Below are 56899 nucleotides of genomic sequence, written 5' to 3' on the forward strand. Positions count from 1 at the left end.
CTCCCGTGAGGTCCATGCCACGCAGGGCCGAGCGGGGCACCAGGGCGACGCCCGCGTCGGCCGAGGCGAGGGCGACGACGGCACGGAAGTCGTCGGAGGAGTGTTCGAGACGAGGTTGGAATCCGGCGTTCTCGCAGGCCAGGACGACCACGTCATGGCAGGGGTTGCCCGGGTACGGACCGATCCACGGATCCTTGGCCAGCTCGGCGAGCGGGACCTCGGCGGCGTCGGCGAGCCGGTGGCCGAGTGGGACGACCGCGTCGAAGGGCTCGGCGTACAGAGGTACGGGGGTCAGCCGCGGGTCGTCCGCGTCGGGGGCGCCCCGGTACTCGACGGCGACCGCGATGTCGACCAGCCGGTCGAGCACCATCGGCAGACTGGCGTCACCCTCGGCGTCCTGGACGCGGACATGGATACCGGGGGCCGTGCGGGCGAGGCGGGCCAGCGCGGGGGCCACGACCAGGCCGATACCGGTCGCGAAGGCGGCGACGGTGACCGTGCCCGCCGAGCCCCCGCTGTACGCGGCCAACTCCGCCTCGGCGCGCTCCAGTTGGGCCAGGACCTCGTTGGTGTGGCTGAGCAGGATCTCGCCGGCCGGAGTCAGCCGGACGCCCTTGGCGCCGCGCTCGACGAGCCGGTGGCCGGTCTCCTGCTCCAGCGCGGTCAGCTGCTGGGAGACCGCGGAGGGGGTGAGATAGAGCGCGGCGGCCGCCGCCGTGACCGTGCGGTGGTCGGCCACCGCACGGAGGATGTGGAGCCGCCGCGCTTCGATCATGCGACCGATTCTCTCAGGTCACAGGCGTCTTTCAGCCCTCGAGCTCCGCGCGGGCGGACACGAACGCGTCGACCGCCCGGTTCACGTCGTCCGTGGAATGCGCGGCGGACAGCTGCACCCGGATCCGTGCCTGGCCCTGCGGGACGACCGGGTACGAGAAGCCGATCACGTACACGCCGCGCTCCAGGAGCAGCTCCGCCATGCGTCCGGCGACGGTCGCGTCGCCGATCATGACGGGGGCGATCGCGTGGTCTCCGGGGAGGATGTCGAAGCCCTCCGCGGTCATCCGGGAACGGAACAGCGCGGTGTTCTGTGCGAGTCGGATGCGCAGGTCGTCGGCCGACTCCAGCAGGTCGAGCACCTTCAGGGAGGCCGCCGCGATCACCGGCGCGAGCGTGTTCGAGAAGAGGTACGGGCGGGAGCGCTGGCGCAGCAGGGCGACGATCTCGGCGCGGGCGGCGACATAACCGCCGGAGGCGCCGCCGAGCGCCTTGCCGAGGGTGCCGGTGATGATGTCGACGCGGTCCATGACGCCGTGCAGCTCGGGGGTGCCGCGGCCGCCGGGGCCGACGAAGCCGACGGCGTGCGAGTCGTCGACCATGACCATGGCGTCGTAGCGGTCGGCCAGGTCGCAGATCTCCTTGAGGGGCGCGACATAGCCGTCCATCGAGAAGACGCCGTCGGTGACGATCAGACGGCGGCGCGCGTCGGACGCCTCCTTGAGCTGGGCCTCCAGGTCGGCCATGTCACGGTTGGCGTAGCGGAAGCGGCGCGCCTTGGACAGACGGATGCCGTCGATGATCGAGGCGTGGTTGAGGGCGTCGGAGATGACCGCGTCCTCGGCGCCGAGGAGGGTCTCGAAGACGCCGCCGTTGGCGTCGAAGCAGGAGGAGTAGAGGATCGTGTCCTCCTGGCCGAGGAACGCGGACAGGCGCGCCTCCAGCTCCTTGTGCACCTCCTGCGTACCGCAGATGAAGCGCACGGACGCCATGCCATAGCCCCAGCGGTCGAGGGCCTCGTGGGCGGCGGCGACGACCTCGGGGTGGTCGGCGAGGCCGAGGTAGTTGTTCGCGCAGAAGTTGAGGACCTCGCCGGGGCGGCCGCCCGCGGTGACGGTCACGGTCGCGGACTGCGGGGTGCCGATGACGCGCTCGGGCTTGTGGAGACCGGCGGCACGGATCTCGTCGAGGGTGGTGCGGAGGTCGTCGCGCACGGAGTCGAACATGGAAAGGGCTCCTAGGGGATTACGCGGTTCGGAGGGGTTCGTGCGGACGCTCACGCGCTCCAGTCGAGGATGATCTTGCCGCCACGGCCGCTCGCGGCGTCCGCGAAGGCGGCCTCGTAGTCGCGGTAGTCGTAGCGGCCGGTGATGACCGGTGCCAGGTCGAGGCCGCCTTCGAGGAGGACGGACATCGCGTACCAGGTCTCGAACATCTCACGACCGTAGATGCCCTTGATCGTGATCATGGAGGTGACGATCCGGGACCAGTCGACCGGGAACTCCTCGGCGGGCAGGCCGAGCATCGCGATCCGGCCGCCGTGCGTCATGTTGGCGATCATGTCGCGCATCGCCTCGGGGCGGCCGGACATCTCCAGGCCGATGTCGAAGCCCTCGCGCAGGCCGAGGGCGCGCTGGCCGTCGCCGATGGTCGACTCCGCGACGTTCAGCGCGAGGCTGACGCCGATCTTGCGGGCGAGGTCGAGGCGCTCCTCGCTGACGTCGGTGATGACGACGTTGCGGGCGCCCGCGTGCCGGGCCACGGCCGCGGCCATCAGACCGATCGGGCCCGCGCCCGTGATGAGGACGTCCTCGCCGACCAGGGGGAAGGACAGCGCCGTGTGCACGGCGTTGCCGAACGGGTCGAAGATCGCGGCGACGTCGAGGTCGACGGGGACGCGGTGCACCCACACGTTGGCGGCGGGCAGGGCCACGTACTCGGCGAACGCGCCGTCGCGGCCGACGCCGAGGCCGACCGTGGCCCGGCACAGGTGGCGGCGGCCGGCCAGGCAGTTGCGGCACTTGCCGCACACCAGGTGGCCCTCGCCGCTGACCCGGTCGCCCGCCTTGATGTCGACGACGTCGCGGCCGGTCTCCACGACCTCTCCGACGAACTCGTGGCCGAGGACGAGCGGCGTGCGGATGGCCTGCCGCGCCCACCCGTCCCAGGTGCGGATGTGCAGGTCGGTACCGCAGATCCCGGTCCTGAGGACCTTGATCAGTACGTCGCCGGGGCCGATCTCCGGTTCCGGGACGTCCGTGAGCCAGAGCCCGGGCTCCGCCTTCTCCTTGACCAGCGCCTTCAAGCTGTGGCTCCCGTGGTGAGGTCCCGGAGCAGGGCACGCCGAAGGAGCCCGTACCGGGGAGAGGGGTGATTTCCCGGAGAAATCTGCCGCACGGGGGCGCCGTTGGTCCATCGAGGATTTCTTAAGCGCGGCCGCAGCTTTCCTTCACGCCTCCGGCCGCGGGCGTCAGATCCCCCCGGTGTCCTCGCGGCGCTCCAACTGCTCGACCAGTTCCGCCGCCAACGACTTGATGGTCTCCAGGCCCGCTTTCCCCCACGGGCGCGGTTCGAGGTCGACGACGCAGATCGTGCCGAGGGCGATGCCGGTGCGGTCGATCAGCGGGGCGCCCAGGTAGGAGCGGACGCCGATCTCGTCGACGACCGGGTTGCCGGCGAAACGCGGGTAGTCGCAGACGTCTTCCAGGACCAGCGCCTTGCGGCGGACGACCACATGGGGGCAGAACCCGTAGTCGCGGGTCAGGTAGCGCCCGATGCCCTTGCCGGTGCCGGTGCCGTCCGAGGCGGCCGGGAGCAGCCGGGCGACCGACACGTTGCCGTCCGGGGTGTGCAGGCCCGCGAAGAACTGCCGGTTCTCGTCGATGAAGTTGACCATCGAGTACGGCACCGCGGCGACTTCGGCGAGCCGGTCCGCGAAGGCGTCGAAGGCGGGTTCCGTGCGTTCTCCCAGGCCCAGTCGGCGCAGTCGGCGGACCCGGGCGGGGGCGTCCTTGTCCTCCGGGGTCAGCAGCAGACGACCGGCCGGGCGCGGCGGGTCGTAACTCATCTACGGGCTCCCTGGTGTGGGGCGGGCGTCATGGTGTGTGGGCTCCGTGGCGGGGACGTGGGTCGGGTGCGGGCTCAGCGACTGGAAGGGTGCACCAGGTGCGGGCTCAGCGGCTGGGGGCGTGCGTCGGTGCGTGGGCGAGAAGGTGGCGGACCAGGGTGAGCAGGGTCTGCACGCCCGAACTGGAGATCCGGGCGTCACAGCGCACGATGGGGATCTCGGGGTCGAGGTCGATGGCCGCGCGCACCTCCTCGGGGTCGTAGCGGTAGGCACCGTCGAACTCGTTGACGGCGACGATGAAGCCGAGACCGCGCTGCTCGAAGAAGTCGACGGCCGCGAAACAGTCCTCCAGGCGGCGGGTGTCGGCGAGGATCACCGCACCGAGCGCGCCCTCGGACAGCTCGTCCCACATGAACCAGAACCGCTGCTGCCCGGGGGTGCCGAACAGGTACAGGACGTGTTCCGGATCGAGGGTGATGCGGCCGAAGTCCATCGCCACGGTGGTCTCGACCTTGTTCTCGATGCCGTCGAGATTGTCGGTCGCGGCGCTGACCGTGGTGAGCAGCTCCTCCGTGCTGAGCGGCGCGATCTCGCTCACCGCGCCCACGAAGGTCGTCTTGCCGACCCCGAACCCTCCCGCCACCAGGATCTTCAGCGCGGTGGGGAAGGGATCAGAGCTGTCGTCGTAGTCCATCGAGCACTGCCTCCAGAAGAGACCGGTCAGTGGGGTTGTGGTGGAACTCGGGCGGCTTGGTGGTCAGTGCCCCGCAGTCGACGAGGTCGGAGAGCAGCACCTTGGTGACCGCCGCGGGCAGCTTCAGGTGTGCGGCGATCTCCGCGACCGAGACGGGCGCCCGGCACAGTTCGAGTGCCTGGGTGTGCTCGGGGCCGAGGTAGCCCAGAGGTGTGGCCCCGGTCGCCATCACCTGCGACAGCAGGTCGAGGGCGGTGGTCGGCCGGGTCCGGCCGTTGCTGACCGTGTAGGGGCGCACCAGCCGTCCGGCCGCGTCGTCGAGCCAGGGCCCGTCGCCGGCCGCGGCCACCCTCAAGGCCTCATCGCCGGCGGTTCCACGGCGCCCTGCCGGGGCGCGGTCATCAGATACGGACGGACGCTCTTGACCAGCATCGCCATCTCGTAGCCGAGCACCGCCGCGTCGGCCTCGCGGCCGGCGAGCACCGCGAGACAGGTGCCGGAGCCCGCGGTGGAGACGAACAGCAGGGTCGAGTCGAGTTCCACGACGACCTGGCGCACCTCTCCGCCGTCGCCGAAGCGCACGCCCGCGCTGCGGCCGAGCGAGTAGAGACCGGAGGCGAGCGCCGCCATGTGGTCGGCGCTGTCCGGGTCGAGGCCGTGGACCGACTTCACGAGTCCGTCGCAGGAGAGGAGTACCGCGCTGGTGGTGTGCGGTACGCGCTGTACGAGGCCGCTCATCAGCCAGTCGAGATCGGATACATGGGCGGTCGGCGCGTCGCTCGCCATGGTGGATCGACTCCTTGAGGTACGAAGGTCTGCCGGAGCGGAGGGTGTGGGGGTGTGGGTGGGGGGTGTCAGGGGGGTGGTCATCCGGCCGTTGTGCTCCCGTCGTGCCGGGCCGTGAGGTCGTGTCCGGGCGCGGGTGCGGTTGTGTCGCGGGTCCCGTGCGTCTCGTGCGGGGCGGGCGCGTGCGCCGGGTGGGTGTCGGCTATGGGGGGCGCGCCCGTGGACGTCTGGTCGACACGGATCACGTCGAGCGGCGGCAACGGATCCAGGTGCCGCAGGTCCGGGTACGGCAGATCGGAGTGCGGCAGGTCCGGGTGCGGCAAGTCCGAGTGCGGCAGATCGAAGTGCGGCCGCTCCATGTGCGGTTCTCCGGTGTGCGGTGGCTCCACGCGCCGCTCCTCGGCGTGCTGGGCCTCGGCGAGCCCGATCCCCCGCTGGAACGCCGCCATCAGGCCGGGGTCGTGGCCGACGACGTGCTCCGGGTCCTGACGGGGCACGGGTCCGTCTCGCAGTTGGGGTGCGATGTGCTCCTGGGCGCGTCTCTTGGGCAGCTGGGGCTTGCCCATGGTGCCGCGCACCGCGCCGTTGCGCGGGGTGGGCGGCATGGCCGCGTTCTCCGCCACCACGGGCCGGTCGTCGGGGCGGATGCCGGGCAGGGCCTCGGCCGGGTTGGGCCGCTCCGCGCGGGCGCCGCGCACGGGGAGCGGCGCCGGGCCGCTGCCGCCCGTGCCCGGCGCGGCGGGCGGCACTTGGTCCCGCTGCCGCGGCGCGGAGGACGCCGTGGCGTCGGCGGAGGGCACGGGCGCGGTCGGCCCGGCCTGAGCTCCGGCAGGCGGACGCGCGCCGCCGGCCTTGGACTGCTGGGCCTGCTGGGCCTGTGCCTGCGATACGTCCCCGGGGGCGCCCGGCGCCGCGCCCAACAGCGCCTGCGGTACGACCAGTACGGCCTGGACACCGCCGTAGATGTTGGTCTGGAGCCGTACGTGGATGCCGTGCCGCCGGGCGAGCTGCGACACCACGAACAGGCCGATCCGGCCGTCCTGGAGGAGGCTTGCGACATTCACCTGATCGGGGTCGGTGAGCAGCGTGTTCATCTTGCTCTGCTCGCCCAGGGGCATGCCCAGGCCCCGGTCCTCGACCTCGACGGCGAGGCCGGACGTGACGAGGTTGACGCGCAGCAGCACTTGGGTGTGCGGGGCGGAGAACACCGTCGCGTTCTCGACGAGTTCGGCCAGTAGGTGGATGACGTCGGCGACGGCGTGCCCGCGCAGGGTGCCGTCGATCGGGGGCACCAGCTTGACCCGCGAGTACTGCTCGACCTCGGCGATCGCCGACCGCAGCACCTCGGTCATGGAGACGGGGTTGCTCCACTGGCGGCGCGAGACGGCGCCGCCGAGCACGGCGAGGTTCTCGGCGTGCCGTCGGATGCGGGTGGCGAGGTGGTCGACGTGGAAGAGGCCCTTGAGCAGGTCCGGGTCCTCGATCTCGTTCTCCAGCTCGTCGAGGATCGAGATCTCGCGGTGCACGAGGGACTGAAGCCGTCGCGCGAGGTTGACGAAGACCTCGACCTTCTGTTCGCTGCCCGCCTGGCTGGAGAGTTGGGCGGCCTGCACGACGGCGGTGACGGCGCCGTCGTGCGCGCGGGAGAGGTCGGCGGCGAGCAGCTCGAAGTCGTCGGCGTCCGGCCCCGGCCGGCGGCGCTGCTTGGGCGCGGGCGGGCTCTCGCCCCGGCGCAGTCCCTCGACGACGGCGCGCAGGTCGGCTTCGGTGCGGGCGCTGCCGCGGCGCAGGGCACCGATGCGTTCCCGTACGGACGTGGCGGCCCGGTCGGCGCCGACGGCCGCGATCAGGATGCCCGCGAGAGCGACGCACCCGGCGCCGGCGAGCACCGACCACAGGATGACGCCGGGGCGCGCGCCGGTGGAGCGGACGGTGAACAGCACGGCCGCGCACGCGCTGAGCGCCACCGCGATCGGCGGCAGGACCGCCAGGCGCAGCAGCTGGGGCCGTAGGTGGGTCTCGGGCTGCGGGGTGACCGTGCGGGCGACCGGCCGCCCGTGCCGCCCGCCCTCACGGCGGTCTGCGCGTGCGGCCGGTGCGCGGAGGTGAGACATCTGCGTCCTCGTACTGGTGCGTCGGGGGCCACGGGGGCTCCCGCGGGTCTGCGCGACTCGGGCGTGCGCCATCGCGATGCCGGTCGAGAGAGCCGAAGAATTCGGCCCTGCGTCGCCCGACGGCAACTGACAGTAGTCGGCAAGCCATCATGTGCGGTGGGCAGTTGACAAACTCCCCCGGAAGGCGTCCCGCTCTGGTATGAGGCCTCGCACGGCAGACCGATATCCCCCTCGGACGCACGTTCCCCTGCGTCACCGATCCGATCAGAGCTGGTCAGAACCGGTCGAGAACACACGGCGAGGGTCGGGGAGCAGTTCGCTCCCCGACCCTCGCCGTCGATCGGACATTCAGGAAATTCAGCTCGCGGACACCGTCTCCGGCTCTCCGGTGCCCTCCGAAGCTTCGCCCACGACGTCACCCGGAGTACTGGAAGCGGAGATCTCCGCTCCGGTCCTCTCGATGGCGGGCCAGCCGCCCTTCGGCGACACGGCCACACCGCGCCACCAGGGCTCGACCGGGACGGCCTCGGAGGTGGGTTCGAAGGGCTGGCCGGGGCGGGGCAGCGCGACGCGGGCGCCCACCGTGTGTGCGGCGGCCATCATGCCCTCACCGGGCTCCACCCAGGGGTGCGTCGCCAGGTTGAAGGTGGCCCAGTGGATGGGCAGCGTCACGCCGGTGGGCCGCCCGCCCTGGAGGTCCAGGTGGGTGCGCATGCCCTCCTCTGGCGTCATGTGGATGTCGGGCCAGAACTCGCTGTACGCCCCGACCTGGATCATCGTGATGTCGAACGGGCCGTGCTCGGCGCCGATGTCCTTGAAGCCCTCGAAATAGCCGGTGTCCCCGCTGTGGTAGATCCGGTGCTCGTCGCCCGCCACCACCCAGGAGGCCCACAGCGTGTGCTGGGTGTTGCGCAGGCCCCGGCCGCAGAAGTGCCGGGCGGGTGTCGCGGTCAGGGAGATGCCGCCGACCTTGGTGGTCTCGTTCCAGTCCAGTTCACGCAGCCGGTCGGGCGAGACGCCCCAGTGCTCCAGGTGGGCGCCGACGCCGAGCGGCACCGCGAAGACCGTGTCCGTGCCGGCCAGTGCCTTGATGGTGGGCAGGTCGAGGTGGTCGTAGTGGTCGTGCGAGATGACGACGACGTCGACCGGGCCGAGCGCGGCCAGCGGCAGGGGCACCGGGTGCAGCCGCTTGGGCCCGACGAAGTTGAAGGGGGAACAGCGCTCGCCCCAGACGGGGTCGAACAGCACCCGGTGCCCGTCTATCTCGGCGAGCACGCTGGAGTGCCCCATCCAGGTGATCCGCAGCCCGCTCGCCGCGGGCTTGGCAAGGTCGGCGAGCGTGGTGGGGTACACCGGCACCGTGCCTGCGGGGGCGCGGTGGACGCGCTCCTCCTTGCGGAAGAAGACCTTCGCGAACTCGAGCATGGAGCCGTCGGGGCTGGTACGGGCGCTCACCGGGTTCTGGAAGACACCGTCCGCGAAATTCGGCGATCTGCGAATGCGCTCCATGCGCTCACCGCCGGGGTCCGCGCCGAAGGCGGCGGGCTGCAACGCGCGGAGCCCGGAGCTCAACGTACGGAATCCGGTCACGGTACCTCCAAGTGGAGTCGGTCAGGCTTTCCATTATCGTCGGCCCCTCTGACAGCGCCGGGTCGACGGTGTCACAGTGCGATGTCCCCGGTACACACCGCGAGGCCCGGCGCCCCGGTGTGCCCCCACGGCGGGCCGATGTCACATCCGCGGGTGCCGGTCCGTCGTATCGGCGAGGGCGCCGAGACCTGGCGCCCCGGCCGGACAACCGGAGGTGGCCCCATGGCCCGCATTTCCCTAACCCCGCGGCGCACGCTCTTCTTCCGCGTCATGGAGTGGTACTCGAAGCGCACCTACGGGAAGGTCCTCGACCCCGGCAGGGCCCTCGCACACAATCCCCGCGTTCTGCGGTCCGACCTGGCCTTCGAGCGCTCGGTCGCGAAGTGGAACGCGCTGGACCCCGGTCTCAAGGCACTCGCGGAGATGGCGGCGTCCGCGTCGATCGGGTGCTCCTGGTGCATGGACTTCGGCTACTGGGTCGGCCGGGAGCGCGGCATGGCCCGCGAGAAGCTGCTGGACGTACCGTGCTGGCGCGAGAGCGAGGTGTACACGCCGCTGGAGCGGGACGTCCTGGAGTACGCGGAGGCCATGACGGCCACCCCGCCCGCCGTGCGGGACGAGTTGGCCGAGCGGCTGCGCGACCGCCTGGGCGAGCCCGCCTTCGTCGAACTGACGGCCATGGTGGCGGTGGAGAACCTGCGCTCGCGCATCAACTCGGCACTGGGGCTGACCAGTCAGGGCTTCAAGGACTCGTGCGACCTGCCGGCCGCCGCGCACCAGGCGCCTGCGCCGAAGTAGCGGACACCCGCGGGGCCCAGGGAAGCCGGCCTCAGCCCTGACCGGCCCTGGCCCGTCCAGCCCGGGCCAGGCGGGCCCCCGCCGCTCCCGCACCGCGTTCCCCACGGCCTCGCCCACCGTGCGCAGGAAGTCGACGTAGCCGGAGGGCGCCTCCTCCCGGCGTCGCGCGGCTCGACGCACACGATGATCGTGCCGACCAGCGGACCCATCGCGAAGCCCTCGCCGAGCCCGGACTGCGGATGCACGGCCAGAGTCAGCCGGAAACCGCCGTACGACATCATGTGGGGCGGGTTCGACGGGCCGGACGGGCGGCGTACCAGGGGCCCACTACTGAAGATCCGTTCAGTAAATTGACAGACTCCCGAGCCGCTCCCGATACTGACTGGCGATTCAGTAAAGGTTCCGGTGGGTCTTCGGTCGCGCCGATGGTTCCGCACTTGGAGGCACCATGGAGGCCGACCCGCGTGGCAATGTGTGCACGGGTGGCGAGGCGCTCGTCAGGGCGCTCGCCGCGCATGACGTGACACAGGCGTTCGGCATCCCCGGCACGCACAACCTGGAGATCTACCGGCACCTGGCGGCGTACGGCGTCCGGCACACGACCCCGCGCCACGAACAGGGCGCCGGGTACGCCGCCGACGGGTACGCGCGCGTGACGGGCCGCCCCGGTGTCGTGATCACGACCACCGGTCCCGCGCTCCTCAACGTCACGGCCGCCGTCGGGCAGGCCTACTCGGACAGCGTGCCCCTGCTGGTCGTCTCCCCGGGGATGCCGCTGCGCCATCCCCGGCTGGCGACCGGGCTGCTGCACGAGATGCGCAGCCAGACCGAGGCGCTGCGGGGCGTCGCGGCGTTCAGCCACCGGGTGTCCTCGGTGGCCGAGATCGGCGCCGCCGTGGCGCGCGCGTTCACGCTCTTCCGTACGCGGCGGCCACGGCCGGTGCACCTTGAGGTGCCGCTGGATCTGCTGACGGCGGCCGAGACCGCGGGGCCGGTGCGGCTCGCCCCTGCCGCCACCGCGGGGCCGGTGCCGGACGCCGAGGCCCTACGACGGGCCGCGCGCACCCTGGGGGAGGCCCGGCGGCCCGCGCTGGTGCTCGGCGGTGGCGCGCGTGGCGCCGCGGCCTCCTGTCTCGCCCTCGCGGAGGCCTGCGGCGCGCCTGTCGTGACGACCGCCAACGGCAAGGGGATCGTTCCCGAGCGGCATCCGCTCTCCCTCGGCGTCTCGCTGCACACTGAGGCGGTGCAGAAGTGGCTGGCGGGTCGCGATGTCGTCCTCGCCGTGGGCACGGAGCTGGCCGAGTCCGATTTCTGGTCGCCGCCGACCGCCCTCGGGGGCACGCTCGTCCGAGCCGATCTCGACCCGGACCAGATGCACTCCGGGCTGCCCACGGACATCGCGCTCGTCGGCGACGCGCGGGCCTCCCTGGAGGGGCTGTTGTCGGAAATGGGCCTCCACGCGCGTGTGCGGCACGACGTCCCCGACCCACGAGGCGGAGTCGACGTCGACGAGGTCGCCGCGGTGCGGGACGCGCGGTACGCCGGGAGTGCCGCGCGCGACGCGCGCTGGATCCCGTACCTGCGGGCGATCCGCGGCGTCCTGGCCGACGACGCGGTCCTCACCTCGGACAGCGCCCAGTGCTGCTACTACGGCGCGCTCCCGCACCTCCCGCTGGGCCCGGCGGGGCGCTATCTTCACCCGACCGGCTTCGGCACCCTCGGCTACGCACTGCCCGCGGCGATCGGTGCCAAGGTGGCGTGCCCGGAGCGCCAGGTGGTGGCGCTGAGCGGGGACGGCGGCCTCCAGTTCACGGTGCAGGAGCTGGCGACCGCCGCGCAGCTGCGACTCCCGCTGCCCGTCGTGGTGTTCGACAACGGAGGCTACGGAGAGATCCGCGACGAGATGGCCGCCCGCGGCGACCGCCCCACCGCGGTGGACCTCGCTCCGGTCGACCTGCCCGCCCTGGCCCGCGCCTACGGAGGACAGGGCACACGCGTGTGCCACCCCGACGAGCTGGCCCTCGCCCTCACCGAGGCGCTGCGCACGCCCGGTCCCACCCTGATCGCCGTCCCCGAGGAGTCTTGATGACCACGCCCTTGACCACCCCGCCGGCCACGCCGCTCACCGCGTCTTCGGCCACGCCCCTGATCACGCTCACCTGGACCGACCATGTCACGGGCAGACCCGGCTATCTGGTGGTCGACCGGCTCGTCCGCGGGGTCTCCAGCGGCGGGCTGCGGATGCGTGAAGGCTGCACCCTGGACGAGGTCGCCGGGCTCGCCCGCGGGATGACGATGAAGGAGGCCCTGCACTACAACCCCGAGGGCCGCTACATCCCGCTGGGCGGCGCCAAGGGCGGCATCGACTGCGATCCCCAGGACCCGGCGGCGTACGGCCTGCTGGTGCGGTATCTGCGCGCCATGCGCCCCTACATCGAGAGTTTCTGGACCACGGGTGAGGACCTCGGGCTCACCCAGGACCTGGTCGACCGGGCCGCCGAGGAGGCGGGGCTCGTCTCGTCCATCCAGGCCGTGTACCCGCTGCTCGACGACGAGACGACGGCCCGTCGGCGGCTCGCGGACGCCTTCGCGGTCGACGTGGACGGGATCGGGCTCGACGAACTGGTCGGCGGCTGCGGTGTCGCCGAGTCGGTGCTCGCGGCCCTGGACCGCGCCGGGGTGACGCACGCGGGGACGCGCGTGGCCGTGCAGGGCCTGGGCACCATGGGCGGAGCCACGGCCCGCTTCCTCTCCCGCGCGGGCCTCGCCATCGTCGCCGTCGCGGACGTCAAGGGCACGATCGCGAACCCGGACGGACTCGACGTCGACGCGCTCCTCGCGGCGCGGGACACCTACGGGACGGTCGACCGAGGGGCGCTGCGCCCGGCCGACCAGGAACTTCCGGGCGACGCCTGGCTGTCCATGGACGCGGAGGTGCTGGTTCCGGCGGCGGTCTCGTACGCCATCGACACCGAGAACCAGCGGCAGATCGGCGCCCGCTGGATCGTCGAGGCGGCCAACATGCCCGTACTGCCCGAGGCGGAGGAGCTGCTCGCCGCGCGCGGGGTCGTCGTGCTGCCGGACGTCGTGGTCAACTCCGGGACGAACGCCTGGTGGTGGTGGACGCTCTTCGGCGACATCGGCGCGGACGCGGAGGAGGCGTTCGCGTACACCCGGCGCTCCATGCGCGACCTGATCGACCGGATGCTGGCCCGCGCGGAGGCCGACGGGACCACGCCGCGGGCCGCGGCGCACGCCATCGTCGCCGACCGGCTGCCGGTGATCGCGGAGCGGTTCGGCTGGTATCGCTGACGGGCACCCACCGCTCGGCCCTCCTTTGAGATCCGTCTCCCGCATCCTGTTTGACCACCAGTTCGTCGACCGACCTCGGCGAGCATTAGGGTTACCGCGTGGCAAGGGTGCGGTTGAGCGTGGCGGAACGGCGCGAGGAGTTGCTGCGCGCCGCCATCGAGCAGATCGAGGCGCGGGGCGTGGCGGCGGTTCGGATCTCCGACGTGGCCTCGGCGCTCGGCGTGAGCAACGCGTTGGTGCTGTACCACTTCTCGACCAAGGAGAAGCTGGTCGCCGCCGCGTTCACGTACGCGGCCGAGGACGACCTCGCCCGTCTGCGCAAGCTCCTCGGCCGTCGTACGTCGGCGCTGCGCAGGCTGCGCGCCGCCGTGCGCTGGTACGCGCCGACCGGCCAGGCCAAGGGCTGGCGGCTGTGGATCGAGGGCTGGGCGGCCGCGCTGCGTGAACCCGCGCTGCAGGAGGTCACCCGTGGTCTCGACAGACAGTGGAAGGCCGCGATCACCGAGGTGATCGCGGAGGGAGTGGCCGGCGGCGAGTTCGAGTGCCCGGATCCCACGGGGGCCGCCCTGCGGCTGACGGCGCTCCTCGACGGGCTGGCCGTGCAGATGACCGCCTATACGGGTGCGGTGTCACGGGCACGCGCCCAGGAGTGGGTGGACGAGGCGCTCGCCCGGGAACTGGGGCTCGCACGCGAGGCGTTGGCGGCGGCCGTGCGCTGAGGCGCACGCCTGGGCACGCAGCCGGACGGTTCGGCTCGCACTCACCCCACCGCCCACCGAGCGGGTCGGCGCGGCGACTGCCGGACCACCGCCGGGCCGGGCACCTCGGCGGCCGCCGGCTCACTGCCACGCACCGCACCACGCCGCCGCCCGGCGGTGCCCACAGGCGCGGCGGCCGGTTCGGCCCGCGGCTCCCGGGCACGCCGCCGAGGCGGTCTCGGTGACGGGGGACGCCCCGTCCAGGCCAACGGCGCGTCGGACGCCCGTGGTTCAGGCCACCCAATCGATCCGCATCTTGATGTCGTCCGGTGAGAGGCTGCCCTTGGCTGCCACGTGGTCGCCGGAGGACTCCCCACGCAGCCGGCGCCCGATCCATGGGACGAGGTACTCGCGCGCCCAATGGATGTCGTCGCGCCGGACCTCGAGCGTGCCGCGGGGCGGCAGCGGAGGCCAGGGCTGGTCGGGGTCGGCGGGCACTTCGAGGCCGAGGACCTGTCCGGCGCGCAGCGCGACCCGGGTGTGACCCTCGGGCGAGAGGTGCAGCCGGTCGCCGTCCCAGGCACGGCGGTCCTGGATCGTCTTCAGGGACCACAGATCGAGGACGGGACAGCCGTACCGGTCCGCGATGGCCCGTACGTGCCCGTTGTACGTGGCGATCTTGCCGCGCAGATGCTTCAGCACCGGGACGGTGCGGGTGTCGAAGCCGGTCGTCACCAGGACGCTGCCGACGGCGGAGGTGAGGTCGGCGACCGCGCGCTCGAAGCGCTCGGCGACCTCGTCGGGGTCGGTGCCGGGCCGGATGATGTCGTTGCCGCCCGCGCAGAAGGAGACCAGGTCGGGGGCGAGTTCCTTGGCGCTCCGGAGCTGGTCTTCGACGATCTGGTCGAGCAGTTTTCCGCGTACGGCGAGGTTGGTGTAGGTGAAGTCGCCCTCGGGCCGCCGGTCCGCCAGGAGCACCGCGAACCGGTCGGCCCACCCGACGAAGGCCCCGTCGGGGCCGGGGTCGCCGACGCCTTCGGTGAAGCTGTCCCCCACCGCCACGTACGACCCGATCACTGATCTGTTGTCACTCTTCGAATCGTCTGCCACGTCGGCCCATCATTCACCTTTCGATGTGAGCTACGCGACCGTAGGAAAGGGTTGACGGGTGGTGAGATAAGCCACTCGTAAAGTGTGGGTGAACCCGGAATAAGGCCCTGTCAGAAGTGGTTGAACAGCCGCCACACCTGGAAGTCCTCGATCCGGAAGTGGCTCCATGTGGTCCGGAACGCGAAGTGCCCGCTCGTGTACGGCTGCGGGTCGCTGTAGTCGAAGACCAGCCGTCCGTTGTTCCACCAACGGACCGTGGAGCCGTCCGAGACGATCCGCACACGGTTGGGCTCGTTGGCCGTGAGCAGCGGCTCCGTGTAGTCGTAGACGAGCGGGCGGACGCCCGGCTGTCCGACGTACCGGCGCAGCCGCGTGGTCGTGTTGGTGTTGGCGCCGTATCCGACGTAGTACGTCTTCAGGTAGTCGTATTCGTCGAGGGCGCCGCCGCGCGGCGTGGCGAAGAGGTCGTCAGGGGAGCGGACGTCGACGGCGTTCCAGAAGTTGTTGAGGTCGGAGACGCGGTCGTTGACGCCGCCCGCAAAGACGGGTGTGGCGGTGTACTCGATGACGTAGGGCCCCTCGAGCCTCTTCTTGAACCAGACCGTCGCGCCGCTCGGTACGTCGATCTCCAGGACGCCGCGCGAGGCGGTGACCGTGCCGCCGTCCTGCAGTTCGGTGGCCCACTGGCCGAGGCCGCGGCGGAAGCCGTCGCGGGCGATGAGTCGGCCGCGACGCTGGCGCGGCGAGGCGCTCGCGGTGGTGGCCGGGGCGAGCGTGGCCAGGGCGGCACCGGCGGCGAGGGTCGCGAAGGCTCTGCGGGTGGTCATGAGGTTCCTTCCGTGTGAGCGGTGGTGGTGATGGCGGGCGTCGGCATCTCGGCGTAGCTCTTCGCGAAGTCGAGCGCCACCGAACTCGGCTTCCGCTCATGGCCGTTGACGACGGCGCGCACGGTGCACGTGCCGGTACCCCGGCGGTCGTCCCGGCATGCGGTCGAGCAGGTGACCGGCGTGTGGTCGAGCCGCCGTCCGTCCTTGTACACGTTGAACGCGATCGCGTGCTCCCTGCGGTGACGACGACGGCCCCGTGCTGCCGCCGAAAGAGTAGAAAGCGCTTGCGGAGATCACTGTGCAGCCACACGCGCCCGGTGTCGATACCTCGTGCACCGGTGCCACAGGACCGCAATGTGCCGATCATGAAATGACCACGCTGGGACGCGCGGAAAACGCCGAGGGCCGGACCCCCGCGATTGCGGAGGTCCGGCCCTCGGAGACGTGAGAGGTGCGGCGGGCGTCAGCCGACGGCGACCCCGTGCGAGCGCAGGTACGCGACCGGGTCCACGTCCGAGCCGTAGTTCGGGGTGGTGCGGATCTCGAAGTGCAGGTGCGGACCGGTGACGTTGCCGGTCGCGCCGGAGAGGCCGATCTGCTGACCCTCGGTCACGGTCTGCCCCGCCGAGACGGAGAGGACGGACATGTGGGCGTACTGCGAGTACTGGCCGTCGGCGTGCTGGATGACGACCTGGTTGCCGTAGGCGCCGCCCCAGCCGGCCGAGACGACGGTGCCCGCGGCGATGGCCTTGATGGTGGTGCCGGTCGGGATCACGAAGTCCACGCCGGTGTGGTAGCCGCTGGACCACATGCTGCCGGCGACCTTGTAGCCGGTGCCGATGGTGGCGCCCGTGACCGGCAGGGCGTAGCCGGTGTCATTGGTGGGGGCCGCGGCCTGGGGCTTGGGCGCGGCTGCCGCGCTGGACGACCCGGCGCCCGGCTGCGCCGACGACCGCGTGGACGGCTTGGCGGAGGACCGCGTGGACGGCTGCGCCGACGGCTCGGCCGAAGGCTTGCTGTCGGCGGTCGACGCGACCTTCTCACCGATCGTGAGCTTCAGACCCGGGTGGATCAGCGAGGGGTCGCCGCCGATGACCTGGCGGTTGTCGGAGTAGAGCTTCTGCCAGCCGCCGCTGACGTGCTGCCGCTCGGCGATCTTGGCGAGCCAGTCGCCGGCCTTCACCGAATAGGTCTTCGTCGAGACCGTGGAGATCGTCGTGGTCTTTTCCGAAACCGCCGCGGACTTTTCGGAAACCGTCGCGCCGAAAATCGTCGCGGTCTTTTCGGGAGTGGACGAAACCGCGGCCTTCGGCGTCACGGCGTGGGCGCCGGTGGCCCCCATCAGCGGCAGCGCGAGCGCGGCGCCGCCGGTTCCGGCCACGGCGATCGAGCGGGTGAAACGCTTGGTCTTGGGACGGCGGTGCTTACCCTTCGCGGGCATGACGAATTCCTCTCCGGCGCCTGCGAGGTGAGCTGTCGGGTGCGGGCTGGAGATGCCCGGCCACGCGGCTGCGCGGCTATACCCCTAGCCGTTCCGGAGACCGGAACAGGCGCGGTACCTGTGGGTCCCCCGCTCCTGCCAGGTACGGGTGAGTGTGCGGATACCGGGCGGCGGCAGGATTGGGCGTCCGTCCGGATTGAGGGCGAACGTAAGCGAGACGGGGGCACATCGCCAACCATGCGGCTTTTCTGTGCGCGTGCCTTTCTTGATCCATGCCGGAATTCCGGTCACCCTCCGTGGAAAACGATCTCGCCCGCCCTCCAATCCGCCCGGAAATTCGGGCGGATTGAGAAAGCGGGCCCGCAACGCATCGTCACGAATATGACGCTGCTCACGCACGCCACACCACGGCACTTCATTCCAGGGTCAGTTGGAACGAAGGTGCTAATACCGGACAAAAGACTCACATGCGACGTAGTCGGATAACTGTCGCATCGAAGTCCCCGCGCAGCCCCGTCCGCAATCCGTGATGCAGCAGCACCGCACCCCGGTGCACTTCGCCCGTTACGCGGCATTGGTACGCGGCGCTCGGATCGAGCCCACGCAGCCGGAGCGGGGCGACCGGCTCGCCGTGGTGCTGGGCCTGGAGCAGCGCGAGGACGACGGTCTCGTCGCCACGGACGTACTGCACCGCACTCAGCCCGCCCTCCGGAGGCCGCAGCCGGTAGAGGTCGCCGCGCTGCACGACCGGCCGGATCTCCTTGTAGAGGTCCACCCACTCCCGCGCCTCGACGAGCTCCGCCTCGCTCCAGTCGGCCAGGTCACCGCCGACCCCGAGCACCCCGGCCATGGCGCTCACGAACCGGAAGCGCAGCGAGCTGATCCGATGATTGAGCTGCGCGTTCGGACTGTCCGTGACCCAGGCGGCCATGATCCGGGCCGGGTGAATCTGGCTGAAGCCGTGCTGGATGGCGAGCCGGTCGAGCGGGTCGGTGTTGTCGGAGGTCCACACCTGGTCCGTACGCGCCATGACGCCGAGGTCGATCCGGCCGCCACCGCCCGAGCAGGACTCGAAGGCGACCCCCGGGTGCTCGGCCCGCAGCCGGTCCAGGAGCCCGTACAGAGCCTCCACGTGCTCGACCCACAGCTTCTGCGGGTACGGCTCACCGGGCCAACCGGCGTCCGTGAAGCAGCGGTTGAAGTCCCACTTCACATAGTCGATCGGGGCGCTCGAGAGCAGACTGTCGAGCTGCTCCCACAGGTACTCCTGTACGTCCGGGCGGGCGAGGTTGAGTACGAGCTGGTTGCGGAACTCCGTCCTGGTCCGCCCCGGCTGGAACTGCACCCAGTCGGGGTGTGCGCGGTACAGCTCGCTGTCCGGATTGACCATCTCCGGCTCGACCCAGATCCCGAACTGCATGCCGAGCGCGTGCACGTCGTCGGCGAGCGGCTTCAACCCCTGCGGGAAGCGGTCCGGGTTGGGGGTCCAGTCACCGAGCCCGGCACGGTCGCTCGTCCGCGCCCCGAACCAGCCGTCGTCGACGACGAACAGCTCGACGCCCATCGCCGCGGCGCGCCGGGCCAGCTCCCGCTGCCGCTCCTCGGAGATGTCGAAGTGGGTGGCCTCCCAGGAGTTGAACAGCACCGGCCGGTCCTGCTCCGCGTCCGGGATCACGTACGACCGCTGGTACGCGTGCCACGTCCGGCTCGCCGCACCGAAGCCGCCGTCGCTCCACAGCCCCGCGAAGACGGGGGTGGTGAACGACTCCCCCGGCTCCAGGCGCAACAGCCCGGAGTCGTCGTACCCGGCGCCGCCGGAGATCTGCACACGCGCGTCGGGGAGTTCGGCCACGCAGATCCGCCACGAGCCCGACCAGCCGAGCGCGCACCCGTAGACCTCGCCGCTCTCCTCACCCGCCCCGCTGTCGAGCGCGACCCATGGCAGGTGCTGGTGCCCGGTGTGCCCACGGCGGCTGCCGATGACCTTCTCACCGTAGGTGAGGGGGGAGCGCGCGAGCCGGAACTCGGCCGCCCACCGTCCGTGCAGCTGGGAGAGGCGCCAGCCGTCGCGCTCGGGCAGGGTCCAGGTCGCGGAGTCCGCGCGCAGCAGCTCCAGGGAGCGTCCCGCGTTGGCCAGGGTCACCCAGCGCTCGACGACGTCGCCGCGCATCCGGTAGTGGAGGGTGATGCCGAGCCCGTCGTCCTCGAAACGCAGCCGCAGTTCGTCGCCGTCCGCCTCGTACGCCTCGAAGCGCCATTCGGTGCCGCGCCGCTCCTGTGTCCGGACGGACAGCGCCGGGCGTACGAAGCGGGGGCCGCCCTCGACGGGATACTCCTCGCGCCCGTCGAGCCGGGACTCGAAGGGCCGGTACGGCGGGCCGGGCAGGGCGGCCAGTGACTCGGCGTCGGCGAGGGTGATCCGTGGCCCCCAGTGGAGATGGAGCAGTTCGTCGAGGTCGGTCAGCCGTAGGGCGTAGCCGCTCGTGGGGCCCGAAAGAAGCCACGTACGACCATCTCCGCCGATTTCGATCATCAAACCCTCACAGATTCAAACAGCCGCACTCAATCACCAACATCCTCAACGGTGTCTCACCCGGGAGGCAACGGCTGTGGACAACTTCATTGCCTGAGGAACCCATGTCGTATCGTCGAAACCGCGATTCCCGTCGGCGAGCGGCGCCGAGCAGCGCCGACGGTCCAATGGGAGGAGCCCCCGTGACGCAGCAGGTCCCGTCGACCGAGCCGGAGCTGGCCGGAGTGCGCAACTTCCGAGACGTGGGCGGCCTGCCCACCGTGGACGGCCGGCGGGTGCGCCACGGACGGCTGTTCCGCAGTGGCCATCTCGCGCACGCCACGGAGGAGGACGCGGCGTTCCTCTCCTCGCTCGGGCTGCACACGATCTTCGACTTCCGCAATGCCGCGGACCAGAAGCTGGAGGGGCCTGACGTCGAGCTGCCGGGTGTACGGAACGTGAACCTTCCGCTCACCGACCCTGCCGACGGCAGCGAGTTCTGGAAGATGGTCCGCGACGGCGACGTCGACCAGTTGCGCGGACACCTCGGCGACGGCAAGGCCGTGAACCGGATGATCAATTCCTACCGCACGATCGTCAGGGACCGCACGGCCGAGCACGCGCACGTGCTGCACGCCCTGGCCGAGGACAGCGTGCCCGCGCTGATGCACTGCGCGGCCGGCAAGGACCGCGCGGGCCTTTCCATAGCCGTGACGCTCCTCGCCCTCGATGTCGAGCGCGACGCGATCGTGGCCGACTACCTGGAGTCGAACGCGACGCACCGTCGCTACAAGGTGCGTCGCAACGGCTCCTCGGAAGAGGCCCGCTCCCCCGAGGTCATGGAGCTGCTGAGCCCCCTGTTCGACGCCCGCGCCGAGTATCTGACCGCGGCCTTCGAGACGATCGAGGAGACCTGGGGCGGCGTCGACGCCTACCTGGAGCAGGGGCTGGGGGTCACACCCGAGCAGCGGGAGCGGCTGCGCGAGCGCCTGCTGGACTGATTCCCGGGGGACGGACCCTGGGGGACGGACCCCTGGGCTACTGGTGCTTCGCGCCCAGTTCGAACAGCAGAAAGATGAAGGCCGCGAAGAGGTGGCCGACCGCGATGTAGATGATGAGGCGTACCCACAGGGCGCGGGGGAACTTCTCGACCATGCGCCGCGCAGTGGCGGGTGCACCGGATTCGGTGGGCTCCGTGGACTCGGTGGGCTCCGTGGATTCGGTGGATCGCGTGGATTCCGTCATGACAGCTCTCCGGTCGTCGGGTGCCCTGCCGCCGGGCCGAGGCACAGCGCGGCGGTGGGGCTCTGCAGCAGGGTGTGTACGAAGAGGAGTTCGGCCCCCGACTGATCGGCGGCCGCGATGCGGTGCGGGGTCAGCGAGTCGAAGTGCGCGCTGTCCCCGGGCGCGAGCACCTGGGTCGTGTCCCCGAGGCGCAGCCGCAGCCGCCCCTGGAGGACGTAGAGCCACTCCTCGCCGGGGTGGACGCGCACGATGTCGCCCTGGGAGCCGTACGGGACGTGCACCCGAAGGGCCTGCATCCCGCGGCCCGGGGCACCGGACTGCCAGTAGGTCCAGCCGCCCGCCTGCGTCGGCTCCATGTCGGCGGCCCGGACGATCGCGTCCCGTTCGGCGACCGTCTCGCCCAGCAGTTCCGAGACCGTCGTACCGTAGATGCGAGCGAGTGCGAGCAGCATCGGCAGCGAGGGCTGGCGCTGCCCCGTCTCCAGTCGGGAGAGGTGGGCGGCCGAGAGACCCGCGGCGCGGGCCGCGGCCTCCAGGGTGAGCGAGGCGCGGCGGCGCAGCGCACGCAGTTGCGGTGCGACGGCGGGCAGCGCTTCGGCTGCTGCGGACTCGGGCGGCGTGGCGGCCGCCCCCGGCTCGACAGGGCTCATGTACTCCATTGAGCCGCATCCTTGCCTCTCGGGCAAATTTCTTGCCACAGAGGCAAAATCCCTCGGCCACGACGAGGGCGGGCCCGTGCTCCGAGCCCGCCCCGCCCCTTCGTGCCGTGGGTCCAGGGCGGTCTAGGGCCTGTCCGCCGGACAGGCCCTAGCGGTTGGCCACCGCCTGCTTGACCAGTGTCTTTCCGAAGTCCCACATCAGGCCGCCGCCGCTGTGCGCGTCGTCCATCACCGCGGTGAAGGCCTCCAGGAACCGGTCCACGTCGGCCTCACCGATGATCAGCGGCGGGATCAGCTTGATCACCTCCAGGTGGTCGCCGGAGACCTGGGTGAGGATCCGGTGCCGCTGAAGCAGGGGGACGACGACCATCTGCGCGAACAGGCCCTTGCGCGCGGCCTGCAGCATGGTCCATCGGCTGCGCAGCTTGAGCGACCTGGGCCGCCCGAACTCGATGCCGATCATCAGGCCCCGGCCGCGTACGTCGCTCAGCAGTTCGTACTTGTCGATGAGTGCCGTGAGCCGGGACCTGAGTTGTTCTCCCGTGGCCCGGGCGTTCGCCACGATCTGTTCGTTCTCCATCACGGAGAGCACGGCGAGGCCCGCCGCCATGGCCTGCGCGTTCGAGCCGAAGCTCGCCGAGTGGACGAGGACCCGGTCCATGGACGAGTAGACCTTCTTGAAGATCCAGTCCTTGCCGAGTGTCGCGCCGACCGGCACATAGCCGCCGGACAGCGCCTTCGCCACGCACACCAGGTCCGGTTCGACACCCTCCTCGTGCTGGTAGGCGTAGAAGTCCCCGGTCCGCCCGAGGCCCGTCTGCACCTCGTCCGCGATGAGCAGCGCCTTGTGCCGGTGCAGCAGCTCCTGCGCGGCACGCAGATATCCGGGCGGGGCCTCGTGCACGCCCTTGCCCTGGATGGGCTCGACGATCAGCCCGGCGACATCGCCCTTCTTCAGTTCCCGGGCCAGAGCGTCGAGATCGCCGAGCGGAACGGCGGTGTCGGGCAGCAGCGGGGCGAAGCCGTCGCGGAAGCCGTCCTCGCCGTTCACGGACAGCGAGCCGGTGGTCAGCCCGTGGAAGGCGTGGGAGCAGTAGAGGATCCTCGGCCTCCCGGTGGCGTACCGGGCGAACTTGAGCGCGGTCTCCACCGCCTCGGTACCGCTGTTGCCGAAGAACACCCGGTCCAGGTGCGGACTGTGGGTGAGCAGCCTCTCCGCGAGGAGCCCCGGCAGGGGCTGGCAGTCGAAGCGGGTGAGGTCGGCGAGCGAGGCGTCCAGGACGTCGTGCAGCGCCTTGCGGACGACGGGGTGGTGGCGGCCCAGGCCCATCACCCCGAACCCGGCGAGCATGTCCAGGTAGTCGTTGCCGTCCGCGTCCCAGAAGTGCGCCCCCTCGGCCTTCTCGTACACCTTGTCGAAGCCGATGGTGTGCAGCATGCGCGGAAGCTGGTGGTTCAGGTACTTGGTGTGCAGCTCGTAGCGCTCGGCTCCGCGCTCGGCGAGGAGCGCGCCGAGGTCGAACTCCCCCTTCTCCACAGGGTCGGTCATTCCTGTTTCTCCTTGGACAACTCATCCTCGAACGGCACGTCCTTCGACAGCGCGTCCTTGACGGCCAGACCGGCGCTGATCCGCCCGGCGATCTCGACGGGCGTGAGACCTATGTCGGCCAGCACCTCCCCGCGCTTGGCGTGCGCGAGGAACTGCTCCGGGATGCCGAAGCGCCGTACGGGCACGTCGACCTCGGCGTCCCCGAGCGCCAGCGCGACCGCCGCACCGACGCCGGCCGCCCGGCTGTTGTCCTCGACGACCGCGACGAGCCGGTGCTCGGCGGCGAGGCCGGGCAGCGCCGGGTCGACGGGTTTGACCCAGCGCGGGTCGACGACCGTGCAGCCGACCCCACGGGCCTCCAGCAGCTCGGCTGCCTGGAGGCAGACCGGCGCCATGACGCCGACGGCGACCAGGAGGACCTGCGGGGTGTCGTCGGAGCGGTGCAGGACGTCGAGTCCGCCCAGATGGTCGACCGCCTCGATCTCGGGGCCCACCGACTCCTTCGGGAAGCGGATCAGCGTCGGCGCGTCGTCGACGGCGACCGCCTCCCGCAGCTGGGCCCGCAACTGGTCGGCGTCGCGCGGCGCGGCGATCCTGAGGCCCGGCACGACCTGGAGGACCGACATGTCCCACATGCCGTTGTGCGAGGCACCGTCGACGCCGGTGACCCCCGCCCGGTCCAGCACGAAGGTCACTCCGCAGCGGTGCAGGGCGACGTCCATGAGGAGCTGGTCGAAGGCCCGGTTGAGGAACGTGGCGTAGACGGCGACGACGGGGTGCAGACCGCCGGTGGCGAGCCCGGCCGCCGACACCGTGGCGTGCTGTTCGGCGATCCCGACGTCCCACACCCGGTCGGGGAACCGTTCGGCGAACTTCCCGAGCCCCACCGGATGCAGCATGGCCGCCGTGATCGCCACGACGTCGTCCCGTTCCTCACCGATCCGGACGATCTCGTCGCCGAACACCGAGGTCCAGGACGGCCCGCCCGAGGGCGCCAGCGGCTCGCACGTCAGCGGGTCCATCACACCGACCGTGTGGAAGTGGTCCTCTTCGTGGGCGAGCGCGGGCTCGTAACCGCGCCCCTTCTCGGTCAGGCAGTGCACCAGCACCGGCCCGTGGAAACGTTTCGCGCGGCGCAGCGCGGACTCCATGGCCCCGACGTCGTGCCCGTCGATCGGCCCGACGTACTTGAGCCCCAGGTCCTCGAACATGCCCTGCGGTGCGAAGGCGTCCTTGAACCCCTTCTTCGCGCCGTGCAGCGACTCGTAGATCGTGTGTCCGACGACGGGCGTGCGCAGCAGTACGTCCTTGCCCCAGGCGAGGACCTTCTCGTAACCGTCGGTCGTCCGCAGGGTCGCGAGATGGTTGGCGAGGCCACCTATGGTCGGCGCGTACGAGCGTTCGTTGTCGTTGACGACGATGATCAGCGGGCGGTCCTTGGCGGCGGCGATGTTGTTGAGCGCCTCCCACGCCATGCCGCCGGTCAGCGCGCCGTCGCCGATGACCGCGACGACATGGCCCTTCTCGCCCTGCACCTGACGGGCCTTGGCGAGCCCGTCCGCCCAGCCGAGCGCCGTGGAGGCGTGGCTGTTCTCGATGATGTCGTGCTCGGACTCCTCGCGCGAGGGATAGCCGGACAGGCCGCCCTTTCCCCGCAGCTTGGAGAAGTCCTGGCGTCCGGTCAGCAGCTTGTGTACGTAACTCTGGTGGCCGGTGTCCCACAGGATGCGGTCGACGGGTGACTCGAAGACCCGGTGGAGCGCGATGGAGAGTTCCACCACCCCCAGATTGGGCCCGAGGTGACCGCCGGTCCTGGCGACCGCGTGCACCAAGAACTCCCTGATCTCATCCGCCAGTACACCGACGTCCGCCTCGGACAGCGCCTTCAGGTCGCGTGGTCCCCGGATGCTCTCCAGAATCGTCACGCTCGGGCCCCCTCTCGGTCCGTGCTGATCAGCTCACGGTGACGGCGGGTTCGCCGGAGGCGACGCCGTCCTTCTCCATCTGCTCGGCGATCTTCATCGCTTCCTCGATGAGGGTCTCGACGATCTTCGACTCGGGCACGGTCTTGATGACCTCGCCCTTGACGAAGATCTGCCCCTTGCCGTTGCCGGAGGCGACCCCCAGGTCCGCCTCCCGCGCCTCGCCGGGGCCGTTGACGACACAGCCCATGACCGCGACGCGCAACGGGACCTCCATCCCCTCCAGACCGGCCGTGACCTCGTCGGCCAGCTTGTAGACGTCGACCTGGGCGCGCCCGCAGGACGGACACGAGACGATCTCCAGGCGGCGCTGCTTCAGGTTCAGCGACTCCAGGATCTGGAGGCCGACCTTGACCTCCTCGGCGGGCGGGGCGCTGAGGGAGACCCGGATGGTGTCCCCGATGCCCTCGCTGAGCAGCGCCCCGAAGGCGACGGCGGACTTGATCGTGCCCTGGAAGGCCGGGCCGGCCTCCGTCACGCCGAGGTGCAGCGGGTAGTCGCACTGGGCGGCGAGCTGCCGGTAGGCGTTGACCATCACCACCGGGTCGTTGTGCTTCACCGAGATCTTGATGTCCCGGAACCCGTGCTCCTCGAAGAGGGACGCCTCCCACAACGCCGACTCGACCAGCGCCTCCGGCGTCGCCTTGCCGTACTTCTGCAGCAGCCTCCGGTCGAGCGACCCGGCGTTGACCCCGATCCGGATCGGGGTCCCGGCGTCCGAGGCGGCCCGCGCGATCTCGCGGACCTTGTCGTCGAACTGCTTGATGTTGCCCGGGTTCACCCGCACCGCCGCACAGCCCGCGTCGATGGCGGCGAACACGTACTTGGGCTGGAAGTGGATGTCCGCGATCACCGGGATCTGGGACTTGCGGGCGATGGTCGCGAGGGCGTCCGCGTCGTCCTGCGTGGGGCAGGCGACGCGGACGATCTGGCAGCCGGACGCGGTGAGTTCGGCGATCTGCTGCAGGGTGGCACCGATGTCCGACGTACGCGTCGTCGTCATCGACTGCACCGAAACGGGTGCTCCGCCCCCGACCGCCACCGCTCCGACCTGGATCCGCCGCGACACACGTCGCTCGGCGATCGGTCGGACCGGCACCTCGGGGAGGCCCAAGGAAACGGCGGTCATGTCGTCACCCGCGGCTTTCCGTGAAGGTCTCGCGGGCGGCGCGCAGCGACTCCTTGAGGGAGCCCATGGTGGCGAGGACGGCGGTCGGCTCGTAGCCGCAGTGCGCCATGCAGTTCGCGCACCGCTCGTCCTTGCCGCGCCCGTAGGAGTCCCAGTCGGTCTCCTCCAGGAGCTGCCGGTACGTCTGCACGTACCCGTCGCTCATCAGGTAGCAGGGCCGCTGCCAGCCGAAGAGCGAGTAGCTGGGGATCGCCCACGCGGTGCACGGGAAGTCGACCTTGCCTTCCAGGAAGTCCAGGAAGAGCGGGCTCTGGTTGAGCCGCCAGCGGCGCCGGTTGCCGCCCGAGAAGGCCTTCTTGAACAGCTCCCGGGTCTGCTGGACGCCGAGGAAGTGCTCCTGGTCGGGCGCCTTCTCGTAGGCGTAGGCGGGCGAGAGCATCATCTCGTCCACCTTCAGGTCGTCATTGAGGAAGTTGAGGACCTCGATGACGGTCTGCGGGGTGTCGGTGTTGAAGAAGGTCGAGTTGGTGGTGACCCGGAAGCCGCGCCGCTTGGCCTCCTTGATGGCCGCGACCGCCTCGTCGAAGGTGCCCTCCTTGGCCACCGACTCGTCGTGCCGCTCGCGCAGCCCGTCGATGTGCACGGCCCAGGCGAAATACGGCGAGGGCTTGAACTTGTCCATCTTCTTGCGCATCAACAGCGCGTTCGTGCACAGGAAGACGAATTTCTTCTTGGCCACCAACTGCCGCACGATCTCGTCGATCTGCGGGTGCATCAGCGGCTCGCCGCCGGCGATGGACACCATCGGCGCGCCGGATTCGAGGACCGCTCCCACGGCCTGGGCCACCGGCATGCGCTGCTTGAGCACCCCCGCCGGGTGCTGGATCTTGCCGCAGCCCTCGCACTTGAGATTGCAGGCGAAGAGGGGTTCCAACTCGACCAGCAGCGCGAATTTGTCCCGCTTCCTGAGCTTCTGTTCAAACAGGTACGCAGCGACCTTCATGGACTGCCGAAGCGGCATAGCCATCTGGCTCACCTCCGAGGGAGCAACAAAGAACGGTGCCATTCAAAGAAAGCGGGAAGAACGGCACGAAGAACACGGAAAGCTGATATTCCACCGTGCACTGTGCCGATTCGGACGAGCTCATGTTCAGGAGCGTCCACGACCACCCGCACGGCCGCAACCGGGCGCGCGCCCGCTCGCACGGCGCTGTGGAGCGTGGCCGCGGATTCCATGTCGACCGCGATCGAGCCGGTCGCGAACAGATCCGACCGTTCGTGACCGCGCACGACGTGGTCGGAGCCGGTGAGCGGCCCGGTGTGGACGGTGCGCCCGGGCACGGTACGCACGAGTTCCTTGACGAGCAGTTCGGTGCCCACGCACGGGGTGCTGCCGCGCGGGTCCCGGGTCTCCTCGGCGACCACGAGGTCACCGGGGTGCATGCCCGGGGCGAGCCCCGCGCAGAAACCCGTGGCCAGGACGGCGGCCTGGCTCAGCGCCGGGTCGGCGAGGATCCGGGTGAGCGAGCGCTCGGCGGCCTTGGGACCCATGCCGGTGCGCAGGACGGTGACGGGCCCGTCGGCCCCGGTACGGTCGCCGATGCGCAGGGCGAGGTGCTCGATGCCGAGCGCGCAGGCGATCAGCAGCGGGGCCCGATCGGGCTTCGTGCTCATCAACCCCCCTTGACCTCGGCGAACGACTCGCCATGGACGAAACTCGGCTCTCCGTGGACATAGCGGCCGAGCGCGGTGAGCGGGAAGACCTGCCGGTAGAGGTGGTAGTTGATCGAGAAGTCCCACGGGAACCCGGTGCCGGTGAAGTACGGCTCGTCCCAGGAGCCGTCCGCCAGCTGGGTCTCCGCGAGCCAGGCGATCCCGCGCTCCACCGCCTTGGACTCCCGCTCCCCCGCGGCCAGCAGGGCGAGCAGTGCCCAGCCGGTCTGGGAGGCGGTCGAGGCGCCGCGTCCGCTCCACTCGGCGACCTCGTGGTAGGAGCGCAGGTCCTCGCCCCAGCCGCCGTCGTCGTTCTGGACGGTCTCCAGCCAGGCGACGGCCCGGCGGATCGCCGGGTGGGAGGCGGGCAGTCCGGCGGCCATGAGCGCCGGGACCACCGAGCCCGTTCCGTAGACGTAGTTGACGCCCCAGCGGCCGAACCACGAGCCGTCCGGCTCCTGGTGGGCGAGCAGCCACTCGATGCCCCGGCGGGTGCGCGGGTCGTGCGAGAGCCCCTCGACCGCGAGCATCTCCACCACATGGGCGGTGACGTCGGCGGACGGCGGGTCGATGACCTCCCCGAAGTCGCAGAACGGGAGCCGGTTGGGGAAGGCACTGGTGTTGTCGACGTCGAAGGCGCCCCAACCGCCGTCCTTGGACTGCATACCGAGGTTCCAGCGCACCCCGCGCCCGATGGCGTGCTCGACTCGCTCCGGGTCGTGGTGGCGGACGCGGCGCAGCGCGAGGGCGACCTCGGCGGTGTCGTCGATGTCGGGGTAGTTGTCGTTGTGGAACTCGAAGGCCCAACCCCCGGGCGGAAGGTGGGGCCGCTTCACCGCCCAGTCCCCGGGCCGCACGATCTCCTCGCCGAGCATCCAGTCCGCGGCCTTCACCAGCTGTGGATGGTCGGCGGGCAGGCCCGCGTCGGCGAGCGCGATGGTGGCGAGGCAGGTGTCCCAGACGGGCGACTGGCAGGCCTCGATCATCCGGGCGCCGTCCTCGCGCCAGACGGCGAACCGGTCCAGTGACGCCAGCCCCTCGCGCATCACGGGGTGTTGGAGGTCGTAGCCGAGCAGGTGCAGCGCGATGACCGAGTACACCGCGGGCGGCTGGATGCCGCCCCAGCAGCCGTCGTTCTCCTGCCGTTCGATGATCCAGCGTGCCGCCGCGTTCATCGCGGACCGGCGCAGCCTGCGCGGCGCGACCTTGCGGTACTGGTGCAGGACCTTGTCCAGACGCTGGAAGACCCCGTCCCAACTCGCCGCGGGGGCGAGGGGTTTGACCGGGTTGGGGTCCCGGGCGTCGACGTGCAGCTCGTCGAGCGGGAACGGCGCGGGCCGCACCGGGCGCTTCGCCGAGACGACGGTCAGCGGCACGATCGTCTGCCGCGCCCAGCAGCCGAAGTCGTAGATGTTGAGCGGCATCCACTTCGGGAAGTAGATGAGTTCCGGCGGGAGTTCGGGCAGGTCGTCCCACTTCCACCAGCCGAACAGGGCGAGCCAGATCCGGGTGAAGACACGGGCCGAGGCGATGCCGCCCCGCTCGCGGATCCAGGCGGCCGCCCTCGCCATGTGCGGCTCGTCCGGGCCGTCCCCGGCCAGTCGCAGGGCGACGTACGCCTCGATGGTGGCGGAGAGTTCGCCGGGGCCGCCGTAGAAGGTGGCCCAGGTGCCGTCCTCGCGCTGCTCGCCGCGGATGAACAGTCCGGCGGCGCGTGTGGTCGTCTCGTCGCGGATTCCCAGGAACTGACGGAGGAGCAGATCCTCGGCGTCCATCGTGACGTTCGTCTCGAGGTCGCCCTTCCACCAGCCCTCCGCGTCCTGCCGCGAGAGCAGGAAATCGGTGGCGCGCTGTATGGCGTGCGTGGCGACGTCTCGGGTCTCGACTGTCCCGGCCGCCACGGGAGTCGTCTGATCCTGGATTTCGCTGGCCGCGGCAGCCCGGGGCGGCAGAGCCCCGGTGCTTCCGTCGGTCGTCGCTGTCATGGCTTCCCCTTCGTGCAGTGGTACGTCTCTGCTGGGTCCGCCGTCGGCCGGTGCGTCGTTGTCCCGCGGCACCGGCCGGCGACTACGCGAGGTTTATTCGACCGATAGTGATCATCTCTTCCGTACGACGACGAAGTCGGCGAGCGCCACGAGCTGGGCCCGCACCTGGTCGGGCATGTCGACGGCGTTCAGGGCCTCGATGGCGATGGTGTGCTGGCGGCGTGCCTCCTGGGCGGTCCACTCGCGGCCGCCCGCCTCCTCGATGAGCGCGGCGCGCGCGGCGAACTCCTCCTCGGAGAAGTTCTCGAAGTCGCTGGCCTTGGCGTCCTCGGCGAGCAGTTCCCCGAGCCGCTCGGAGGCGGGCCCGCCCGCGGCGAGCGCGGCCACGACCGGCAGGGACTTCTTGCGCTGGCGCAGGTCGCTCCAGGTCTGCTTGCCGGTGGCCTCCGGGTCGCCCCAGATGCCGAGGAGGTCGTCGACGGCCTGGAAGGCCAGGCCGAGGTGGTAGCCGTACTTCTCCAGCGTGTCGGCGGTGCGGTCGTCCGCGCCGCCGAGGACCGCGCCGATGGAGCAGGCGCAGGCGAGCAGGGCGCCCGTCTTGTTGCCCTCCATCTCCAGGCACTCCTCGACGCTGACGCGGTCGCGGTGCTCGTAGGAGATGTCCTGGGCCTGGCCGTCGATGAGGGCGCGGGTGGCGGTGGTCAGCCTGCGGGTGGCGCGGCCGGCCTCGACGGTGCCGAGTTCGAGGAGGATCTCGTTGCCCAGCGCGAACAGGGCGTCGCCGACGAGGATCGCCTGGGCGGGACCGTGCACCTTCCAGACGGTGTCGCGGTGGCGGCGCTGCTCGTCGCCGTCCATCAGGTCGTCGTGCAGCAGGGAGAAGTTGTGCACCAGCTCGACCGCGACCGCACCGGGGACGCCGACCTCGGGGGCGGCACCCGCGACCTGCGCGGAGAGCACGGCCAGCGCGGGGCGCACGGCCTTGCCGCCGTCGCCGTCCGCGGGGTTGCCCTGGGCGTCGATCCAGCCGAAGTGGTAGGCGGCGACGGTGTCCATGGGCGACGCCAGGCGGTCGACGGCCGCCTTCAGCACCGGTGTGGCCAGGGTCCGGCCGCGCTCCAGGAGCGCGGTCACGTCCACCGCGTCGGCAGCCTTGTCGGCCGGGGGCACAGTGGGCACAGTCTCTCCTCTTGTTGCGGTACCGGGGGTGCGGGGGTCCGCCGCGCGCTCGTCGAGCATCAGGCCGCCTCCTCGAACGCGAGGAGGTGGTCGCGGGGCCGACCCAGGGCGCTCAGTGCGGCTCGCGCCGCACCGACACCGCTGCGGACCGCACTCTCCATGGTCGCGGGCCACCCTGTGGCGGTCCACGCGCCGGCCAGATACAGGCCGGGGGCTCTGGTGCGAGCGCCGGGCCGCAGCCGCCCGACGCCTGGGGTGGGGGCGAACGTCGCCGTGCGCTCCCTGGTCACGAAGAAGTCCTTCACCTGCGCGCCGCGCGCGGCGGGCAGCAGCCGCTCCAGCTCCGGCAGATAGCGCTCGCGCAGCACGGCGACGGGCTCGTCGATCTCGTCCTGGGCGGCCGACTGCGAGAGGGCGAGGTACTGCCCTTCGCGCAGTCCGGACGCGTCGGTGCGGTCGAAGACCCACTGCACCGGGGAGCCGAGCGCCGCGAAGAACGGTCGCGCCAGCACCTTCCGGTCGTAGACGACATGGACGTTGAGGATCGGCGCGGTGCCGATCTCCAGGAGCCGCTCGGGGGCGTCGAGCGCTCCCTCGGGCAGCAGCTCGTGGGCCTCGCGCTGGGGTACGGCGAGGACGACGGTGTCGGCGTCCAGCGTTTCACCGGGAACCTGAACGCTCCAACGCCCGTTCTCGTTAAGGGAGATGGAGGTGACGCGTGTACGGACTTCGGTACGCACGCCCGCGGAGTCGAGCGCCTTGCGGGCCAGCGTGTCATGCAGTTCGCCCAGCGGGACGCGTGCCCAGCCGATGTCGGCCGCGCCCGGGTCGGACAGCAGACCGGTCTTGAACACCATCGCGGCGAGCCCGAGCGAGGAATCGCCGGCCACCGCGTTGAGGGTGGCGACCCCCACCAGGTCCCACAGCGCCTCGACGGCACGCTCCGACTGACCGTGTTCGGCGAGCCATTGGCCGAAGTTCTGGTCGTCGAGGGCTGGATCGTCGAGATCGAGCGCTTTGAGCGCCAGTGCGGCACGTCCGACCTTGGCGCGCTCCGCGAGCGACAGATGCTGATACGTCGCCAGGCTGCGCGCGAGATGCAGGGGAACGGGCAGCGCGCTGCGGCCGATTCTGCCGAGGCGCCGCCCGGGTTTCGCCTCGGCGTCGAGAACGGGCACGTCGAGACGATCCTGCAGTGGCGCGAGCGAGGCCCCGTCGACGCGGTCGAGGAACCAGCGGTATGCGGTGCAGCAGCGCAGATACACATGCTGTCCGTTGTCCACGGTGAGCTCGCCGCGCTGGAAGGAGAAGGCGAGCCCGCCGAGCCGCGGTCGGCCTTCGAGCAGGGTGACCCGCACCCCGGCGTCCGCCAGTGCAAGCGCGGCCGTGATTCCGGCCAGCCCGCCGCCGACCACTACGGCGTCGGCCCCTTCCGGGCTGCCCGCGGTCTGCGCGGGCTGCGTCTCCTCGCTCATCGTGCACCCTCCCCAGCGGCCGTGCCGCGGTGATTGAACGGTGCACGGCAGGCCATCGCAGTCAGGGACGCCGCCCGGTCCCGGAGGGTTGCGTGCCGCTTTTCGCCGGTGGAATCACCTTGGCCCATATTGTCCATCAGGTGCGCCTCCTGACAGTGCGCCGGGCGACATGCCGGGCGTCCAGACCGGAGAGGCCGCGCACGGCGACGTACGCCTTCTCACGCCCCGGCAACGAGACGCGGCCGCGCAGCACGGCCTCCGGCTCGCGCTCGATGCGGTCGAGGAGCCGCCGGTAGATGCCGGCCATGGCCGCGACACAGGCGCCGCTGCGCCGGTCGAGCATGGGCAGCAGTCGGTAGCCCTCGGCGAAAAGAGTGCGGGCCCGTCGCACTTCGAAGTGGACGAGGCCCGCGAAGTCGGAGCCCTCGGGTGGAGTCGGGCCGTTGAACCCGGCCGAGCAGCCGAACTTCGCGAGGTCGTCCGCGGGCAGATAGGTGCGCCCGCCGGCGGCGTCCTCCAGTACGTCCCGCAGGATGTTGGTGAGCTGAAGCGCGAGCCCGAGCGTGTCCGCATACTCCGGCGCGCGCTCGGCGCCACGCGCCCCCGGTTCCGTACCGAACACGCCGAGCGAGAGCCGCCCGATCGCCCCGGCCACGCACCGGCAGTACACCTTCAGGTCGTCCCAGGTCTCGTACGTCTCACCGTGTACGTCCATCAGGACGCCGTCGATGAGTTCATCGAGGCCGCCCAGCGGCACCGGGAAGTACGCGGCGGTGTGGCTGAGGGCGACCGCGACCGGGTCGGTGTCGTCCTCGTCGACCCCGCCCTCGCGGACCCGGGCGAGCAGCGCCCGGGTGTCCTCGAGCCGCGCCGCCTTCACAGCCGGTGCCAGCGTGCCGTCGCCGATGTCGTCGACACGGCGCGAGAACGCGTAGAGCGCCGACATCGCGCGACGCTTGGGCGTCGGGAGAAGTCTGATGCCATAGGCGAAATTACGGGCCTGCTGACCGGTCACTGCCTCGCAGTAGCTGTAAGCGGCGAGTACCGGTGCGGACACGTGTTGTTCCGACTCCACGGTCCGGATCACCCCTTTCCTCGCAGAGTCACTCCCACCTCGCGCAGCAACTGGAGCTTGCCGGGCTTGGGCGGGCCGGGAAGTACGTCGTATTCGGCGGCGGTGATCGCACGGATCGCCGCCCTTCCCCCTGCCACGAACCCCGCGAGCAGCAGCTTCAACCTGCCGTGGACGCTACCCACGAGGGGGGTGCCTTCATTCAGGAGGTGGAGCGCGCGTTCTGATTCGTAGGCAACCAGCGCGCGCACCGATGCGCCCGCTGTGGCCGTGGCGAGATCCGTCTCCTGGACATGGAAGCGCTTCATGTCCTCGGCCGGCAGGTAGACGCGGTCGCGGCCGAGATCCTCGGCGACGTCCTGGAGGTGCTCGACGATCTGCAGCGCCGTGCACACCGCGTCCGAGCGGCGGATCCGCTCGGGCGTCGAGGTGCCGGTGACGGACAGCACCAGGCGGCCGACGGGGTTGGCGGACAGCTCGCAGTAGGCCACGAGATCGTCGTAGGTCTCGTAGCGCTTGATCAGCTGGTCCTGGCGGTTGGCCGCGATCAGGCCGAGGAAGGGTTCGGGGGTGAGGCCCGCGCGGCGGACCGTGGGCTGCAGGCGCCGCAGCAGCGGATGCCCCGGCGTCGAGTCGAACACTCGGTGCAGATCGGCCTCGAAAGCGTCCAGGAGTACGAGGCGGTCCTCGGCCTCTTCGGGCGACACGCCGAGCAGCCTGGCGTCCGCGCCGCCCGGGGCGAGGTCGCCGTCGCCGATGTCGTCGACGAGGCGCGCGAAGCCGTAGACGGCCATCAGGTCGTCGCGCCAGGCCCGGGGCAGGAAGAAGGGAGCCACCGGGAAGTTCTCGCCCGCGGCCTTGTCGAGCGTTCCGCGCTCCGTCTCACCAGTGCGCGCCGTACCGGCTTGGGTCACCGCTCGCCGCCCGGCGCGGGGACGGCACACGCGTCGCGGAGCTGGAGAGTTTCCGTAGCCATTGCCGTCACATCTCCCGTTCTACACTGCCGACCCAATAGTGCCCATTTCGGACACGCCGCCCGGGATTCCGCGCGGCGCGCCGGTGCCGGATGTCGCGCGGTATCGCCCCACTTGCCGCGATTCAGCACCGGTACAGCTTACGTTGTACAACGCAGCGAGGTTCGTCGGGGTGTCCTGCACATCACAACAACACACCGATTGGTGTCAAGATTCCTAAGGCCAGCAGGAGTTGGCGTTTCCTTTGCAGACGCAGGGCCCCGCCGAATCGTTGCGGCGGGGCCCTGGGCGTTGCGGGCTACTTGCCCGTGAACTTCTCGTACTCCTTGAGGACCTCTTCGGTCGGACCGTCCATCCGCAGCTCACCGCGCTCCAGCCAGAGCACGCGGTCGCAGGTGTCGCGGATCGACTTGTTGTTGTGGCTGACCAGAAACACCGTGCCCGCGCTCTTGCGCAGCTCGCGGATGCGGGCCTCCGAGCGCTTCTGGAAGGAGCGGTCTCCGGTGGCCAGGGCCTCGTCGATCATCAACACGTCGTGGTCCTTGGCGGCCGCGATGGAGAACCGCAGCCGCGCCGCCATCCCGGAAGAGTACGTCCGCATCGGGAGGGTGATGAAGTCGCCCTTCTCGTTGATGCCCGAGAAGTCGACGATCTCCTGGTAGCGCTCCCTGATCTGCTCGCGGGACATGCCCATCGCGAGGCCGCCCAATATGACGTTCCGTTCGCCCGTGAGGTCGTTCATCAGGGCCGCGTTCACGCCGAGCAGCGAGGGCTGACCGTCGGTGTAGACCTTGCCCTTCTCGGCGGGCAGCAGTCCGGCGATGGCCCGCAGGAGCGTGGACTTACCGGAGCCGTTGGAGCCGATCAGGCCGATGGCCTCGCCGCGGTAGGCCGTGAAGGAGACGCCCCTGACGGCGTGCACCTTGCGCACGCCCCGCTCCTCGCCGCGCTTGATGATGCGGCTGAGGGCGGAGGTGGCGCTGCCCTTTCCGGTCTTGGCGCCGTTCACGCGGTAGACGATGTGCAGCTCGTCCGCGATGACGGTCGGGATGTGGGATGTCTGCTCAGCCACGGCCGTACCTCTCTTCCGCCTTCCAGAAGTACACGAACCCGCCGCCGGCGACGACCACGGCCCAGAAGGCGGCGATGGCCCACACATGGGGCGGCAGGTTGGAGGCGCCGTAGCCGTCGATGAGAGCGAAGCGCATCAGGTCCATGTAGATCGCGGCCGGGTTCACCTGGAGCGCGCGGATGAACCACTCCGGCCGCCCGACCAGCATGTTGCTGATGGAGAACATGACGCCCGAGGTGTACATCCAGGTGCGCACGATGAACGGCATCAGCTGGGCGAGGTCCGGCGTCTTGGCGCCCATGCGCGCGACGATCAGCGCGAGGCCGGTGTTGAAGAGGAACTGCAGCACCAGCACCGGGACGATCAGCAGCCAGGACAGACCCGGGACGCCGCCGAAGCCGATCACCACGACAAACAGCACGAGCATCGAGAAGAGCAGTTGCTGGAGCTGCTGGAGCGCGAAGGAGATGGGCAGCGAGGCGCGTGGGAAGTGCAGCGCGCGCACCAGCCCGAGGTTGCCCGAGATCGCGCGGACGCCCGCCATGATCGAGCTCTGCGTGAAGGTGAAGACGAAGACACCGGTCACCAGGAACGGGATGTAGGTGTCGTGGGACATGCCTCGGCTGGCCTTGAGGATCACGCCGAAGATGAAGTAGTACACGGCCGCGTTCAGCAGCGGCGTCGCCACCTGCCACAGCTGGCCGAGCTTGGCCTGGCTGTACTGGGCGGTGAGCTTCGCCTGCGAGAAGGCGAGGATGAAGTGCCGTCGCCCCCACAGCTGACGCACGTACTCGGCGAGCCCGGGCCGGGCACCGCTGACCGCGAGCCCGTACTTGGCGGCCACGTCGGCCGCGGAGAGCCCGTCATCGGGGGACGGACGATCGCTCACCGCGACAGCTCCGTCATGCGTTGTCTCACTCACAAATGGAAACTTTCGTCTTCATGATGCGCACGGCCTGGTCGGGCAGAGGCTGGGGGCACGGATCGCGGTACGGCGAACGTGCTCCCGGTACCGAGCTTGTCAGATGGCGTGGGAGCTTGTCAGATGACGGGAGGACGGCCGAGGCGGGTAAGCCGCCACACCGTACGCCACCTCATGGGGCGCCGAGGGCCGCAGGGACTGGTCCAGCCCTCCTTGAAACCGCCGAACCACGCCTTCAGGGCAGGTCCCGAGGGACGGCGGGCCAAGGTGAGGAGCATCCAGACGCCGAGGTACACGGGGACGAGCGGCGCGGGAAGGTTTCGGCGCGCGAGCCAGACGCGGTTGCGGGCCACCATGCGGTGGTAGACCGCGTGCCGCGAAGGGGCGGTCGTGGGGTGGTACAGCACCATGTCGGACCGGTAGTCGATCATCCAGCCCGAGTCGAGGGCCCGCCATGCCAGGTCGGTTTCCTCGTGGGCGTAGAAGAACTCGTCCGGAAGTCCGCCGACCTCGGCGAAGACCTTCGTACGGACCGCGTTGGCGCCGCCGAGGAAGGTGGTCACGCGCGAGGAGCGCATCGGGTCGGAGGCGCGCAGCCGCGGTACGTGGCGGCGCTGGGTCTCCTTGGTCTCGGGGTCCGCGATCCGGAAGCTGATGATGCCGAGATCGGGGTCGGAGGTGAAGGCCCGGCGGCACAGCTCGGCGGTGTCGTGGGTGGCGAGGAGGCCGTCGTCGTCGAGGAAGAGCAGGATGTCGACGTCCGTGCCGCCGGGGCCGAAGGCCTCGATGCCGACGTTGCGGCCGCCGGGAATGCCGAGGTTCTCGGGCAGCTCGACGGTGCGTATGCCGTCGGGGACGTCCGGGACGGGCGAGCCGTTGCCGACCACGACCACCTCGACCCGGTCGCCGTCCTGCTTGGCGACGGAGTCCAGCAGGGCTCGGAGTTCGTCGGGGCGGTTGCCCATGGTGATGATGACCGCGCCGACCTTCATCGCCGTACTCACTTCAGCCTGCTGGAGACGAGGATGGACACGAGGTGCAGCACGGTCTGCAGGAGCGCGATGCCGGCCAGGACCGCGACGCCGAGGCGGGTGAAGAACAGGTCTCCGCGCACCGAGTCCACGATCGCCAGCACCAGGATCAGCAGGGACGCCTCGATGCCGAGCACCAGCCGGTGGAACTTCAGCGCCGCGGCGGCCTTGCGGGCCAGCGCCATGCCCGACGAGCGCGGCTCGGACGCCGACTCCTTGACCGGAGGCAGCCCGCCCTGGTGACGGGCGACGCCGACGAGGTCGGTCTCGGCCTTGATCAGGATCGCGCCGAGGGCCGCCAGGGTGCCGAGGAAGGCCCAGAGCCAGTCGATCCGCCCGGAACCCCACGGATCGGCGGCACGCAGGCCGAAGCCGACGAGCACCGCGGCGTCCGTCAGATAGGCACCGACCCGGTCCAGGTAGACCCCGCCGAGCGAGAACTGCTTCTTCCAGCGCGCTATCTCGCCGTCGACGCAGTCGAGCAGCAGATAGAGCTGGACCATGATCACGCCGAGCACGGCGCCCGGGATCCCCGGCACCAGCAGGGCCGGGGCAGCGAGCACGCCGAAGACAGTCATCAGGTACGTGAGCTGGTTGGGCGTGATCCTGGTGTTCACCAGGTAGCGGTCGCAGCGCAGCGAGATCTCTCGCATGTAGAGGCGTCCCGCCCAATGCTCACCGCTGCGCCGGTCCTTCACCCCTGCGGGATGAACGACGGGGCGGAGTTCAGCTACTGATGGCCTTGGCATAGTCGGAGTAGATGTCCTTGATCTGGTTGGGTTTCAGGTCGAGGTGTTCGAGGATCGTGTAACGGCCCGGCCGGGTCTGCGGAGCGAACTCCACGACCTGCACGAACTCGTCCACGGTGAACCCGATCTCCTCGGGCAGTACCGGCAGCCCGTGCCGGCGCAGCACCTCGGCCGTGTACGCCGACTCCTCGTGCGCCCCCCGCAGGTACATCGCGAAGGCCGCGCCCAGGCCGCACTGCTCACCGTGGCTCGCCGCGCGCTTGGGGAAGAGGAGGTCGAAGGCGTGGTTGATCTCGTGGCAGGAGCCCGAGGCGGGCCGTGAGTCGCCCGAGATCGACATCGCGATGCCCGTGAGGACCAGCGCCTCGGCCAGCACCTGGAGGAAGTCGTTGTCCCCGATGCCGCCCGGGTGCCGGAGCACCGCCTCGCCGGCCTGGCGGGCCATCGCGGAGGCGAGGCCGTCGATCTTTTCGCCGTTGACGCGGTTGGAGAGTTCCCAGTCCGCGATCGAGTTGATGTTGGAGATCGCGTCGCCGATGCCGGCTCGCACGAAGCGCGCCGGTGCCTCACGGATCACATCGAGGTCGATGACGACCGCGATCGGGTTCGGCACGCCGTAGGAGCCGCGGCCCGCGTCGTTGTCGAGGGTCGCGACGGGCGAGCACAGGCCGTCGTGCGCGAGGTTGGTCGGCACGGCGACCAGCGGAAGCCCGACCCGCGCCGCGGCGAACTTGGCGCAGTCGATGATCTTGCCGCCGCCCAGGCCCACGACCGCGTCGTAGTGGCCCGCCTTTATGGCACCGGCCAGCTGGATCGCGTCGTCGAGGGTGCCGCCGCCGACCTCGTACCAGGTGGCGCCGGGCAGGGCCGGGGCGATCCGCTCGCGCAGTCTCGCGCCGGAGCCGTTGCTCACGGCGACGGCCAGCTTCCCGGAGTGCGAGATCCGCTCGTCGGAGAGCACGCTCGCCAGGTCGTCCAGGGCACCCGGGCGGATGTCGACGACGACCGGCGAGGGAATGAGCCTCGTCAGTACTGGCACGCGATCTCCCGTCCCTTGGCGAGGTCGTCGTGGTTGTCGATCTCGACCCACTTGACCTCACCGATCGGCGCCACGTCGATCTTGAAGCCGCGGTTGACGAGCTCCTGGTAGCCGTGCTCGTAGAACTGCTGCGGGTCCGTCTCCCACACCGTCTTCAGGGCGTCGGCCAGGTCGGCGGCGGCGTCACCCTCGATGAGGGTGACACCGATGTACTCGCCGGTCGCCTCGGCGGGCTCCATCAGCTTGGTGATCTTCTGGACACCCTTGTCGGGGTGCACGACGACCTTCATCTCCTCGTCGGCGAGCTTCTTCACCGTGTCGAGGGCGAGGATGATCCTCTTGCCGTCGCCGCGCGCGGCCAGCAGCGTCTTCTCGACGGAGACGGGGTGCACGGTGTCGCCGTTGGCGAGGATGACACCGTCCTTGAGGGCGTCACGCCCGCACCACAGGGAGTAGGCGTTGTTCCACTCCTCGGCCTTGTCGTTGTCGATGAGGGTGATCTTGAGGCCGTACTTGGCCTCCAGGGCGTCCTTGCGGTCGTACACGGCTTCCTTGCGGTAGCCGACGATGATCCCGACCTCGGTCAGACCGATCTCGGCGAAGTTGCCGAGCGTCAGGTCCAGGACCGTGATGCTGTCCTCTATGCCCGCGGGGCCCACCGGCACGAGAGCCTTGGGGAGGCTGTCGGTGTAGGGACGCAGACGCCGTCCGGCGCCGGCCGCCAGCACGAGGCCGATCATGCGGGTTCTCCTTCATCGTGTACGGCGGGGGCCCCGGAGGACACCCAGAAGCGGATGCTCTCGACGAGCACCAGCAGCGCCACGGCCACGGCGAGCGCCGTGAGCGCGACCTTGAACTGTGCGGCGGTGAGCAGTGCGGCCAGGACGGTGACCAACAGCGTCCTGCCTTCGTGCCCGCCGATCGCCCGCACCAGCCAGTGCGGGGGAGCTCCGGCGTTGCCGCGGATGCGGTACACCGTGTCGTAGTGATGGTAGGCGACGGCCGCCACCAGGCCGAAGGCCGCGGGAAGTGCTCCGTTCACATCGGCTTTGGCCGCCAGTACCAGAACGGTGAGGTATTCGGCGGCGCGGAACAGCGGCGGGACCAGCCAGTCGAGGGCGCCCTTGAGGGGCCGGTACAGCGCCTGCCCGGAGGTGACGGTGTAGACGACGGCACCGGCGACGGGCGCCCAGGTCACCCCGGAGAAGAGGGAGACGGCGAGGACGGCCGTACCGCCCAGGGCCACCAGCAGCGGGGCGCCGAGGCGGACACGTGTGGCACGCGCCACGAGCGAGGCGAGCGGGCCATTGTCCGCGAGGTCCGCCAGCGCCTGCGCCGCCCGGTCCGTGCGCCGGGCCTTGCGGGTGAGCGAGCGCAGTACGCGGCCCGCCGTGGTGTACGTCGCGGCGAACGCGCAACCGACGAGCAGCGCGTAGAAGGTGATGCGGGGGGTCGTCAGCGCCGTGAGGACGGCGATCATCGCCCATCGTTCGCCGATGGGCAGGACTATCATCCGGCGCACCCAGACCGTCCAGCCGACGCTGTCGAGCTTGTCCGAGAGGGCGGCGGTGGGGCTGGTGTTGGCGGTGGCGTCGTGGTTCGCCTCGTTGAAGGAGAAGTCCACGACGTGCCGGCAGGTCTGCAGGATCATCGCGCCGAGCGCGAGGGCCCATACGTCGTCGCCGCCGCGGGCCGCTCCGAGGGCGAGGCCCGCGTAGTAGGCGTACTCCTTGGCGCGGTCGAAGGTCGCGTCCAGCCAGGCGCCGAGCGTCGAGTACTGCAGCGAGTAGCGGGCGAGCTGCCCGTCGGTGCAGTCCAGGACGAAGGAGAACAGGAGCAGCAGCCCGGCCGCGACGAATCCGGCGCGGGTGCCGGTGGCGGCGCAGCCCGCGGCGATCAGCGCGGTGATCAGCGAGGCGGTGGTGACCTGGTTCGGGGTCAGGCCGCGGCGGGCGCACCAGCGGGCGATGTAGCGCGAGTACGGGCTGATGCAGTACGTGGTGAAGAAGCCGTCGCGGGCCTTCACGGCGCTGCGCAGGCGTACGGCCTCGTCGTCCACGGCGGAGACGGCCTGCCGGACCTCGTTGCGCTCCTGCGGGTCGGCGGGAACCGCTGCGACGAGGGTGCCGAGCTCGGGGCGGAACACGGCGACGCCGTCCGCGTCGAGGGCCGTCGTGAGGCGCTCGGCGAGGTTGTCGGTGGCGACGGCGAGACCGCCGGGGGCGGAGCTCTCACGGGCCACGGCCCGGGTCAGCGCCCGGCGCGCCTCGGGCTGCACCGATACGGCGCCGGGCAGCGCGGAGGCCGCGAACCGTGGGTCCGTGAGGCCGAGGCGCAGTGCGTGCAGGTGCCCCACGAAGCGGGCGTCGACGACGGCGACCCGCTGGTCCGCCGGTACGGCGGCCAGCAGCGTCTCGGCGTCACCGGCTTCGTCGGCGAGCCGCACGTCGAAGCCGAGCGACCGCAGATCGCTCTCGAGCGACGATCCGGGGACCGGCTGGCCGGTGAGGATGGCGGTCGACAGCGAACTCACTCCCTGAGTGCCGGCGCGGCCTCGCGCCGGGCATGTACGTGGTGGGAAGGCCCCGGCCCCGGGCCCGCGGAGGGCTCAGGCCGCTGGGCGGCATGTCGGCAGAGGCTATCGGATGATGAGAAGCGGGCGTTCACCGCCCGTTCACTGCGCGATCAACCACATCTGCGTACCGCCTCCGCCGCGATCATCATCGGTGATCCGAGGGCCGTGCCACAAACCCGCACGTACAGAACGCACTATTCGCGCCATTGATCACGACACCCTACGCACCCTCCCGTAGTGGGGCAGGACGGTCGGATCGGGAGCCGGCACCGGCGCCGCCGGCGGCGCACCGGCATAGGGTGGTCGTCCATGACATGGCTGATCACAGGCGGGGCCGGATACATCGGGGCACACGTGGCGCGGGCGATGGCGGAGGCCGGGGAGCGCGTCGTCGCCCTCGACGACCTCTCGGCCGGGGTCGCGAACCGGCTTCCGGAGAGCATCCCGCTGGTGCAGGGCTCGTCACTGGACGGGGATCTGCTCAAGCGCGTCCTCGCCGAGCACGCGGTGACGGGTGTGGTGCATCTCGCCGCGCGCAAGCAGGTCGGCGAGTCCGTGGCCGAGCCGACGCGCTACTACCAGGAGAACGTGGGCGGACTCGCGACGCTGCTGGAGGCGGTCGCCGGGGCGGGCGTCAAGCGCTTCCTCTTCTCCTCGTCCGCGGCCGTCTACGGCAACCCGGATGTGGACCTCATCACGGAGGACACTCCTTGTGCACCGATGAGCCCGTATGGCGAGACGAAGCTCGCCGGGGAGTGGCTGGTCCGCGCGGCGGGCCGGGCGCACGGCATCGCGACCGTGTGCCTGCGCTACTTCAACGTGGCGGGCGCGGCCACACCCGAGCTGGCCGACACCGGTGTGTTCAACGTGATCCCGATGGTCTTCGACCGCCTCACCCGCGACGAGGCCCCGCGGATCTTCGGTGACGACTATCCGACACCGGACGGCACCTGCGTCCGTGACTACATCCACGTCGCCGACCTCGCCGAGGCACACCTCGCGGCGGCCCGGCGGCTGGCCGGCGGTGCGACGGGCGACCTCACGGTGAACATCGGCCGCGAGGAAGGGGTTTCGGTACACGAACTGCTCACGCTGATCGGGGAGGTCAGCGGGGACACCCGGCGGCCGGTCGTGGAGCCGCGCCGCCCGGGGGACGCGCCGCGCGCGGTCGCCTCGGCCGGGCTGGCCGCGCGGGAACTCGACTGGAGCGCACGGCGCGGGGTGCGGGAGATGGTGGACTCGGCGTGGCAGGGGTGGCTGCTGCATCACCCCCGGACACAGGGTTGACGATCTTGACCATGCTCTGACCTGCGGATCGTTTCCGCAGGTCAGAGCATATGACAACGATGTTCAGTGCGGCGTTGCCCGATACCCCCCACCCGTAGTTCACTGTGATCCCGCGCAGCGCACAGGAGGCGGCTTCCATGGGGGCTGGACACGATCACGGGCACGCCCACGGCGCGCCCACCAGCGGTACGGCGGCAGCCGCGTACCGCGGGAGACTGCGGGTCGCGCTGTCGATCACGCTCACGGTGATGGTGGTCGAGATCGTCGGCGGCCTCATGGCGGATTCGCTCGCGCTCGTCGCGGACGCGGCGCACATGGCGACGGACGCGGTGGGGCTCGGCATGGCGCTGCTCGCGATCCACTTCGCCAACCGCCCGCCCAGCGACAACCGCACCTTCGGCTACGCGCGGGCCGAGATCCTCGCCGCCCTCGCCAACTGTCTGTTGCTGCTCGGCGTCGGCGGCTACGTCCTGTACGAGGCGATCCACCGCTTCGTGACGCCCACGGACACCGAGGGCGGTCTGACCATCGTCTTCGGTCTGATCGGTCTGGTCGCCAACACGATCTCCCTCACCCTGCTGCTGCGCGGCCAGAAGGACAGCCTCAACGTGCGCGGCGCCTTCCTGGAAGTGGTGGCGGACGCGCTGGGCTCGGTGGCGGTGATCATCTCCGCCGTGGTGATCATGAGCACAGGTTGGCAGGCGGCCGACCCGATCGCCTCGATCCTCATCAGCGTCATGATCGTCCCGCGCACCTGGAAGCTGCTCCACGAGACGCTCGACGTGCTCCTGGAGGCGGCGCCCAAGAACGTCGACATGGCGGAGGTGCGCGCCCACATCGTGGCCCTGCCCGGCGTCGAGGACGTCCATGACCTGCACGCCTGGACCATCACCTCGGGCATGCCGGTCCTCTCCGCCCATGTCGTCGTCAGCTCCGACGTCCTGAACGCCATCGGCCACGAGAAGATGCTCCACGAGCTCCAGGGCTGCCTGGGCCACCACTTCGACGTGGAGCACTGCACCTTCCAGCTGGAACCGAGCGGGCACGCGGAGCACGAGGCGAAGCTCTGCCACTGAGCGAATCCGCCGGGAAGCTCCCGACCCGGCAGGCTCTTAATTCGCGGGCGTGGCCGACACCTCCGCTGCTAGCGTGACCGAAGACACGAGGAAGAGGTGGGTTGATGACTGTCGCGTTCGGTGCCGCTGTACGCGGCGACAGGTGCGTCCCCGTCCTCCGGGTCCACGGCTGACCCACGCCGAGCGGCGTGCGCGGCGGCCCGGGCCCCCGCATCCAAAGGTTTCCCACGTTGTCAGAGCATCACGACTCGTCCGACCACAGCGCCCTCCACGAGGCCTTCTTCACCCTGCGCCACCGACTGCCCCGGCAGAGCCCCGGCTCCGACGCCACCACCCGTCACCTGCTCTCCCTGGCGGGCCCGCTGCCCGCCCGTCCCCGCGCGCTCGACCTGGGCTGCGGCCCCGGCCGCTCGGCGCTGCTCCTGGCCGCCGAGGCCGCGGCCGAGGTGACGGCCGTCGATCTGCACGAACCGTTCCTCGACGAGCTGCGGACGGCCGCCGAGGCCCGGGGTCTTGCCGCGTCGATCGACATCGTCCACGGGGACATGGGTGAGCTCGCCCACCCCGACGGCTCGTTCGACCTGATCTGGGCCGAGGGTTCGGCCTATCTCATCGGTTTCGACACCGCCCTGCGCGATTGGCGCCGACTGCTCGCCCCCGGCGGCACGCTGGTCCTCACCCACTGTGTGTGGACCACCGACACGCCGTCCGACCAGGCCCGCGCGTTCTGGCGGGACGATTCGTTGCGCTCGACCGACGAGGACACCCGCGTCGCGCGCGACGCCGGGTACTCCGTACTGGGTGAGTACCTCCAGCCGGAGTCCGACTGGGACGAGTACTACGACGCGCTCGCCATTCACGCCGACGTGGCCGATGTCACCCGGCCCGGTATGGCCGAGGCGGTGGCGGGCGCCCGCGCGGAGATCGCCATGCGCCGCGAGCACGGGAGGGAGTACGGCTACGTGGGCTATGTCCTGCGTCCGGTCGCCATGGGCGCCTGACCCGTCCCGCCCGCCCGCGACCCGCGGCGACGCCTGCGTCCGTCGCCGTACGACGGGTGCGCCGCGCACCGCGGTGAACCCGCCGCGCACTACGGCATCCGGCCCGGGTCCGACGGGCCGGCCGGACATCGGGGCCAACGGGCCGGGCGAACACCTGATGGCCCCTGTCCTGGACGATTCCCCGTCCGTGGCACCGGGCACGATCAAGTGTCCGGCCGCTTTCGGTGACTGACACACGTCGGCCGCGTGTCCCGCTCCGGGCTCCCGGAGCGGGACATGCGGGGAGCCGCGAAGTGCCGGGAGTGCCGGATTCGTACGGCAGACTTGGGGCTCGAAGACCGATGCGAAGGATGGGTATGCCGATCACACCTGCCACCGCGACGCACAGTTCGTCGAACGGCACCGTTGAAGCGATCTTGCTCGAGTTGGTCGACGAGGACGGCAACACGATCGGCACGGCGGAGAAGCTCGCCGCCCATCAGCCACCCGGACAGCTGCACCGGGCCTTCTCCGTGTTCCTCTTCGACGAGCACGGTCGGCTGCTGCTCCAGCAGCGCGCCCTGGGCAAGTACCACTCCCCCGGTGTCTGGTCCAACACCTGCTGCGGTCACCCCTACCCCGCCGAGGCGCCCTTCGCGGCGGCGGCCCGGCGGACGTACGAGGAGCTCGGTGTCTCGCCCTCCCTGCTCGCGGAGGCGGGCACGGTCCGCTACAACCACCCGGACCCGGAGTCGGGCCTGGTGGAACAGGAGTACAACCACCTCTTCGTCGGTATGGTGCAGGCGTCGCTGCACCCCGATCCGGAGGAGGTCGGGGACACCGCGTTCGTGACCGCCGCCGAGCTCATGGAGCGGCACGCGAAGGACCCCTTCTCGGCGTGGTTCATGACGGTCCTGGACGCGGCCCGTCCGGCGATCAGGGAGCTGACGGGTCCGTCCGCCGGCTGGTGACGGCCCCGTCCTCGTAAGGTTCTCCCGAGGGCTCTAGAGGATGCTCGCAGTGAGCGGCAGGGCTGCCCAGATCACCTTGCCGCCACTCGCCGTGTGCTCGACGTCGCACACCCCGCCCGACTCCCTGGCGACCTCCCGCACCAGCAGCAGCCCACGGCCGCCGGTCTGACCGTGGTCGGCCTCCAGGGCGGTCGGGCGATAGGGGTGGTTGTCCTCCACCGAGACCCGCACCCACTCGGCGCCGACGGCCACCTCGACGGCGAGCATCGGGGACAGCAGTGCCGCGTGCCGTACGGCGTTCGTGACCAGTTCGGAGACGATCAGCAAAAGCCCGTGGGCGAGGTCGTCCGAGACGGGCACTTGCTGACGGAAGAGCAGGTCACGAACAGCGTGTCGCGCCTGCGGAACCGAGGCGTCGATGGCGGGAGCGGTGAACCGCCACACCCCCTCGTACGGCAGCGGACCCGGCGGTCTCCGATCGGGAGACACGTCCCCGGCGCCTTCAGAGCGGGAGTCGAACCCCCGCCCGTGGTTCTCCATCGTCCGGTCGCCACCCTTGCGCTCGATTGTCACCACACGTCGAGTGTTGGTAACGCGCTGGTCCGGACCGCATCGCTGAACGGAAGTCGGCGATTATCGACGGCTTCTGACCGTTGACGCATGTCACAGTCGGCCGTGCGACCACTCCTGCCTGTGTGGTGTCTGCTTCGAGAACTATTCGGGTTGTACGGGTTGGGCGCCGGGCTCGCCCGATTCGTCCGTCAACGGCCGCGCCCCGAGACCAGATGCACGATGCGCCGCCCGCCGAAGCCGGTGGCGATCAGGCCCAGCCCGTCGAAGAGCAGCGCGAGCGAGAAGAAGCAGCCGATCACGTACTTGCTGCTGCTCGGCCAGTTGTCCAGCACCAGGATGCCGAGGAGCAGGCCTAAGACGCCCTGCAGGAGGGTCCAGCCGAACTGCGGACCCCGCACCACGAGGCTGCCGACCAGGCGGAACACCCCACCGGTGAGGAACAGCAGGGCGGCGAACATGGTGAGCGCCTCGGCCGCGGCGTCCGGGCGGCGGATCACCACCACACCGGCCGCGATGTTCAGGGCCGCGACCACCACCCCGAGCCAGAAGAAGTTGGTGCCACGGGCCTGGATCGCGTGGAACAGTCCGACCGCGCCGCCGATCAGCAGCAGCCAGCCGAACAGGATCATCGAGGTCAGGGTGGCGACGCCGGTGTAGACGAGCCCGACGAGCCCCGCGATCACCAGGATCACTCCGAACGCGGCGGTCCAGCTGAAGTCGCGGTTCAGTTTCGAGGTCGCGGCGGTCGACGCCCTGTCCTTCGTTCCGGCCATCAGCGCCTCCTCGCGCCCGGCCCCTTCTTGATCGTACGTTCGAGGGTTGCGGATAGCATCCGGCGTATGGAGCCGCAGCTGCTGCACAGCGTTGGCGACGGGGTCGCCACCGTCGTCATCCACCACCCGGCCAAGCGCAACGCCATGACGGCCGCCATGTGGAGAGCGCTGCCACCCCTGCTCGACGGGCTCGCCGCCGACCCGGACGTCCGTGTACTCGTCCTCACCGGCGAGGGCGGCACCTTCTGCGCGGGGGCCGACATCTCGACGCTGCGGGGCTCCTCGGACGAGGCGCAGGGGCTCGCCGTGCGCGCCGAGGAGGCGCTCGCCGCGTTTCCCAAGCCGACGCTCGCGGCGATCCGCGGGTACTGCGTCGGCGGCGGGTCCCAGCTCGCGGCGGCCTGCGACTTGCGCTTCGCGGAGGAGGGGGCGGGGTTCGGAGTGACGCCGGCGAAGCTGGGGATCGTCTACGCGGCCTCGGCCACCCGGCGGCTGGTGTCGCTGGTGGGTCCGGCGACGGCCAAGTACCTGTTGTTCTCGGGCGAGCTGATCGACGCCGAACGGGCGCTGCGCACGGGGCTGGTGGACGAGGTACTGCCCGAGGGCGAACTCGGCAAGCGGGTCGGCGAGTTCACCCGTGTCCTGGCCGCGCGGTCGCTGCTGACGCAGGCGTCCGCCAAGGAATTCGCCAATGGGCGGACCGACCGGGACGCGTACTGGGCCGAGCAGGCGCGCGGAAGCGACGACACCGCGGAGGGCGTCGCCGCGTTCCTGGAGCGCCGGCCACCGCGCTTCACCTGGACCACGCCGGCGTCCACCGCGACCAGTCAGCCGTCCACCGCGACCACTCCGTCGCCCTCCGCAACTACTCCATGATGAAGCGGCTCTTCGCCCGGAACTCCTCCACGAGATGTGCGGGAGCCTTCTCGGGTGACCCGGCGTCGTAGGGCGGCTGCGGATCGTATTCCGTCAGCAGCTGTACGGCCTGTGCGTGTTCGTCGCCCGCGATCCGTCCGAGCAGGCCGAGCCCCATGTCGATACCGGACGACACGCCGGCCGCGGTGACGTACTTCCCGTCGAACACGACCCGCTCCCCGGTCGGCTCGGCACCGAACCGCTTGAGGTGGTCCAGGGCCAGCCAGTGCGAGGTGGCCCGGCGGCCCTCGAGCAGCCCTGCGGCGGCCAGCAGCAGGGAGCCGGTGCACACGGAGGTCGTCCAGGTGCTCGTGGCGTCGGCGGCGCGCAGCCAGTCCAGCAGGACCCGGTTCTCCATCTGCGGGGTCTGGCCCGGTCCGCCGGGGACCACGACGATGTCCGGATTCGGCACCTCGGCCAGGGTCTTGTCCGCGGTCAGAGCCAGATTGCCGCTGTCGTTGCGGACGGGGCCGGTGTGCTCCGCGACGAAGACGGTCTCCGCGTCGGGCAGGCGGCCGAGGGTCTCGTAGGGTCCCACGGCGTCCAGGGCGGTGAAGCGGTCGAAGAGGACGATGGCGATCTGCATCGGGTTCCTTTCCACGGGTGGGTGGGGCAGGGGCGTCAGGTGAGGGCCGGTCAACGCGTGGGGGCGGGGCGGAAGCGGCGCCGGTACTCCGCCGGTGCCGTGCCGAGCGCCTTCATGAAGGCGCGGCGCATCGCCTCGGGGGTGCCGTAGCCGCAGGCGCGGGAGATCTCCTCCACGCCGTCGGCCGTGTCCTCCAGGAGGCGCCGGGCGTGTTCGAGGCGCACCTGGTCGACGTACCGGCCCGGGGTCATGCCCGTCTCGGTCTGGAAGGCGCGGGCGAAGTGCCGGGACGAGAGCCGGGCGCGGGCGGCGAGCGACTCGACGGACAGGTCGCCGCCGGGGTGCTCGGTGATCCATTGCTGTACCTCGCGGAGCGGTTCGCGCTGCGCCGTCTGCGCGGCCAGCTGCGCGCTGAACTGGGCCTGGTTGCCCGGGCGGCGCAGGAAGACGACGAGGTGGCGGGCGACCGTCAGGGCGGCCTCGCGGCCGAGGTCCTCCTCCACGAGCGCGAGGGCGAGGTCGATGCCGGAGGTGACACCGGCCGAGGTGGACACCTGTCCGTCCCGCACATAGATGGGGTCGGGGTCGACCTCGACGGCCGGGTGGTCGCGGGCGAGTGCGTCGCAGTACGCCCAGTGGGTCGTCGCACGGCGACCGTCCAGAAGGCCCGCCTCGGCGAGCGGGATGGCGCCGGTGCAGACGGAGACCAGGCGCTCGGCGCGCGGCCCGTGCGCGCGCAGCCAGTCGGTCAGTCGGGGGTCGGGGCGCCGGGTGCCCAGGCCGCCCGGGACGAGCAGGGTGTGCGCGGCGGGCGCGTCGGCGAGGGCGTGGTCCGGGACGAGGGTCAGGCCGCTGGTCGTGCGCACGGGTGCGCCGTCCAGGGAGGCGGTGTGGATGCGGTACGAGCCGCCCCGGAGGGTCTCGGCGCCCGCGAAGACCTCCACGGGGCCCGTGACGTCGAGGCTCTGCACGTCGTCGAAGAGGACGACCAGGACGGTTCGCATGGAATCGATTCTTGGCGGACGAGGCGATGGCCGCAATGACGAGTACCCCACCTTTCCTGCCATCACCCCTCCCGCCTTCCCTACGTACCGACCAGTCGGTAACATTCGGCCATGACCACACCTCTGCCGGAGCGCGCCGGGCGGCGCTGCCACAACGTCCTCAACCCGCTGCACTCGACGCACTACTTCTCGCCGGATCTGGGACGGGAGATGGCCGACGTCGGGATCGAGGACAGCAACGGCGCCTACTTCGCCGTGCGGGCCGCCGCCATGGGGCCGGTGGGTCCCGGCACGGTGACGGCGACGTTCTACAACTTCCGCCACGAGCTGGTGGCCCGGCATGTGCCCGAGGTGTGGAAGAAGGCCTCCCCGGAGACCGTCCTCGCGGCACGCGCGCGTGCCGTCGACACGACCTGGCGCCGGCTCCTCGGCGAGGACGTCCTCGCCTCCAAGGAGGTCGCCGAGGCGGCGGAGCTCGCCCTGCGGGCCGCGGAGGCCTGCACGAGGACCGCCCGGCCGCTGTACGCGGCGCACGCCGACCTGCCGGTGCCCGACGCGCCGCACCTCGCCTTCTGGCACGGCGCCACGCTGCTGCGCGAGCACCGGGGCGACGGTCATCTCGCGGCGCTGCTCGACGCGGAGCTCGACCCCGTCGAGGCCCTGGTGAGCCACACCGCGACCGGCAAGGGCATGGCCCCGAAGTGGGCTCTGGGCACGCGCGGCTGGTCGCGCACGCACTGGGACGCGGCGGCCCGGCGGCTGCGCGAGCGCGGACTGCTCGACGCGGAGGGCGAGTTGACCGAGGCGGGGGTGGCCCTGCGCCAGGAGATCGAGAACCGCACGGACCGGCTGGACCGTGCCCCGTACGAGCATCTCGGCGCCGCGGGCGTGGAACGTCTGACCGAGTTGGCACGGGGCGTCCTGATGCGGGCGCTGGCCGCCGGCGCGTTCCCCGAGGGCATGACCGGCAAGGGCTGACAGCGCCGATCGGCGCCCTGATCCCCCGTTGTCGGTGTCACCTGCCACAATTGCCGCGCAACCTCAGTGGAGAAGGCGGTACGGGATCGTGACGACACCCCTCGTAGGGTCCATCGAAGGCAGGATCGCCGAGGAGCTCGGCGTACGGGAGCGGCAGGTCAAGGCCGCCGTCGACTTGCTCGACGGCGGGTCGACGGTGCCCTTCATCGCCCGCTACCGCAAGGAAGCGACCGAGATGCTCGACGATGCGCAGCTGCGCACCCTCGAGGAGCGGCTGCGCTATCTGCGGGAGCTGGAGGAGCGGCGCACGGCGATCCTCGAATCGGTGCGCGAGCAGGGCAAGCTCACCGAGGAGGTCGAGGCGCAGATCCGGGGCGCCGAGACGAAGGCGCGGCTCGAGGACATCTATCTGCCGTTCAAGCCGAAGCGGCGCACGAAGGCGCAGATCGCGCGAGAGGCGGGCCTGGAGCCGCTGGCCGAGGGCCTGCTGGGCGACGCGTCGGTCGACCCGCTCGCCGCCGCGGCGGCCTTCGTCGACGCCGACAAGGGCGTCGCCGACCCGCAGGCCGCGCTGGACGGCGCCCGGTCGATCCTCACGGAGCGGTTCTCGGAGGACGCCGACCTGATCGGCGAGCTGCGCGAGCGCATGTGGGTGCGCGGCCGCCTGGCCGCCAAGGTGCGGGACGGCAAGGAGGAGGCGGGCGCCAAGTTCGCCGACTACTTCGACTTCGCCGAGCCCTTCAAGGACCTGCCCTCGCACCGCGTCCTCGCCATGCTGCGCGGCGAGAAGGAGGAGGTCCTCGACCTCGTCCTGGAACCCGAGGAGCCCTCCGAGCAGCCCGGTCCCTCCTCGTACGAGGGAATCGTCGCCCACCACTTCCAGATCGCCGACCGCGGCCGCCCCGCCGACAAGTGGCTCACCGACACCGTCCGCTGGGCCTGGCGTACCCGCATCCTGGTGCACCTCGGCATCGACCTGCGTCTTCGGCTGCGCACGGCCGCCGAGGACGAGGCGGTGAACGTCTTCGCGGCGAACCTGCGGGACCTGCTGCTCGCCGCCCCGGCGGGCACCCGCGCGACGCTCGGACTCGACCCCGGTTTCCGTACGGGTGTGAAGGTCGCCGTGGTCGACGCGACCGGCAAGGTCGTCGCGACGGACGTGATCTACCCGCACGTCCCGGCCAACAAGTGGGACGAGGCCATCGCCAAGATCGCCCGTCTCGCCAAGGAGCACGCGGTCGAGCTGATCGCGATCGGCAACGGCACGGCGTCCCGCGAGACCGACAAGCTCGCCGGTGAACTCATCACCAAGCACCCGGAGTTGAACCTCACCAAGGTGATGGTGTCCGAGGCGGGGGCGTCGGTGTACTCGGCGTCCGCGTTCGCCTCGCAGGAGCTGCCCGACATGGACGTGTCACTGCGCGGCGCCGTCTCCATCGCGCGCCGCCTCCAGGACCCGCTGGCCGAGCTGGTGAAGATCGACCCGAAGTCCATCGGTGTCGGGCAGTACCAGCACGACCTGTCCGAGGTGAAGCTCTCCCGGTCCCTGGACGCGGTGGTCGAGGACTGTGTGAACGGCGTGGGCGTGGACGTGAACACGGCGTCCGCCCCGCTGCTCGCCCGCGTCTCCGGCATCACCTCCGGGCTCGCGGAGAACATCGTGGCGCACCGCGACACCAACGGCCCCTTCACGTCCCGTACCGCCCTCAAGAAGGTGGCCCGGCTCGGCCCGAAGGCGTACGAGCAGTGCGCGGGCTTCCTGCGCATCCAGGGCGGGGACGACCCGTTGGACGCGTCCAGCGTGCACCCGGAGGCGTACCCCGTGGTGCGGCGGATGGTGAAGACGGCGGGCAACGAGGTCGCCTCCCTGATCGGCAACACCGGTGTGCTGCGCTCGCTCAGGCCGACCGACTTCGTGGACGAGACGTTCGGTCTGCCGACCGTCACGGACATCCTGAAGGAACTGGAGAAGCCCGGGCGCGACCCGCGGCCCGCCTTCAAGACGGCCACCTTCAAGGAGGGCGTCGAGAAGATCTCCGACCTGGCCTCCGGGATGGTGCTCGAAGGGGTCGTCACCAACGTGGCCGCGTTCGGGGCGTTCGTGGACATCGGCGTCCACCAGGACGGTCTGGTGCATGTCTCGGCGATGTCGAAGACCTTCGTGAAGGACCCGCGCGACGTGGTCAAGCCGGGCGACATCGTCAAGGTGAAGGTGCTCGAGATCGACATCCCGCGCAAGCGGATCTCGCTCACCCTGCGGCTCGACGACGAGGCGGCTCCGGCGGATCAGCAGGGTGGGGGTGGGCGTCCGCAGCGGGGTGGCCGGCCCCCGCAGCAGCGCCAGCAGCAGCGTCAGCCGCGGAGCGGGGCGAGCGGCGGCGGTTCGCGGCAGGCCGCTCCGCCGCCGGCCAACAGTGCGATGGCCGACGCCTTGCGGCGCGCGGGGCTTGTCGATCCGAAGAAGGGCCGTCGTTGAGCCGCGGGTGAATCGTGGCTGGTCCCGCAGTGCCGCGCCCCTGAAGGGGCGCGGCACTGCGCCCACACTCCTGAAGCGACCGTAAGGTCGGCTCGCGTGTCCTTCCCGAGCGTCAGCGTTCCGTCACCTTGCCCGCCGCCACTTCCAGCCGGCGCGTGGTGTGGACCGCGTCGAGCATCCGGCGGTCGTGGGTCACGAGCAGCAGGGTGCCCTCGTACGAGTCGAGCGCCGACTCCAGCTGTTCGATCGCGGGAAGGTCGAGGTGGTTGGTCGGCTCGTCGAGGACGAGGAGGTTGACGCCCCGGCCCTGGAGCAGGGCGAGGGCCGAGCGGGTGCGCTCGCCCGGGGAGAGGGTGGCCGCGGGGCGCAGGACGTGTTCCGCTTTGAGGCCGAACTTGGCCAGCAGGGTGCGGACCTCGGCCGGTTCGGTGTCGGGGACGGCGGCGCTGAACGCGTCGAGCAGGGACTCGGAGCCGTGGAAGAGCTTGCGGGCCTGGTCGACCTCGCCCACGACCACCCCGGAACCGAGGGTCGCGTGACCGGCGTCCAGCGGGACCCTGCCGAGCAGGGCGCCGAGCAGGGTCGACTTGCCCGCGCCGTTGGCGCCCGTGACGGCGACCCGGTCCGCCCAGTCGATCTGGAGGGTCGCGGGGCCGAAGGTGAAGTCGCCGCGCCGTACCTCGGCGTCACGCAGGGTGGCGACGACGGCGCCGGAGCGCGGAGCGGCCGCGATCTCCATCCGCAGCTCCCACTCCTTGCGCGGCTCGTCGACGACGTCCAGGCGCTCGATCATGCGCTGGGTCTGGCGGGCCTTGGACGCCTGCTTCTCGCTGGCCTCGCTGCGGAACTTGCGGCCGATCTTGTCGTTGTCGTTGTTCGCCTTGCGCCGGGCGTTCTTGACGCCCTTGTCCATCCAGGAGCGCTGCATCTGGGCGCGGCCTTCGAGGGCGGAGCGCTTGTCGGCGTACTCCTCGTAGTCGTCGCGGGCGTGCCGGCGGGCGGTGTCGCGCTCCTCCAGGTAGGCCTCGTAGCCGCCGCCGTACAGGGTGATCTGCTGCTGGGCGAGGTCGAGTTCGAGCACCTTGGTGACCGTGCGGGTCAGGAACTCGCGGTCGTGGCTGACGACGACGGTGCCCGCGCGCAGCCCGGAGACGAAGCGTTCGAGCCGCTCCAGGCCCTCCAGGTCCAGGTCGTTGGTGGGCTCGTCGAGGAGGAAGACGTCGTAGCGGGAGAGGAGGAGCGAGGCGAGTCCGGCGCGGGCCGCCTGGCCGCCGGACAGCGACGTCATCGGCTGGTCGAGGTCGACGCCGAGCCCGAGGGTGTCGGCGACCTCCTCGGCGCGCTCGTCGAGGTCGGCGCCGCCCAGGTCGAGCCAGCGCTCCAGGCTCTCCGCGTACGCGTCGTCCGCGCCCGGCGCGCCGTCGACGAGTGCCTGCGTCGCCTCGTCCATCACGCGCTGGGCCTCGGCCACACCGGTGCGCCGGGCCAGGAACTCCCGGACGCTCTCGCCCTCCCGCCGCTCCGGCTCCTGCGGCAGATGGCCGACGGTCGCCGACGGCGGGGACAGCCGCAGCTCCCCCTCCTCCGGCGTGAGCAGTCCGGCGAGCATCCGCAGCAGGGTGGACTTGCCCGCGCCGTTGGCGCCGACGAGTCCGATCACATCGCCGGGCGCGACCACGAGGTCGAGCCCGGAGAAGAGCGAGCGGTCGCCGTGTCCGGCGGCGAGGTTCTTGGCGACGAGAGTGGCAGTCATCAGGAGGCCGATCCTAACGGCCCGGCCGCCCAGGCTGCGCCCTCGTTTCCCTGCGGGGCCACACCCCCTGTCCTGTGCGGTCCGCTCAGTGGGCCATCGCCTCCACCAGCACGCTCCCCGAGGTCCGCGCCACGAGGAAGGACTCCCCCTTCACGGCCTTGGCGTCCAGCGCGATCCGGTGTCTGCCCGCCTCCAGGATCCCGTCGAAGACCTCCCGCGTGTGGGTGCGGTACAGGCGATCGAGGCGGTACGCGGTGATCTGGACCCGGCAGGTGGAGGTGACCTCGATGCCCGCCTCGCCGTCTGCGGCGACCAGGCGGGTGAGGCGGCGCAGCTCGTGCGGGCCCCGGTCCAGGGCGTGCTCGATCTGGGCGACGAGGAGCGGGATGATCGGGGCCAGTCCGTCGACGTAGGCGACCTCGACCCCGGCCCGCTCGAAGGACCGCCGTACGGCCGCGCGCTCCTGCTCGGTGACGGCGCGCCCGAAGGCCACCGCGCCGTACTCGCGGAGTTCCTCGGCCGGGACGTCGGTGGCGTCGCGGGTGATGTCGGTGCCGATGCCGATGGCGCGCAGGGCGGCGGCGAGCTTGGCGAGCACGGCGACCCGGGCGCCGATGAGCAGGACCCGGCGGCGTGCCCCGGGGTCGCTGAGGAGGAGTGAGTTCAGGGCGCTGCGGTACTCGTCGCCGTGGAAGCGGAACGGCCCTATCCCGTGGTAGCCGTTGAGCTCCAGATCGGCGTGGTCGCCGGTCTGCCAGGCGAAGTCGCGCCACACGTAGTCGTCGGCGGGGTCGTCCTTCTCGATGACGGCGGTCACGGCACCGCATTCGATGCCCTGGCACTCGGGACAGCCGTAGATCACATAGCGGCCGTCGTCGAGCGGAGCCTCGGCCTCCAGGAGGAGGCTTCGGACCTGGGCGGTGAAGATGGCGGGGGGTACGTCGGAGGCGAGCGGGGACACCGCGTCGAGGTCGGAGAGCTGGTACAGCAGCGGGCGGCCGTCGACGATGAAGTCGACGAAGTCCCGGTGCACTTGGTAGTCACCGTTGGCGAGGACTCCACCGGCACGCATCGCCGGTGCCAGGCCGAAGGTCGCGTACTCGGCAGACATGCTGTGAGTATCCCCAGACTGGGAGTGATGTGAGCACGGCATGACATATTCCGCTAACGTCCCGGCATGGACAACGGGCGCGGCGATGATGTGATCGTGGTCGGAAGCGGTGTCGTCGGGCTGACGACGGCCGTGGCCCTGGCCGAGCGCGGCCGACGGGTACGGGTGTGGACGCGGGAGCCCGGCGAGCTGACCACCTCGGCCGTTGCCGGCGCGCTGTGGTGGCCGTACCGCATCCGGCCGAAGGCACGCGCGGGCGAATGGGCCCTCCAGTCACTCTCCGTGTACGAGCAGTTGGCGGCCCGGCCGGAGGAGACGGGCGTACGCGTGGTCGAGGGTGTAC

52 protein-coding genes, 1 pseudogene and 1 riboswitch (2 of these 54 cut by a window edge) are annotated in these 56899 nt (G+C 70.9%); of the genes and pseudogenes, 13 read left to right on the forward strand and 40 right to left on the reverse strand.

Annotation, left to right across the window (positions count from 1 at the left end):
* The 9 genes from OG568_RS09770 to OG568_RS09810 form a co-directional block, all read right to left on the reverse strand.
* Window positions 1-775, reverse strand: partial view of a LysR family transcriptional regulator gene (locus OG568_RS09770; protein WP_266427412.1) — the 5' portion only. It extends 131 nt beyond the left edge of the window; the window shows 775 of its 906 coding nt (coding positions 1-775); it begins with the start codon at window positions 773-775; its stop codon lies beyond the left edge, outside the window.
* A gap of 31 nt (window positions 776-806) precedes the next feature.
* Entirely contained in the window at window positions 807-2000 is a 1194-nt protein-coding gene (locus OG568_RS09775) for a glycine C-acetyltransferase (RefSeq protein WP_266632088.1), read from the reverse strand.
* A 50-nt stretch (window positions 2001-2050) separates the two neighbouring features.
* Window positions 2051-3079, reverse strand: a complete 1029-nt coding sequence (gene tdh / locus OG568_RS09780) for an L-threonine 3-dehydrogenase (protein WP_266427417.1) — start codon at window positions 3077-3079, stop codon at window positions 2051-2053.
* Between the two features lie 165 nt (window positions 3080-3244).
* Complete coding sequence (locus OG568_RS09785; protein ID WP_329531139.1) at window positions 3245-3841, reverse strand: GAF domain-containing protein; 597 nt, start codon at window positions 3839-3841, stop codon at window positions 3245-3247.
* Window positions 3842-3947: 106 nt separating this feature from the next.
* Complete coding sequence (locus tag OG568_RS09790; RefSeq protein WP_168513742.1) at window positions 3948-4535, reverse strand: GTP-binding protein; 588 nt, start codon at window positions 4533-4535, stop codon at window positions 3948-3950.
* The gene (locus tag OG568_RS09795; RefSeq protein WP_054232708.1) at window positions 4513-4884 is read right to left on the reverse strand and encodes a DUF742 domain-containing protein; all 372 of its coding nucleotides are present in this window, start codon (window positions 4882-4884) and stop codon (window positions 4513-4515) included. Before OG568_RS09795 ends, OG568_RS09790 begins: the two co-directional genes overlap by 23 nt.
* Before the next feature lie 2 nt (window positions 4885-4886).
* The gene (locus OG568_RS09800; RefSeq protein ID WP_329531140.1) at window positions 4887-5321 is read right to left on the reverse strand and encodes a roadblock/LC7 domain-containing protein; all 435 of its coding nucleotides are present in this window, start codon (window positions 5319-5321) and stop codon (window positions 4887-4889) included.
* An 80-nt stretch (window positions 5322-5401) separates the two neighbouring features.
* The gene (locus tag OG568_RS09805; protein ID WP_329531141.1) at window positions 5402-7435 is read right to left on the reverse strand and encodes a sensor histidine kinase; all 2034 of its coding nucleotides are present in this window, start codon (window positions 7433-7435) and stop codon (window positions 5402-5404) included.
* A gap of 357 nt (window positions 7436-7792) precedes the next feature.
* Window positions 7793-9025 carry an MBL fold metallo-hydrolase gene (locus OG568_RS09810; RefSeq protein WP_329531142.1) on the reverse strand — a complete coding sequence of 411 codons (1233 nt, stop codon included), beginning with the start codon at window positions 9023-9025 and terminating at the stop codon, window positions 7793-7795.
* Window positions 9026-9247: 222 nt separating this feature from the next.
* On the opposite strand from OG568_RS09810, the gene OG568_RS09815 reads away from it, so the two are divergent.
* The 4 genes from OG568_RS09815 to OG568_RS09830 all read left to right on the forward strand — a co-directional run bounded on the left by OG568_RS09815 (window position 9248) and on the right by OG568_RS09830 (window position 13854).
* Complete coding sequence (locus OG568_RS09815) at window positions 9248-9823, forward strand: carboxymuconolactone decarboxylase family protein (RefSeq protein WP_329531143.1); 576 nt, start codon at window positions 9248-9250, stop codon at window positions 9821-9823.
* A 448-nt stretch (window positions 9824-10271) separates the two neighbouring features.
* Window positions 10272-11909 carry a 5-guanidino-2-oxopentanoate decarboxylase gene (locus tag OG568_RS09820; RefSeq protein WP_329531144.1) on the forward strand — a complete coding sequence of 546 codons (1638 nt, stop codon included), beginning with the start codon at window positions 10272-10274 and terminating at the stop codon, window positions 11907-11909.
* Window positions 11909-13135: a Glu/Leu/Phe/Val dehydrogenase dimerization domain-containing protein gene (locus OG568_RS09825; RefSeq protein WP_329531145.1), complete on the forward strand. Its 1227-nt coding sequence runs from the start codon at window positions 11909-11911 to the stop codon at window positions 13133-13135. The genes OG568_RS09820 and OG568_RS09825 overlap by 1 nt, the downstream gene beginning before the upstream one ends.
* 98 nt (window positions 13136-13233) lie before the next feature.
* The gene (locus OG568_RS09830; protein ID WP_329531146.1) at window positions 13234-13854 is read left to right on the forward strand and encodes a TetR/AcrR family transcriptional regulator; all 621 of its coding nucleotides are present in this window, start codon (window positions 13234-13236) and stop codon (window positions 13852-13854) included.
* 270 nt (window positions 13855-14124) lie between these two features.
* Here the strand turns inward: OG568_RS09830 and OG568_RS09835 are convergent, their stop codons facing one another.
* The 5 genes from OG568_RS09835 to OG568_RS09855 all read right to left on the reverse strand — a co-directional run bounded on the left by OG568_RS09835 (window position 14125) and on the right by OG568_RS09855 (window position 19744).
* Window positions 14125-14910, reverse strand: a complete 786-nt coding sequence (locus OG568_RS09835) for an SGNH/GDSL hydrolase family protein (protein ID WP_329536317.1) — start codon at window positions 14908-14910, stop codon at window positions 14125-14127.
* 143 nt (window positions 14911-15053) lie between these two features.
* Window positions 15054-15770: a DUF6250 domain-containing protein gene (locus tag OG568_RS09840; protein WP_329531147.1), complete on the reverse strand. Its 717-nt coding sequence runs from the start codon at window positions 15768-15770 to the stop codon at window positions 15054-15056.
* Window positions 15767-15994 carry a hypothetical protein gene (locus tag OG568_RS09845; protein ID WP_329536318.1) on the reverse strand — a complete coding sequence of 76 codons (228 nt, stop codon included), beginning with the start codon at window positions 15992-15994 and terminating at the stop codon, window positions 15767-15769. Before OG568_RS09845 ends, OG568_RS09840 begins: the two co-directional genes overlap by 4 nt.
* 239 nt (window positions 15995-16233) lie before the next feature.
* Window positions 16234-17211 (reverse strand): M23 family metallopeptidase, encoded by a 978-nt coding sequence (locus OG568_RS09850; protein WP_329531148.1) that lies wholly within the window; start codon window positions 17209-17211, stop codon window positions 16234-16236.
* Between the two features lie 4 nt (window positions 17212-17215).
* A riboswitch (cyclic di-AMP (ydaO/yuaA leader) is annotated at window positions 17216-17372 on the reverse strand.
* 302 nt (window positions 17373-17674) lie between these two features.
* The gene (locus tag OG568_RS09855; RefSeq protein ID WP_329531149.1) at window positions 17675-19744 is read right to left on the reverse strand and encodes an alpha-galactosidase; all 2070 of its coding nucleotides are present in this window, start codon (window positions 19742-19744) and stop codon (window positions 17675-17677) included.
* A 182-nt stretch (window positions 19745-19926) separates the two neighbouring features.
* On the opposite strand from OG568_RS09855, the gene OG568_RS09860 reads away from it, so the two are divergent.
* Window positions 19927-20724 (forward strand): tyrosine-protein phosphatase, encoded by a 798-nt coding sequence (locus OG568_RS09860; RefSeq protein ID WP_329531150.1) that lies wholly within the window; start codon window positions 19927-19929, stop codon window positions 20722-20724.
* A 37-nt stretch (window positions 20725-20761) separates the two neighbouring features.
* Here the strand turns inward: OG568_RS09860 and OG568_RS09865 are convergent, their stop codons facing one another.
* From OG568_RS09865 to OG568_RS09955, 20 genes are all read right to left on the reverse strand, one after another.
* A complete protein-coding gene (locus OG568_RS09865; RefSeq protein WP_266431802.1) occupies window positions 20762-20878 on the reverse strand; it encodes a DUF6126 family protein in 117 nt (38 codons plus the stop codon).
* Window positions 20879-20964: 86 nt separating this feature from the next.
* On the reverse strand, window positions 20965-21618 hold the full coding sequence (locus tag OG568_RS09870) for a helix-turn-helix domain-containing protein (protein WP_266431803.1): 654 nt from the start codon (window positions 21616-21618) through the stop codon (window positions 20965-20967).
* A 157-nt stretch (window positions 21619-21775) separates the two neighbouring features.
* Window positions 21776-23176, reverse strand: a complete 1401-nt coding sequence (locus OG568_RS09875) for an aspartate aminotransferase family protein (RefSeq protein ID WP_329531151.1) — start codon at window positions 23174-23176, stop codon at window positions 21776-21778.
* The gene (gene dxs, locus OG568_RS09880) at window positions 23173-25101 is read right to left on the reverse strand and encodes a 1-deoxy-D-xylulose-5-phosphate synthase (protein ID WP_329531152.1); all 1929 of its coding nucleotides are present in this window, start codon (window positions 25099-25101) and stop codon (window positions 23173-23175) included. The genes OG568_RS09875 and dxs overlap by 4 nt, the downstream gene beginning before the upstream one ends.
* A 28-nt stretch (window positions 25102-25129) precedes the next feature.
* Window positions 25130-26287 carry a flavodoxin-dependent (E)-4-hydroxy-3-methylbut-2-enyl-diphosphate synthase gene (ispG, locus tag OG568_RS09885; protein ID WP_054232726.1) on the reverse strand — a complete coding sequence of 386 codons (1158 nt, stop codon included), beginning with the start codon at window positions 26285-26287 and terminating at the stop codon, window positions 25130-25132.
* Between the two features lie 4 nt (window positions 26288-26291).
* The gene (gene hpnH / locus OG568_RS09890) at window positions 26292-27314 is read right to left on the reverse strand and encodes an adenosyl-hopene transferase HpnH (RefSeq protein WP_266427467.1); all 1023 of its coding nucleotides are present in this window, start codon (window positions 27312-27314) and stop codon (window positions 26292-26294) included.
* Between the two features lie 5 nt (window positions 27315-27319).
* Window positions 27320-27961 (reverse strand): phosphorylase family protein, encoded by a 642-nt coding sequence (locus OG568_RS09895; protein ID WP_329531153.1) that lies wholly within the window; start codon window positions 27959-27961, stop codon window positions 27320-27322.
* Window positions 27961-29985: a squalene--hopene cyclase gene (gene shc, locus OG568_RS09900; RefSeq protein ID WP_329531154.1), complete on the reverse strand. Its 2025-nt coding sequence runs from the start codon at window positions 29983-29985 to the stop codon at window positions 27961-27963. Before shc ends, OG568_RS09895 begins: the two co-directional genes overlap by 1 nt.
* A gap of 111 nt (window positions 29986-30096) precedes the next feature.
* The gene (locus OG568_RS09905) at window positions 30097-31224 is read right to left on the reverse strand and encodes a polyprenyl synthetase family protein (RefSeq protein ID WP_266427477.1); all 1128 of its coding nucleotides are present in this window, start codon (window positions 31222-31224) and stop codon (window positions 30097-30099) included.
* Window positions 31224-32639 carry a hydroxysqualene dehydroxylase HpnE gene (gene hpnE, locus OG568_RS09910; protein ID WP_329531155.1) on the reverse strand — a complete coding sequence of 472 codons (1416 nt, stop codon included), beginning with the start codon at window positions 32637-32639 and terminating at the stop codon, window positions 31224-31226. The genes OG568_RS09905 and hpnE overlap by 1 nt, the downstream gene beginning before the upstream one ends.
* Window positions 32636-32776 (reverse strand): DUF6380 family protein, encoded by a 141-nt coding sequence (locus OG568_RS61405; protein ID WP_443077600.1) that lies wholly within the window; start codon window positions 32774-32776, stop codon window positions 32636-32638. Before OG568_RS61405 ends, hpnE begins: the two co-directional genes overlap by 4 nt.
* The gene (gene hpnD, locus OG568_RS09915; protein WP_329531156.1) at window positions 32776-33726 is read right to left on the reverse strand and encodes a presqualene diphosphate synthase HpnD; all 951 of its coding nucleotides are present in this window, start codon (window positions 33724-33726) and stop codon (window positions 32776-32778) included. The genes OG568_RS61405 and hpnD overlap by 1 nt, the downstream gene beginning before the upstream one ends.
* Window positions 33723-34625 (reverse strand): squalene synthase HpnC, encoded by a 903-nt coding sequence (gene hpnC / locus OG568_RS09920; protein ID WP_329531157.1) that lies wholly within the window; start codon window positions 34623-34625, stop codon window positions 33723-33725. Before hpnC ends, hpnD begins: the two co-directional genes overlap by 4 nt.
* 358 nt (window positions 34626-34983) lie before the next feature.
* Window positions 34984-35757, reverse strand: a complete 774-nt coding sequence (locus OG568_RS09925) for an ABC transporter ATP-binding protein (protein WP_329531158.1) — start codon at window positions 35755-35757, stop codon at window positions 34984-34986.
* Window positions 35750-36679 carry an ABC transporter permease gene (locus tag OG568_RS09930; protein ID WP_329531159.1) on the reverse strand — a complete coding sequence of 310 codons (930 nt, stop codon included), beginning with the start codon at window positions 36677-36679 and terminating at the stop codon, window positions 35750-35752. The genes OG568_RS09925 and OG568_RS09930 overlap by 8 nt, the downstream gene beginning before the upstream one ends.
* 119 nt (window positions 36680-36798) lie before the next feature.
* On the reverse strand, window positions 36799-37683 hold the full coding sequence (locus tag OG568_RS09935) for a glycosyltransferase family 2 protein (protein ID WP_266427494.1): 885 nt from the start codon (window positions 37681-37683) through the stop codon (window positions 36799-36801).
* Window positions 37680-38459 (reverse strand): CDP-alcohol phosphatidyltransferase family protein, encoded by a 780-nt coding sequence (locus tag OG568_RS09940; RefSeq protein ID WP_329531160.1) that lies wholly within the window; start codon window positions 38457-38459, stop codon window positions 37680-37682. The genes OG568_RS09935 and OG568_RS09940 overlap by 4 nt, the downstream gene beginning before the upstream one ends.
* Window positions 38437-39498, reverse strand: a complete 1062-nt coding sequence (locus OG568_RS09945) for an iron-containing alcohol dehydrogenase family protein (RefSeq protein ID WP_329531161.1) — start codon at window positions 39496-39498, stop codon at window positions 38437-38439. The genes OG568_RS09940 and OG568_RS09945 overlap by 23 nt, the downstream gene beginning before the upstream one ends.
* The gene (locus tag OG568_RS09950; RefSeq protein WP_266427502.1) at window positions 39486-40238 is read right to left on the reverse strand and encodes a phosphocholine cytidylyltransferase family protein; all 753 of its coding nucleotides are present in this window, start codon (window positions 40236-40238) and stop codon (window positions 39486-39488) included. Before OG568_RS09950 ends, OG568_RS09945 begins: the two co-directional genes overlap by 13 nt.
* Entirely contained in the window at window positions 40235-42022 is a 1788-nt protein-coding gene (locus OG568_RS09955; RefSeq protein WP_329536319.1) for a DUF5941 domain-containing protein, read from the reverse strand. Before OG568_RS09955 ends, OG568_RS09950 begins: the two co-directional genes overlap by 4 nt.
* 360 nt (window positions 42023-42382) lie before the next feature.
* On the opposite strand from OG568_RS09955, the gene galE reads away from it, so the two are divergent.
* From galE to idi, 4 genes and pseudogenes are all read left to right on the forward strand, one after another.
* Window positions 42383-43360 (forward strand): UDP-glucose 4-epimerase GalE, encoded by a 978-nt coding sequence (galE, locus tag OG568_RS09960; protein WP_329531162.1) that lies wholly within the window; start codon window positions 42383-42385, stop codon window positions 43358-43360.
* Between the two features lie 137 nt (window positions 43361-43497).
* Window positions 43498-44436: a cation diffusion facilitator family transporter gene (locus tag OG568_RS09965; protein ID WP_266654417.1), complete on the forward strand. Its 939-nt coding sequence runs from the start codon at window positions 43498-43500 to the stop codon at window positions 44434-44436.
* A 230-nt stretch (window positions 44437-44666) separates the two neighbouring features.
* Window positions 44667-45419: pseudogene (locus OG568_RS09970) on the forward strand (class I SAM-dependent methyltransferase); the annotation flags it as partial.
* 374 nt (window positions 45420-45793) lie between these two features.
* Window positions 45794-46387, forward strand: a complete 594-nt coding sequence (idi, locus tag OG568_RS09975) for an isopentenyl-diphosphate Delta-isomerase (protein WP_266427509.1) — start codon at window positions 45794-45796, stop codon at window positions 46385-46387.
* Window positions 46388-46420: 33 nt separating this feature from the next.
* On the opposite strand, the gene OG568_RS09980 is transcribed toward idi, so the two are convergent.
* Window positions 46421-46927, reverse strand: a complete 507-nt coding sequence (locus OG568_RS09980) for an ATP-binding protein (RefSeq protein ID WP_329536320.1) — start codon at window positions 46925-46927, stop codon at window positions 46421-46423.
* A 221-nt stretch (window positions 46928-47148) separates the two neighbouring features.
* Window positions 47149-47733, reverse strand: coding sequence for an HdeD family acid-resistance protein (locus OG568_RS09985; RefSeq protein ID WP_329531163.1), 585 nt, complete (start codon window positions 47731-47733; stop codon window positions 47149-47151).
* A 66-nt stretch (window positions 47734-47799) separates the two neighbouring features.
* Here OG568_RS09985 and OG568_RS09990 point away from each other — a divergent pair, with 66 nt between their 5' ends.
* Window positions 47800-48609 carry an enoyl-CoA hydratase/isomerase family protein gene (locus OG568_RS09990; RefSeq protein WP_329531164.1) on the forward strand — a complete coding sequence of 270 codons (810 nt, stop codon included), beginning with the start codon at window positions 47800-47802 and terminating at the stop codon, window positions 48607-48609.
* On the opposite strand, the gene OG568_RS09995 is transcribed toward OG568_RS09990, so the two are convergent.
* Together OG568_RS09995 and OG568_RS10000 are read right to left on the reverse strand one after the other, a co-directional pair.
* Window positions 48599-49234, reverse strand: coding sequence for a DJ-1/PfpI family protein (locus OG568_RS09995; RefSeq protein WP_329531165.1), 636 nt, complete (start codon window positions 49232-49234; stop codon window positions 48599-48601). The genes OG568_RS09990 and OG568_RS09995 overlap by 11 nt on opposite strands.
* A gap of 50 nt (window positions 49235-49284) precedes the next feature.
* Window positions 49285-50238 (reverse strand): GlxA family transcriptional regulator, encoded by a 954-nt coding sequence (locus tag OG568_RS10000; protein WP_266588355.1) that lies wholly within the window; start codon window positions 50236-50238, stop codon window positions 49285-49287.
* A gap of 111 nt (window positions 50239-50349) precedes the next feature.
* On the opposite strand from OG568_RS10000, the gene OG568_RS10005 reads away from it, so the two are divergent.
* The gene (locus OG568_RS10005; RefSeq protein ID WP_329531166.1) at window positions 50350-51216 is read left to right on the forward strand and encodes an SCO6745 family protein; all 867 of its coding nucleotides are present in this window, start codon (window positions 50350-50352) and stop codon (window positions 51214-51216) included.
* Window positions 51217-51304: 88 nt separating this feature from the next.
* On the forward strand, window positions 51305-53692 hold the full coding sequence (locus tag OG568_RS10010; RefSeq protein WP_329531167.1) for a Tex family protein: 2388 nt from the start codon (window positions 51305-51307) through the stop codon (window positions 53690-53692).
* A 112-nt stretch (window positions 53693-53804) separates the two neighbouring features.
* Here OG568_RS10010 and OG568_RS10015 read toward each other — a convergent pair whose 3' ends face one another.
* Both OG568_RS10015 and OG568_RS10020 read right to left on the reverse strand, forming a co-directional pair.
* Window positions 53805-55445, reverse strand: a complete 1641-nt coding sequence (locus OG568_RS10015; RefSeq protein ID WP_266588350.1) for an ABC-F family ATP-binding cassette domain-containing protein — start codon at window positions 55443-55445, stop codon at window positions 53805-53807.
* Window positions 55446-55530: 85 nt separating this feature from the next.
* Window positions 55531-56556: an oxidoreductase gene (locus tag OG568_RS10020; protein WP_329531168.1), complete on the reverse strand. Its 1026-nt coding sequence runs from the start codon at window positions 56554-56556 to the stop codon at window positions 55531-55533.
* 66 nt (window positions 56557-56622) lie between these two features.
* Here OG568_RS10020 and OG568_RS10025 point away from each other — a divergent pair, with 66 nt between their 5' ends.
* Window positions 56623-56899 carry the start of an FAD-dependent oxidoreductase gene (locus OG568_RS10025; RefSeq protein ID WP_329531169.1) on the forward strand. Its footprint extends 698 nt past the window's final position, so the window shows 277 of its 975 coding nt (coding positions 1-277); its start codon is at window positions 56623-56625; the stop codon falls past the right edge of the window.

Source organism: Streptomyces sp. NBC_01450, from assembly GCF_036227505.1.
Lineage (GTDB): Bacteria > Actinomycetota > Actinomycetes > Streptomycetales > Streptomycetaceae > Streptomyces.

Bases quoted from the DNA above. Each gene is read 5' to 3' on its own strand.
- OG568_RS09790 (WP_168513742.1), bottom strand. From the start codon at position 4,535: ATGGACTACGACGACAGCTCTGATCCCTTCCCCACCGCGCTGAAGATC.
- OG568_RS09870 (WP_266431803.1), bottom strand. From the start codon at position 21,618: ATGAGCCCTGTCGAGCCGGGGGCGGCCGCCACGCCGCCCGAGTCCGCA.
- OG568_RS09805 (WP_329531141.1), bottom strand. From the start codon at position 7,435: ATGTCTCACCTCCGCGCACCGGCCGCACGCGCAGACCGCCGTGAGGGC.
- OG568_RS61405 (WP_443077600.1), bottom strand. From the start codon at position 32,776: ATGGACAATATGGGCCAAGGTGATTCCACCGGCGAAAAGCGGCACGCA.
- hpnE (WP_329531155.1), bottom strand. From the start codon at position 32,639: ATGAGCGAGGAGACGCAGCCCGCGCAGACCGCGGGCAGCCCGGAAGGG.
- OG568_RS09785 (WP_329531139.1), bottom strand. From the start codon at position 3,841: ATGAGTTACGACCCGCCGCGCCCGGCCGGTCGTCTGCTGCTGACCCCG.
- OG568_RS09990 (WP_329531164.1), top strand. From the start codon at position 47,800: ATGGAGCCGCAGCTGCTGCACAGCGTTGGCGACGGGGTCGCCACCGTC.
- OG568_RS10005 (WP_329531166.1), top strand. From the start codon at position 50,350: ATGACCACACCTCTGCCGGAGCGCGCCGGGCGGCGCTGCCACAACGTC.
- OG568_RS09775 (WP_266632088.1), bottom strand. From the start codon at position 2,000: ATGTTCGACTCCGTGCGCGACGACCTCCGCACCACCCTCGACGAGATC.
- shc (WP_329531154.1), bottom strand. From the start codon at position 29,985: ATGACAGCGACGACCGACGGAAGCACCGGGGCTCTGCCGCCCCGGGCT.
- ispG (WP_054232726.1), bottom strand. From the start codon at position 26,287: ATGACCGCCGTTTCCTTGGGCCTCCCCGAGGTGCCGGTCCGACCGATC.
- OG568_RS09875 (WP_329531151.1), bottom strand. From the start codon at position 23,176: ATGACCGACCCTGTGGAGAAGGGGGAGTTCGACCTCGGCGCGCTCCTC.
- OG568_RS09950 (WP_266427502.1), bottom strand. From the start codon at position 40,238: ATGATCGGCCTCGTGCTGGCGGCCGGCGCCGGACGGCGTCTGCGTCCC.
- OG568_RS09820 (WP_329531144.1), top strand. From the start codon at position 10,272: ATGGAGGCCGACCCGCGTGGCAATGTGTGCACGGGTGGCGAGGCGCTC.
- OG568_RS09995 (WP_329531165.1), bottom strand. From the start codon at position 49,234: ATGCAGATCGCCATCGTCCTCTTCGACCGCTTCACCGCCCTGGACGCC.
- OG568_RS09800 (WP_329531140.1), bottom strand. From the start codon at position 5,321: ATGGCGAGCGACGCGCCGACCGCCCATGTATCCGATCTCGACTGGCTG.
- OG568_RS09855 (WP_329531149.1), bottom strand. From the start codon at position 19,744: ATGATCGAAATCGGCGGAGATGGTCGTACGTGGCTTCTTTCGGGCCCC.
- OG568_RS09965 (WP_266654417.1), top strand. From the start codon at position 43,498: ATGGGGGCTGGACACGATCACGGGCACGCCCACGGCGCGCCCACCAGC.
- OG568_RS10015 (WP_266588350.1), bottom strand. From the start codon at position 55,445: ATGACTGCCACTCTCGTCGCCAAGAACCTCGCCGCCGGACACGGCGAC.
- OG568_RS10020 (WP_329531168.1), bottom strand. From the start codon at position 56,556: ATGTCTGCCGAGTACGCGACCTTCGGCCTGGCACCGGCGATGCGTGCC.
- OG568_RS09825 (WP_329531145.1), top strand. From the start codon at position 11,909: ATGACCACGCCCTTGACCACCCCGCCGGCCACGCCGCTCACCGCGTCT.
- OG568_RS09815 (WP_329531143.1), top strand. From the start codon at position 9,248: ATGGCCCGCATTTCCCTAACCCCGCGGCGCACGCTCTTCTTCCGCGTC.
- idi (WP_266427509.1), top strand. From the start codon at position 45,794: ATGCCGATCACACCTGCCACCGCGACGCACAGTTCGTCGAACGGCACC.
- hpnH (WP_266427467.1), bottom strand. From the start codon at position 27,314: ATGGCTATGCCGCTTCGGCAGTCCATGAAGGTCGCTGCGTACCTGTTT.
- OG568_RS09980 (WP_329536320.1), bottom strand. From the start codon at position 46,927: ATGGAGAACCACGGGCGGGGGTTCGACTCCCGCTCTGAAGGCGCCGGG.
- OG568_RS09985 (WP_329531163.1), bottom strand. From the start codon at position 47,733: ATGGCCGGAACGAAGGACAGGGCGTCGACCGCCGCGACCTCGAAACTG.
- OG568_RS09905 (WP_266427477.1), bottom strand. From the start codon at position 31,224: ATGCTCGACGAGCGCGCGGCGGACCCCCGCACCCCCGGTACCGCAACA.
- OG568_RS09940 (WP_329531160.1), bottom strand. From the start codon at position 38,459: ATGCCAAGGCCATCAGTAGCTGAACTCCGCCCCGTCGTTCATCCCGCA.
- OG568_RS09865 (WP_266431802.1), bottom strand. From the start codon at position 20,878: ATGGTCGAGAAGTTCCCCCGCGCCCTGTGGGTACGCCTCATCATCTAC.
- OG568_RS09840 (WP_329531147.1), bottom strand. From the start codon at position 15,770: ATGACCACCCGCAGAGCCTTCGCGACCCTCGCCGCCGGTGCCGCCCTG.
- galE (WP_329531162.1), top strand. From the start codon at position 42,383: ATGACATGGCTGATCACAGGCGGGGCCGGATACATCGGGGCACACGTG.
- OG568_RS09895 (WP_329531153.1), bottom strand. From the start codon at position 27,961: ATGAGCACGAAGCCCGATCGGGCCCCGCTGCTGATCGCCTGCGCGCTC.
- OG568_RS10000 (WP_266588355.1), bottom strand. From the start codon at position 50,238: ATGCGAACCGTCCTGGTCGTCCTCTTCGACGACGTGCAGAGCCTCGAC.
- OG568_RS09850 (WP_329531148.1), bottom strand. From the start codon at position 17,211: ATGCCCGCGAAGGGTAAGCACCGCCGTCCCAAGACCAAGCGTTTCACC.